Annotated in this window: 36 protein-coding genes; 24 read left to right on the top strand and 12 right to left on the bottom strand. The window is 59.1% G+C overall.

The window, feature by feature from the left end; translation table 11 throughout:
• The coding region (locus tag LIO64_RS04225) for a glutamate--tRNA ligase family protein (RefSeq protein WP_290548201.1) at window positions 1–815 on the bottom strand (815 nt) is incomplete at its 3' end.
• A 524-nt stretch (window positions 816–1,339) separates the two neighbouring features.
• Between LIO64_RS04225 and LIO64_RS04220 the strand changes: the two genes are divergently transcribed.
• Both LIO64_RS04220 and LIO64_RS04215 read left to right on the top strand, forming a co-directional pair.
• Complete coding sequence (locus LIO64_RS04220; protein WP_290548200.1) at window positions 1,340–2,860, top strand: HEAT repeat domain-containing protein; 1,521 nt, start codon at window positions 1,340–1,342, stop codon at window positions 2,858–2,860.
• Window positions 2,861–3,108: 248 nt separating this feature from the next.
• Window positions 3,109–4,872 (top strand): MFS transporter, encoded by a 1,764-nt coding sequence (locus tag LIO64_RS04215; RefSeq protein ID WP_290548199.1) that lies wholly within the window; start codon window positions 3,109–3,111, stop codon window positions 4,870–4,872.
• A 221-nt stretch (window positions 4,873–5,093) separates the two neighbouring features.
• Here the strand turns inward: LIO64_RS04215 and LIO64_RS04210 are convergent, their stop codons facing one another.
• The 3 genes from LIO64_RS04210 to rpsU form a co-directional block, all read right to left on the bottom strand.
• Window positions 5,094–6,155 carry a hypothetical protein gene (locus LIO64_RS04210; protein ID WP_290548198.1) on the bottom strand — a complete coding sequence of 354 codons (1,062 nt, stop codon included), beginning with the start codon at window positions 6,153–6,155 and terminating at the stop codon, window positions 5,094–5,096.
• A 50-nt stretch (window positions 6,156–6,205) separates the two neighbouring features.
• The gene (gene hemL, locus LIO64_RS04205) at window positions 6,206–7,486 is read right to left on the bottom strand and encodes a glutamate-1-semialdehyde 2,1-aminomutase (RefSeq protein WP_290548197.1); all 1,281 of its coding nucleotides are present in this window, start codon (window positions 7,484–7,486) and stop codon (window positions 6,206–6,208) included.
• Between the two features lie 82 nt (window positions 7,487–7,568).
• Window positions 7,569–7,820 (bottom strand): 30S ribosomal protein S21, encoded by a 252-nt coding sequence (gene rpsU, locus LIO64_RS04200; protein ID WP_290548196.1) that lies wholly within the window; start codon window positions 7,818–7,820, stop codon window positions 7,569–7,571.
• Window positions 7,821–8,049: 229 nt separating this feature from the next.
• Here rpsU and LIO64_RS04195 point away from each other — a divergent pair, with 229 nt between their 5' ends.
• From LIO64_RS04195 to LIO64_RS04180, 4 genes are all read left to right on the top strand, one after another.
• Window positions 8,050–9,540, top strand: coding sequence for a bifunctional heptose 7-phosphate kinase/heptose 1-phosphate adenyltransferase (locus LIO64_RS04195; protein WP_290548195.1), 1,491 nt, complete (start codon window positions 8,050–8,052; stop codon window positions 9,538–9,540).
• Window positions 9,537–10,106: a D-sedoheptulose 7-phosphate isomerase gene (gene gmhA, locus LIO64_RS04190; RefSeq protein ID WP_290548194.1), complete on the top strand. Its 570-nt coding sequence runs from the start codon at window positions 9,537–9,539 to the stop codon at window positions 10,104–10,106. Before LIO64_RS04195 ends, gmhA begins: the two co-directional genes overlap by 4 nt.
• Complete coding sequence (locus tag LIO64_RS04185) at window positions 10,096–10,602, top strand: HAD family hydrolase (protein WP_290548193.1); 507 nt, start codon at window positions 10,096–10,098, stop codon at window positions 10,600–10,602. Before gmhA ends, LIO64_RS04185 begins: the two co-directional genes overlap by 11 nt.
• A 214-nt stretch (window positions 10,603–10,816) precedes the next feature.
• Complete coding sequence (locus tag LIO64_RS04180; RefSeq protein WP_290548192.1) at window positions 10,817–13,816, top strand: beta-N-acetylglucosaminidase domain-containing protein; 3,000 nt, start codon at window positions 10,817–10,819, stop codon at window positions 13,814–13,816.
• A gap of 121 nt (window positions 13,817–13,937) precedes the next feature.
• Here LIO64_RS04180 and LIO64_RS04175 read toward each other — a convergent pair whose 3' ends face one another.
• Window positions 13,938–14,648, bottom strand: a complete 711-nt coding sequence (locus LIO64_RS04175) for a hypothetical protein (RefSeq protein WP_290548191.1) — start codon at window positions 14,646–14,648, stop codon at window positions 13,938–13,940.
• Between the two features lie 162 nt (window positions 14,649–14,810).
• Here LIO64_RS04175 and LIO64_RS04170 point away from each other — a divergent pair, with 162 nt between their 5' ends.
• From LIO64_RS04170 to LIO64_RS04160, 3 genes are read left to right on the top strand one after another with little or no spacing between them, the layout of a single operon-like run.
• Window positions 14,811–15,857, top strand: coding sequence for an ABC transporter substrate-binding protein (locus tag LIO64_RS04170; RefSeq protein WP_290548190.1), 1,047 nt, complete (start codon window positions 14,811–14,813; stop codon window positions 15,855–15,857).
• The gene (locus tag LIO64_RS04165) at window positions 15,854–16,642 is read left to right on the top strand and encodes an ABC transporter ATP-binding protein (RefSeq protein ID WP_290548189.1); all 789 of its coding nucleotides are present in this window, start codon (window positions 15,854–15,856) and stop codon (window positions 16,640–16,642) included. Before LIO64_RS04170 ends, LIO64_RS04165 begins: the two co-directional genes overlap by 4 nt.
• Window positions 16,639–17,430 carry an ABC transporter permease gene (locus LIO64_RS04160; RefSeq protein WP_290548188.1) on the top strand — a complete coding sequence of 264 codons (792 nt, stop codon included), beginning with the start codon at window positions 16,639–16,641 and terminating at the stop codon, window positions 17,428–17,430. Before LIO64_RS04165 ends, LIO64_RS04160 begins: the two co-directional genes overlap by 4 nt.
• Before the next feature lie 57 nt (window positions 17,431–17,487).
• On the opposite strand, the gene lpxD is transcribed toward LIO64_RS04160, so the two are convergent.
• Both lpxD and LIO64_RS04150 read right to left on the bottom strand, forming a co-directional pair.
• Window positions 17,488–18,525 (bottom strand): UDP-3-O-(3-hydroxymyristoyl)glucosamine N-acyltransferase, encoded by a 1,038-nt coding sequence (gene lpxD, locus LIO64_RS04155; protein ID WP_290548187.1) that lies wholly within the window; start codon window positions 18,523–18,525, stop codon window positions 17,488–17,490.
• Window positions 18,526–18,564: 39 nt separating this feature from the next.
• Window positions 18,565–19,161 (bottom strand): OmpH family outer membrane protein, encoded by a 597-nt coding sequence (locus tag LIO64_RS04150; protein WP_290548186.1) that lies wholly within the window; start codon window positions 19,159–19,161, stop codon window positions 18,565–18,567.
• A gap of 149 nt (window positions 19,162–19,310) precedes the next feature.
• Between LIO64_RS04150 and panC the strand changes: the two genes are divergently transcribed.
• The gene (panC, locus tag LIO64_RS04145; RefSeq protein WP_290548185.1) at window positions 19,311–20,156 is read left to right on the top strand and encodes a pantoate--beta-alanine ligase; all 846 of its coding nucleotides are present in this window, start codon (window positions 19,311–19,313) and stop codon (window positions 20,154–20,156) included.
• A 29-nt stretch (window positions 20,157–20,185) separates the two neighbouring features.
• A complete protein-coding gene (locus LIO64_RS04140) occupies window positions 20,186–20,839 on the top strand; it encodes an ABC transporter ATP-binding protein (RefSeq protein ID WP_290548184.1) in 654 nt (217 codons plus the stop codon).
• A 38-nt stretch (window positions 20,840–20,877) separates the two neighbouring features.
• Here LIO64_RS04140 and LIO64_RS04135 read toward each other — a convergent pair whose 3' ends face one another.
• Both LIO64_RS04135 and LIO64_RS04130 read right to left on the bottom strand, forming a co-directional pair.
• Window positions 20,878–21,864: a M28 family peptidase gene (locus tag LIO64_RS04135; protein ID WP_290548183.1), complete on the bottom strand. Its 987-nt coding sequence runs from the start codon at window positions 21,862–21,864 to the stop codon at window positions 20,878–20,880.
• A 128-nt stretch (window positions 21,865–21,992) separates the two neighbouring features.
• On the bottom strand, window positions 21,993–22,976 hold the full coding sequence (locus LIO64_RS04130; RefSeq protein WP_290548182.1) for a hypothetical protein: 984 nt from the start codon (window positions 22,974–22,976) through the stop codon (window positions 21,993–21,995).
• A gap of 258 nt (window positions 22,977–23,234) precedes the next feature.
• On the opposite strand from LIO64_RS04130, the gene cdaA reads away from it, so the two are divergent.
• From cdaA to LIO64_RS04110, 4 genes are all read left to right on the top strand, one after another.
• Window positions 23,235–24,026 (top strand): diadenylate cyclase CdaA, encoded by a 792-nt coding sequence (gene cdaA / locus LIO64_RS04125; protein ID WP_257996465.1) that lies wholly within the window; start codon window positions 23,235–23,237, stop codon window positions 24,024–24,026.
• Window positions 24,004–24,156, top strand: a complete 153-nt coding sequence (locus LIO64_RS04120; RefSeq protein WP_012419453.1) for a hypothetical protein — start codon at window positions 24,004–24,006, stop codon at window positions 24,154–24,156. Before cdaA ends, LIO64_RS04120 begins: the two co-directional genes overlap by 23 nt.
• Window positions 24,157–24,170: 14 nt before the next feature.
• The gene (gene bioD, locus LIO64_RS04115; RefSeq protein WP_290548181.1) at window positions 24,171–24,812 is read left to right on the top strand and encodes a dethiobiotin synthase; all 642 of its coding nucleotides are present in this window, start codon (window positions 24,171–24,173) and stop codon (window positions 24,810–24,812) included.
• 210 nt (window positions 24,813–25,022) lie between these two features.
• Window positions 25,023–27,167, top strand: coding sequence for a family 20 glycosylhydrolase (locus tag LIO64_RS04110; RefSeq protein ID WP_290548180.1), 2,145 nt, complete (start codon window positions 25,023–25,025; stop codon window positions 27,165–27,167).
• Window positions 27,168–27,186: 19 nt separating this feature from the next.
• Here the strand turns inward: LIO64_RS04110 and LIO64_RS04105 are convergent, their stop codons facing one another.
• On the bottom strand, window positions 27,187–28,566 hold the full coding sequence (locus tag LIO64_RS04105) for a nucleotide pyrophosphatase/phosphodiesterase family protein (RefSeq protein WP_290548179.1): 1,380 nt from the start codon (window positions 28,564–28,566) through the stop codon (window positions 27,187–27,189).
• A gap of 80 nt (window positions 28,567–28,646) precedes the next feature.
• Here LIO64_RS04105 and rph point away from each other — a divergent pair, with 80 nt between their 5' ends.
• Complete coding sequence (rph, locus tag LIO64_RS04100) at window positions 28,647–29,432, top strand: ribonuclease PH (protein ID WP_290548178.1); 786 nt, start codon at window positions 28,647–28,649, stop codon at window positions 29,430–29,432.
• A 197-nt stretch (window positions 29,433–29,629) separates the two neighbouring features.
• On the top strand, window positions 29,630–30,388 hold the full coding sequence (locus LIO64_RS04095; RefSeq protein ID WP_290548177.1) for a type II secretion system protein: 759 nt from the start codon (window positions 29,630–29,632) through the stop codon (window positions 30,386–30,388).
• Window positions 30,389–30,977: 589 nt separating this feature from the next.
• Here LIO64_RS04095 and LIO64_RS04090 read toward each other — a convergent pair.
• Entirely contained in the window at window positions 30,978–33,056 is a 2,079-nt protein-coding gene (locus tag LIO64_RS04090; RefSeq protein ID WP_290548176.1) for an alpha-L-fucosidase, read from the bottom strand.
• A 191-nt stretch (window positions 33,057–33,247) separates the two neighbouring features.
• Here LIO64_RS04090 and LIO64_RS04085 point away from each other — a divergent pair, with 191 nt between their 5' ends.
• Together LIO64_RS04085 and nadD are read left to right on the top strand one after the other, a co-directional pair.
• Entirely contained in the window at window positions 33,248–33,925 is a 678-nt protein-coding gene (locus tag LIO64_RS04085) for a M23 family metallopeptidase (RefSeq protein WP_290548175.1), read from the top strand.
• A 20-nt stretch (window positions 33,926–33,945) separates the two neighbouring features.
• Complete coding sequence (gene nadD, locus LIO64_RS04080; protein ID WP_290548174.1) at window positions 33,946–34,521, top strand: nicotinate (nicotinamide) nucleotide adenylyltransferase; 576 nt, start codon at window positions 33,946–33,948, stop codon at window positions 34,519–34,521.
• Between the two features lie 23 nt (window positions 34,522–34,544).
• Here nadD and truA read toward each other — a convergent pair whose 3' ends face one another.
• On the bottom strand, window positions 34,545–35,336 hold the full coding sequence (gene truA, locus LIO64_RS04075; protein ID WP_290548173.1) for a tRNA pseudouridine(38-40) synthase TruA: 792 nt from the start codon (window positions 35,334–35,336) through the stop codon (window positions 34,545–34,547).
• Between the two features lie 115 nt (window positions 35,337–35,451).
• Between truA and LIO64_RS04070 the strand changes: the two genes are divergently transcribed.
• The 5 genes from LIO64_RS04070 to LIO64_RS04050 all read left to right on the top strand — a co-directional run bounded on the left by LIO64_RS04070 (window position 35,452) and on the right by LIO64_RS04050 (window position 45,154).
• On the top strand, window positions 35,452–36,750 hold the full coding sequence (locus LIO64_RS04070; protein ID WP_290548172.1) for a hypothetical protein: 1,299 nt from the start codon (window positions 35,452–35,454) through the stop codon (window positions 36,748–36,750).
• Entirely contained in the window at window positions 36,750–41,939 is a 5,190-nt protein-coding gene (locus LIO64_RS04065; RefSeq protein WP_290548171.1) for a hypothetical protein, read from the top strand. Before LIO64_RS04070 ends, LIO64_RS04065 begins: the two co-directional genes overlap by 1 nt.
• The gene (locus LIO64_RS04060) at window positions 41,926–43,557 is read left to right on the top strand and encodes a hypothetical protein (RefSeq protein WP_290548170.1); all 1,632 of its coding nucleotides are present in this window, start codon (window positions 41,926–41,928) and stop codon (window positions 43,555–43,557) included. The genes LIO64_RS04065 and LIO64_RS04060 overlap by 14 nt, the downstream gene beginning before the upstream one ends.
• Window positions 43,558–43,671: 114 nt before the next feature.
• Window positions 43,672–44,535, top strand: a complete 864-nt coding sequence (locus LIO64_RS04055; RefSeq protein WP_290548169.1) for a L,D-transpeptidase family protein — start codon at window positions 43,672–43,674, stop codon at window positions 44,533–44,535.
• Window positions 44,513–45,154, top strand: coding sequence for a sugar O-acetyltransferase (locus tag LIO64_RS04050; protein ID WP_290548168.1), 642 nt, complete (start codon window positions 44,513–44,515; stop codon window positions 45,152–45,154). Before LIO64_RS04055 ends, LIO64_RS04050 begins: the two co-directional genes overlap by 23 nt.
• Window positions 45,155–45,207: the final 53 nt, after the last annotated feature.

The raw sequence follows: 45,207 nt of genomic DNA, 5'->3' as shown, positions 1-45,207 counted from the left end.
TCGCGCATCACCGGGCAGGGGCGGTTGCGGCGGGCTAATCCCTTCGGGCGCGGGCGGGCGGGCACGGGGCAGTTTTCAATCACCCAGTCGTACAGGGGGCGGTGGTTTTCAAATTCCAGCGTGCAGAGGGAGTGGGTGATGTGCTCATAGGCGTCTTCCAGCGGATGGGCGAAGTCGTACATGGGATAGATGCACCATGTATTGCCCGTGTTGTGGTGTTCCGCAAACATGATGCGGTACAGTACGGGGTCCCGCATGTTCATGTTGCTGGAGGCCATGTCTATCTTGGCACGGAGAATGGCTTTACCTTCCGGTATTTCCCCGTTTTTCATGGCCTGGAAGCGTTCCAGGTTTTCCGCCACGGAACGGTTGCGGTAGGGGGATTCCTGTCCGGGCACGTTCACGTTGCCGCGCTGGGCACGTATTTCTTCCACTGTCTGTTCGTCCACGTAGGCCAGGCCCTTGTTGATGAGGGCTATGGCGCATTCGTAAAAGAAGCCGAACATATTGCTGGCAAAGAAAAGATTTTCCCCCCAGTCAAAGCCCAGCCAGCGGATGTCTTCCTGAATGCTGTCCACATATTCCTGGTCTTCCTTGCTGGGGTTGGTATCGTCAAAACGCAGGTGGCAGCGTGCGCCCGGGAATTCCTGGGCGATACCGAAGTTGAGACAGATGGATTTGGCATGTCCAATATGGAGGTACCCATTGGGTTCCGGAGGGAAGCGGGTTACCGGTGCCTGATGCTTGCCGGAGGCAAGGTCATCAGAAATCATATCGCGGATGAAATCCCGGCGTTCGGCAGGCTGCAATGACATGGCGAAAATTCTACTACCAAGTTCCCTCTTCTGCAAGCGTGTTCACTCGGAATGACATGGGGCGGAACTTGACGGTTAAAGAGTGTTTTTTATCTTCCGCCGGAGACTCCTGTTGTAAATATTTAAATAATTTATATATAGGGATGTTTGGGAATGTAAGTTTTTTATGAAGGAGGATTTAAAAATCCCCAGTATTTTGCTAGGAAAAGGAAGGTCTGTTTACCGTTGGTTATTTTCAGGATTCCACAGAACGGTTGGCGATTCCGGAATTTTTTGACGGTGAGTGATATATTTAAAATTTAAAATGTCCCATAAAAGTAATAAAAAGGGTTGGAATAAAAAAGCAGTTGACAAGGAGTTTCAACGGAACATCCAATGAAAATTTATGCAGGAGGAGCGGTAAAGGTAAAGTTTGAAGACGGGTATTGCAAAAGAATCAAAAACATGCATATTAGGTGCCGGTGAATCTGAATTGTCCACAGTGCAAACGACATATCAATGTTCCTTCCTCCGCGGAGGGTTCCATGGTAAATTGTAGCAAATGCGGCCATGAGTTTCTTTGCGACAGGGAAAAACTGATCCCCAAGAAACCTTTTGCCAAGGCGAAGAAGGCCATTTCCGTCCAGCACTCCCAAAAAACCCGGGAGGTTATTCAAAGCGCCTTGGTTGAGACAGGGCTGATTCAGCTGGTGTGCCTTTGCGCTTCCCTGTTTATTGTTGCCGGCTGCGTCTGGCTTTTTTACAATGCTTCTTCCGAGATGGGCAGCTCCTCCTTCCTTTCCATGCTGCAGCAACCCCAGCAGAGGTCGTTTGCCCTGTTTTTCGCCTGTCTCTCCGGAGGGTTGATGGCCTTCGCCGGCCGCAGGCACAAGTTTATTTTCATTTTACTGGGCCTTCTGACAGCCGTGGGGGTTGCTTCGTTGCCTTTTGTGTACCCGGTCAAGGTAAATCCTTCCTTGCTTGGCAGTCATGAAGGCGCCGCGCATCCGGAAGAAAACGGGGATGTTTCCGGCTTTATCAGCTCCGGGTTGAAGCAGTTGCCGGGTGAGAACGGTTCCGTCCAGAATTATGGGGAAGGGGATTTGAAGCCGCTGTTTGTCGCCATTGACCGGAAGGAAGACCAGGGCGTTCTTGGCGTATGGGTGGTCGGGGTGAATGCAGCCAACCGGGACATGGTGAAGGCGTATTTGAAGAGGATGGCCCAGTCTGAGGATGAACCGATTTTTTACGACCGTAAAGGTACGGGCGGCGGTTTGTTTGTGATTACACCCACTCCTATTACATTCAAGGAGTTTGTGGATGTGATTTCCAAGATGGGGAAAGTGACCTTGCAGGATAAGGAGCGTTTTTTTGTAGAAGTGATTCTGAACCGGGACAAGTTTGAAGCGCGGCCGGCTTCCGCCGCACTGCAGGATGAACGCCATCAGTATTTCGTTCTGGCCAATTTAAAGGAATTATCCTGCCTGGATATCCGGCGGGTCATTGCGGCGGCAAAGCGCCTGGCCTCCGTGGATCCGGAAAAGATGCGCCATGAGGTCTCCGCCAAGCTGGTGGAACTTCTCCGGGAACCGTGGGGCCGTGATGCGGAATATGTAACCGCCCTGGCTTCCGCCCTCGTCGTATGGGCGGATCCGGCTGATGCGGAAGCCCAGCGCGTGGTTTATTATGTGGCTACGGAACTGAAGAAGGCGGACTGTGAGATTCCGGCCTCCCTGGTAAGGTTTTTATTGCGCGGTCCGGAAGAGAAGAGTTTTGCTCTGCTTCTGGATGAATGGAAAAAGGATCCCCAGAAGTGGGAGGAAGAGTGCAAGGCCGCAGGCCCCACGGGCGAGGCAGCCATCATCAAGGTGCTGAATGAATCCGATGATTTTGTGCTGAAGCGTTCCGCCGCCCGTATTTTGGGAGAAATAGGCTCGGAAGCTTCCCTTTCCGCTCTCAAGGCCTTTGTGGGGGATGCCGATAACGAGCTGCGCCTGTGCTCGGAGTTGTCCCTCAATCTGATTGAAAAAAGGCTGGGCCGGGGCGCTTCTCCCGCTGTCCGGTAGAAAAAGGGGAGATCCCTTTTTTGCCCTTTCCGGTTGTTTGCAGTTCCGGAAAGGGGCGGGTTGTGGTGCGACGGATGCCCGGACTGTAAATGAATCATGAGGAAGGGCCGGTTTTTTTATGGGAACCGCCTCTTTTTGGTTGCGGAGAAAGGCCTTTTCATTAAAATGCCCGGACTATGACAGACCAAGGAACCACTAACGCCGAAGTCCCTCCTTCGGTGAAAAGTTACGCCAAATATCTTTTATTTATGGCTGGGCTGGGCGGCCTCCTGTACGGGATGGATGTCGGCATTATTTCCCATGCGCTGCCTTATATCCGGCAGACGACTTCCTATAGCGACGGCGATATTTCACAGGTTGTTGCCGCGGTGCTGCTGGGCAGCGTGCTTTCCTCCCTGTTTGCCGGCTGGCTGGCGGATCTGCTGGGCCGCAAATGGATGATTATCCTGTCTTCCGCCCTTTTCCTGCTGAGCATTCCTGTCATTTGCCTTTCCGGCGACAGCCTGGGCGCCCTGATGGGCGGCCGTATCCTGATGGGCATCAGCGGCGGTCTGCTGGGCGTAGTAGTTCCCCTTTATCTGGCGGAATGTCTGGGAGCGTCCGACCGGGGCAAGGGAACGGGCATGTTCCAGTTGATGCTGACCATCGGCCTGGTGTTTACTGCCTTGATCGGGTCCGTAGTCGCCTACTTTTTCGGTGCCGCGACGGATGCGATGGTGTCTGTGGAAGATAAGGCCCTTGCGTGGCAGCTGATTTTCTGGATTTCCTCCATTCCCGGGATTGTTCTTGTTCTGGGCGCTTTCCGCCTGTCCGAGTCCCCCCGCTGGCTTTACCGCCGGGGCAGGGACGAAAAGGCTTTCCAGGCCCTGTGCCGCAATAACCCCGAGCATGAGGCCCGGGCTATTCTTGAGGAAATGAAGGCTTCCGATGAAGCGGAGCAGAAAGCCCGAGCGGAAATGAAAGCCTCCTCCAAGGGGGATTCCCTGCTGCAAAAGAAGTACATCGTTCCTTTTGTGCTGGCCGTCGTCATTCTGGCCTGCACGCAGGCCACGGGCATTAACTCCGTGCTAAACTATTCCGTGGAAGTGTTCCAGCAGGCCGGTCTTGACAGCATGTCCGGCGTGGCGGATATCGCCATCAAGGTGACGAACGTCATCATGACGGTGGTGGCCATGACGCTGGTGGACAAGAAGGGGCGCAAGTTCCTGCTCAAGCTGGGCACCATCGGCATCATCGTGGGCCTTCTGGGCGTGGGCGGTGCATTCTATTCCTTTGAAGGGGAACGCACCTCCGTGATGGACAAGATCAAGGTGGAGAACAATTCCCTCAGCATTGATTTGGGCAACCCTGAAACGCTGGCCTCCATGGGCATGACTCCGGGAGACACCGGAAAGCAGGTTATCCTGAATTACCAGCAGGGTAACGGAACCAAGGTGGTGGTTGCGGAAGTGGGCAAGGAAGGCGGCGACAAGATCGTCGTGGACAAGAAGCAGTGGGAAGAACCGACCATTGTTGAAAAAATCGCCCCGTGGTCCGGACGTTCCGTTTTCAATGCGAACGACCCCTCCATGGCTCCCGGCAAGGATATGGAGCTGACGATCAGCAAGGCTGAAGTCGGCATGCGTCCCGATCGGGTGACGGGCTGGTTTGTCGCCGGGTTCTTCATTGTCTTCATTGCCTTTTATGCCGTGGGGCCCGGCGTTTGCGTCTGGCTGGCTCTCTCCGAACTGATGCCCACACGCATCCGTTCCGTGGGCATGTCCATCGGCCTCTTCATCAACCAGGCCGTTTCTACCACGATTGCGGGCGTCTTCCTTCCCTGGGCCGGTTCCTGGGGTTATTCCGGGGTCTTTTTCACCCTGGCTGCCTTCACGGTGATCTATTTCATCACGGCGGCCTTCTTCCTGCCTGAAACCAAGGGCCGCACGCTTGAGGAAATTGAAGCGTACTTCACCACAGGCAAGATGCCGAAGGATGCGGATGAATTGGTCAAGGACGAGCAGGAAGCCTGATAGCTGTTCCTGAGCTGTTCTTCATGACTGCCCTGCGAGAGCGGGGCAGTCTTTTTATGCCGTTTTCCGGAAAGACGTTTCCGGTGCCCAAGGTGTCTGCCGTTTCGGTTTCCGGTGTGTTCACACCGGGATGCAGGGGGCTGCTTAAACGCTGCCCGGAGGCATTTCTGATGTTAAGCGTGACGTGCTCCTGCGTCAGGAAGGGGGGGCGCTGTTCCCCTTTAGGGAGTGCGGGGCTTCTTTTTCTGGTCTTCCTGCCAGTTTTTAATGGCTTCCGCAATGGGGGGATACCCGTTTTTCATGTGGAAGTCATAGGCGGTCTGCCCGTCGTCGTTGCGGAGGGAGGGATTGGCGCCGTGGTTCATGAGGCAAACGGCTATTTCCGGAGAATTGCAGACCATCAGCGGGGTCAGGCCGTCCACGTCCGGCTGGTTGGGATCCGCTCCCGCCTTGATGAGAAGATCAATGAGGGGAATGAGTCGTTCCACCGGTTTTTCCTTGGTGCAGATCAGGTGCAGGGGGGACTGCTTGCTTTCAAAGAAGCGTTCGTTGACGTCGCAGCCAGCTTTGATGAGGCGTTCATAAATGGCCGGGGAAAGGCTGAGGAACCCGACTCCGCGCGCCTGGGCGTTCAGCCTGCGTTTGAGGTCCGGAGAGCCGGCGTCCAGCAGGGCCAGGGCTATTTTTTCCTGTCCCGGGTCGGAGTCATTGAGGGCGGCGGAGTACATGAACGGGGTGACGCCCCACGGTCCCGGCTGGTCCGGGTTGGCCCCGTGTTTGAGCAGGGCCTGCACCAGCGGCAGCCTGGCTTCCGCCGTGGAGTTCATGTAAAGGCCTGACAGGCAGGCCCAGGTAAGGGGGGTATCCCCCGGCTCCTTCGTGCCGTCATGCATGAAGACGGATTGGGCGTTGACGGGGGCTCCGGCTTCTATCATCCGGATGGACAGCTGGTTCAACCCCAGCGCAATGCAGAGATGCAGCGGGGTATTGCGGTTGGGAGACTGCAACAGGAGGTTGCCGTTTTGCCGGAATTGTTCCAGCATCTGGTAGCATTGGAGGATGGAATGGAATTCTTCCTGGGCTTCTCCGGGATACATGATTTCCAGGGGCCAGGAGTCGTGCAGAAAACGGAGGGTAAGGCCCAGCAACTTTTCATTCGCCGCCTTGATTTCCTGCTTTTCCGCTTCCGTCAGCTGGATCGTCCTTTCCTCCGCATCCGCCAGGGGGGCGGCTACGATGGCCGCTGCGGACGCAAGCAGCATGGACCCTGTCATTTGTCTCATGGCATCCTTATAGGGGAAGGAAAGTGGCGTGTCACCTCAAATCAGGGGCATTACCCCAGTTTGGAGAGGCTGACGCGGACGGCTTCCACCGTACGGTCAATGTCTTCTTCCGTGTGCGCCGTGGAGATGAAGCCCGTTTCATACGGGGAGGGGGCGAAGTAGACGCCCTGTTCCAGCATGTTCCAGAAAAACGGCTTGAAGAGTTCCTTGGAGGCTTGTTGCGCGGAGTCCAGGTCATAGACTTCCTTTTCCGTGAAGAAGAGGCAGAACATGGAGCCCGCGCGGTGGAAGGTGTAGTTCCTGCCGTGCTTCCGGAGGGCCTCACGGATGCCTTCCTCCAGCCGCGCGCCAAGCTGTTCCAGCCGGTCATAGGCGTTTCCGTTCAGGAGTTCCCGGAGCTGGGCCAGCCCAGCCGCCATGGCGACGGGATTGCCGGAGAGAGTGCCCGCCTGGTAGACGGGGCCAAGGGGAGAGAGGCAGTCCATGATTTCAGCCCTGCCACCAAAGGCGCCCACGGGAAGGCCGCCGCCGATGACCTTACCCATGCAGGTGAGGTCCGGCGTGATGCCGTAAAGCTGCTGCACGCCTCCGGGCGCGACGCGGAATCCCGTCATGACTTCGTCAAAGATGAGGAGGGAATCGTACCGGAGCGTGATTTCCCGGAGGAAGTGAAGGAAGCCGTTCTGCGGGAAGTAAAGCCCGGCATTGGCCGGAAAGGGTTCCAGGATGACGGCCGCAATGTCGTTCCCATGGAGTTCAAAAGCTTTTTTGACCGCCTCCTGGTCGTTGTAGGGAACCGTGATGGTGAGCTGGGTCATTTCTCTGGGCACTCCGGCGCTGTCCGGTTCCCCGAAGGTGAGCGCCCCGGAGCCCGCCGCCACCAGCAGGGAGTCCACATGGCCGTGGTAGCAGCCGATGAATTTGATGATTTTGCGGCGTCCGGTGTAGCCGCGGGCCAGCCTGATGGCGGACATGGTTGCTTCCGTACCTGAGTTGACCATGCGCACTTTTTCCACGGAGGGCACCATGCCCGTGATCATTTCCGCCATGTCCACTTCCGCCGGGGCGGGAATGCCGTAGCCCAGTCCTCTGTCCACGGCGGCATGCACAGCGTCCAGGACGGGCTGCGGGGCGTGGCCCAGAATGGCCGGTCCCCAGGTGCCGATGTAGTCAATGAGCTGGCGCCCGTCCGCATCCGTGATGTAGGCGCCTTTGGCGGATTGGACAAAAAAGGGGTCTCCGTCCACATTGCGGAAGGCCCTGACGGGGGAGTTGACGCCGCCGGGGATGACGGCGCGCGCGCGGGAGAAGAGCTGGGCGGATTGATTCATATGATGAGGGAAGCAAAAAGGGCAAACCTTGAGAAAGGGTTGCCCTCATTGAAATGGGTTCTATTCCCGAACCAATACTGATTTAAACTTCAGGAGCGGAAACGGGAGTTTCAGTGGTTTCGGGAGCGGCTTCTTCGCTCTTGTTGCTGTAGCGCCATTTTACCTTGTTGCGCTTGCTGGCGGAACGGGCCTTGCGGCGGCGTTCATCCATCGGGGTTTCAAAGGCGCGGCGGCGGCGCATTTCATCCAGGATGCCTTCAACATCCAGCTTGGTTTTAAGGCGCTTGAGAGCGCGGTCGATAGGTTCACCTTTTCTTACGGTAACTTCACGCATGATTTGTTTTCCTTTTTCTATTCGTCCGGGAACGGGAGACAATACGTAGTGCTTTCCTGCTTACAGGTCAAGATTTTTATCATGGCTGACCCATTTTTTGCCCCTGAAGGAAGGGTTCCGGCGTCCGGAACGGGAGAGGGCTCCTGCACGGCGCGGTTTTCCGGCGCCGGAGCGGGCTTCAACTGTCCTTGCCTTACCGTATGGGGCATGATAGAAAGGAACGTCTCCCATGAACCGGCTGCATACATTGATTGACGGATTTCCCCAGGTGCGGATTCTCTGCATCGGGGACGTGATGCTGGACAAATTCCTGTACGGCAGCGTCAGCCGGATTTCCCCGGAGGCTCCGGTCCCCATCATGAAGATGGACCGGGAAACGCGCATGCTGGGGGGTGCCGGCAACGTGGTGTCCAACCTGTGCGCGCTGGGGTGCCGTACTTCCTTTGTCAGCGTGGTGGGGAATGACGGCCATGGACGGCAGGTGAAGCGGTTTCTGGAAGAAACGTGCTGCATTCCGCAGCTGGTGGAGTGCGAAGGGTATGAGACGACCGTGAAGATCCGTTTTGTAGCGGGCAAGCATCATTTGCTGAGGGCGGACCAGGAACAGCCGCTGCGGATGGTTCCGGAGCTGGCCTCCCGTTTTCTGGAACGGGTGGACGCCTGCCTGCCGGAGGCGGACCTTGTTCTTTTGTCCGATTACGGGAAAGGCCTGTTTGACGGGGAAACCACTCCCGCCGTGATCGCCCGGTGCCGTGCGGCAGGCAAGTCCGTGATCGTGGACCCGAAGGGGGCAGATTATTCCCGCTACAAGGGCGCTACGCTGGTGAAGCCGAATATGAAGGAGTTCCAGGAGGCGACCGGCGTAGAGCTGAACCCTTCCGAACCGGGCTGGGAACAGGCCGCCATGGAAGGGGCGCAGCGGCTGTTCACGGAGTTCGGCATTGAAAATTTGCTCATTACCCTGAGCGAGCACGGCATGATTTTTATTCCTTCCTCCCGCCCTTCCGATTTTGTCTGCATTCCTACGGAAGCCCGCGAGGTGTTTGACGTGTCCGGCGCCGGGGATACCTCCTTGGCCAGCCTGGGGGCGGCATTGGCTGCCGGGGCCACGGTGCCGGAGGCCCTGGTGGTGTCCAACGTTGCCGCCGGAATCGTGGTGGGCAAGTTCGGAACGGCCAGCGTGACCGGGCCGGAGCTGAAGAAGGCGCTGGAGGAGAAGGACCTGAAGGCTTCCTCCTGGCATCACCGGAACAATATTCTGACGGCGGAGGCGGCGGCGGAGCTGGCGGAACGTTTCCGCCGGGAGAAGAAGGTGGTGGGATTTACGAACGGTTGTTTTGATTTGCTGCACCTGGGGCACCTGCATTCCTTCATGAAGGCGCGGGAAGCATGCGACGTCCTTTTTGTGGGGCTGAATACGGATGCCTCCATCAGGCGCCTGAAAGGGGAGGACAGGCCGATCAATCATGAGGAGATGCGTTCCCTGCTGCTGGCTTCCCTGGATTTTATCGATTACGTGGTGCTGTTTGACGAGGATACGGCCCTGCCGCTGATCGAGAAGCTGCGTCCGGACGTGATCGCCAAGGAGGGTTATCCCCTGGAACGCTGGCCGGAGGGCCAGTACGTGGAGTCTTACGGAGGGCGCGCCCTGGAGCTGCCCCGCCTGGAGGGTTTTTCCTCCACCAATATCATCAACCGCATGAAGAACAGTCCGGCATGAGCGAGTACGTCAGGAATCAGATTTTAGGGATAGCGGACAATTTCAAGGCTCTTGCCGCCATGGCCGGGGATATTGAACAGGTCGCGCGCGTTTGTACGGATACCCTCAAGGCCGGGAATAAGATCATGTTCTGCGGCAACGGCGGGTCAGCCGCGGATGCCCAGCACCTGGCTGCCGAACTGGTGGGCCGCTACAAGCTGAACCGCCCCGCCATGAATGCGCTGGCCCTGACGGTGGATACTTCCATTCTTACCGCCGTGGGGAACGATTACGGGTATGAGACGGTGTTTTCCAGGCAGCTGGAGGGGGTGGGACATCCCGGAGACCTGCTGGTGGGGCTTTCCACAAGCGGCAACAGCCGGAATATTGTCCGGGCGATGGAGCTGGCGCGCCGGATGGGCGTCCGGACCGTGGCCTTGACAGGCCGGGGCGGCGGGGAGATGAAAGCCCTGGCGGATTTCTGCATTGCCGTTCCCTCCGAAGCCACGAACAACATCCAGGAGATGCACATTGCGGTGGGCCATCTGGTTTGCGAGCTGATTGAGCAGGAGATGTATGGACGGTAAAGCGCTGTTTCTGGACCGTGACGGCGTGGTCAATGTGGACGGTGGGTATGTGCACCGCATTGAGGATTTTCAACTGGTGCCCGGTGTTCTGGATCTTTGCCGCCAGGCGAAGGAAAAGGGGTATCTGGTGATCGTGGTGACCAACCAGTCCGGCATAGGCCGCGGCATGTTTACGGAAGAGGATTTTTCACGGCTGACGGATCACATGAAGAGCGTGTTCCACGCTGCCGGGGCGGAGATTGCGGACGTGTTCCACTGCCCCAGCGTGGATGACGGGCATCCCGACCGGAAGCCGAATCCCGGCCTGTTTTTGAAAGCGGCGGCCGTGCATGGGCTGGATATGGCAGCCTGCGTTTCCGTGGGTGACCGGGAGCGGGATATTCAGGCAGCCCTTTCCGCCGGGGTGGGACGGAATTTTTTGTTTTCCCCTGAGGAGGCGCCGACTTGCGCTACTGCCCGTGTCGGGACGTTAAATGAAGTGGCGGCGTGGTTGTAAGGCCGGTAATGGTTCCGCGGTGAAGGGTGGCCGGGCAGAGGCTGGCCGTGCCTGCAGGAACAACTGCCTGTTTTCATGGCATATCCGTCACGATGGATAGCTTTCCCTGCCGGGGCGAAGTAATTTGACATACGGGAAGCTCCCTGCTAGAAGTGGTGCGATTAGTCCGTAATTTCACGGACTTGCCCTGTACCGGCTTTTTACTTTTGAACATATGAACCTGATTTCCTTACGATCCATGATGGCGGTCACGGCACTGGGGGCCGGCCTCGCTCTTCCGGTGTTCTCCCAGTCTGCTTCCCCTTCTTCTTCTTCTTCTTCTGTGCCTGCGGCCTCGCGGGCCAAAAAGACGGCCACGATGCCGGTGTATCCCATCCCGCAGAAGATGACCCGGAGCGGCGGTTCCGTGACGGTTCCGGCTCTGAAATTGTCCGGAGTCCGGGATGAGCCTACCGTAAATGCGCTGAAGAGCATGTTTTCCATTACCCCGAATGGCCTGCCCGTGCAGATGTCCATCATCAAGGGGAGCAAGAAGAGCGCCGGGAATATCCCGCAGAAGGCCGGCGCCTATTCCCTGAGCGTAACGCCCCAGGGCATCCGGATGACGGGGTATGACGACGAAGGCCTGTTTTACGCGGCCCAGACGCTGCTCCAGCTGGCGGAGAAAACGCCTTCCGGCGTGACGGTGCCGGTGGTGGAGGTGCTGGACTGGCCCGACGTTCCCCTCCGCGGCACCATTGAAGGTTTTTATGGCCTGCCTTGGGGGCAGGAAGGACGCATCAGCCAGTTCAAGTTCTACGGGAAGTATAAGATGAATACTTACATCTACGGCCCGAAGGACGACGTGTTCCACGGTTTTTCCAAGCGCTGGCGCGAGCCGTATCCCGCGGATATGGCGAAGGATCTGAAGGAGCTGGTGAAGGTCGCCAAGCAGAACAAGGTGAATTTCGTCTGGGCCGTGCACCCTGGCGCGGATATTCACTGGGGAGAGGCGGACCGCAAGGCCGCCGTGAAGAAGTTTGAGATGATGTATGACCTGGGGTTCCGCTCCTTTGCCGTGTTTTTTGACGACATCGGCGGGGAAGGTGCCAAGCCGGAAGGTCAGGTGGAGTTTCTGAACTACCTGAATAAGGAGTTTATCCACAAGAAGCCGGACGTGACCCCCCTGATTGTGTGCCCCACGGCGTATGCAGGCGGCGGAGGCCGTTACCATGAGGTGATGGGGGAACATCTGGACAAGGACATCGGCATCATGTGGACAGGCTCCGCCATTGTGAGCGATATACGGACTGCTGCCTTGAAGGGGATCAACAAGTATTTGCAGAGGCCGGCGTTCATCTGGTGGAATTTCCCGGTGACGGATTACGTGCGCCACGCCCTGTTCCTGGGGCGCACCTATGGCGTGGATGCGGACGCCATGCCGTTCATGCAGGGTTTTGCCTCCAATCCGATGGACAAGCCGGAGGCCTCCAAGATTTCCCTGTTCAGCGTGGCGAACATGACCTGGAATGCCAAGGCCTATGATTCGGACAAGTCATGGAAGGACAGCATCCGCATTCTGTTCCCCGGCTGCGCCGCCGCCATGCAGACGTTTGCCAACCACAACAGCGACGGCGGACCCAGCGGGCACAATTACCGCAAGGAGGAGTCCGTGGAGATCGCCCCCGTGGTGGAACAGGTGATGGAGTTGTGCCGCCGTGGCGCTAAGGTTTCGGAAAGCAAGGCGTTTGGCCTCCTGAAGGCCGAGTTTGCGAAGATGGCCCAGGCTCCGGACATCATCCGGGCGAAGTCGAATAATCCCGCGTTCATTGCGGAAGTGGAGCCGTGGCTCATTCAGTTCGAGTCCCTGGGGAAAGCCGGGGTGAACAGCATGCAGATGATTGAGGCCACGGAGGCGGGGAATGCCTCCGGAGCGCTGAATTACGCTATGGAGGCCGCCTGCCTGCTTGCCGAGATGCAGCGTTACAGCAAGGAGATCAGCAAGGCCATCAACAAGCACGTGACGGAGGTGACCAAGAAGAATTCTCCGTGGCAGACCGCCGTCAAGCCGTCCGAACTGGTGATGGCCCCCGCCGTGCGTGAACTGCTGGACCTGGGGTCCACCGCCGTGCTTTCCCGCGTGAGCGGGCAGTCCGTGGGCCGGGTGAAGCCGTATGTTTCCACGAAGCAGAAAACAGGTATTGAAAAGATGCTGGATGACGATCCCGAGTCCTATTATTACTGCAAGGAAGTCCAGAAGAAGGGTGACTTTTTTGGCGTGGACCTGGGTGCTCCGCGGGAGATCCGCACCGTTTCCATTATCATGGGCCGCAATGATTCCGATACGGATGCCGTGAACAAGGGCCAGCTGGAGGTGTCCATGGACGGGCAGTCCTGGTCGTCCCTGATGCCGGAGTCCAGCGGACTTCATGTGCAGTACCAGGGCAGCGGCAAGAAGGGCCGCTTTGTCCGCTACCGCGCCACCGTGCAGGGTGTTCCCGGAGGAAAGTCCGACGTGTGGACGGCCATCCGGGAGTTCAAGGTGAATGCTCCCGCCGCGCCTTCCGTGCTGACGGATGCTCCCGCGTTCAAGAGCGCCGTGGTGGAAGCCGGAGAGAAGGATATTTCCCTGAAGCGCATCATGGAGGTGCATCCCCTGCCGCCGAAGAAGTCCCTGGGTCTTCAGATTCCGGCCGGAGCGTCCGTGGAATCCGCCTCCGTCAATTTGAAGACGCCGGACATGAAGTGGGCCAAGTTGTACATTTCCATGGACGGAAAGTCCTGGACGGAGGTTCCGCTGAAAGCGGACGGTTACGCGGAGATTGGCGGCGTGATCAAGGGGATCAGGCTGGTGAACGCCGGGGCCTCCCCGCAGGAGGTAACTCTGGAGGAGTTCAAGCTGAATCTTGCCAACAAGGGAGGGAAGTCGGCGGATAACGGCGCGGCCGGAGATTTCAATCTGGCTACGTTCCTTCCGGTGGAATTGTCTCCGGAGAAGGTAGAGATTCCCTGCGATTCCCCCCGCGCGAATACCGCCATCGTCCTGTCGGACGGAAAGGAAGCTTCCGTACTGGCCTGCGGGGCCGACGGACGGTGGGTGCCCGTGGGCAATCTGGCCAAGGGAAAGAAGGTGAATACGTTCAGCCTGAAGTCCGTCAAGAAGCCGGTGAAGGCCCTTGGCCTGACCGGGAAGAAGGGGAACTCCGTGAATATTTTTGAAGTGATCTGGAAGTAACGGGTTCCGGAGAGGGAGGAAGGCTTCTCCCTATCGGTTCTTTCATTGACGCCGGGGCGGCTGTTTCCTCCGTGGAATGGCCTCCCCGTCTTTTTCCTCCCTGTTCTGCCGGAGCCGGGCGTCAGGAAGCGCGTTTGTCCGCCAGGTGCAGGCAGCCGAGGATGAGAGCCATGATGACCAGAGGCCCCAGGATGTCTGCATACCCCACCATTCCCGTGTTGACGGGGGCCACGCACAGCAGAAACCACCATGCCAGGGACAGCAGGCGCAGGAGGGGGGAGGCCCCGCTGCCGGAGAGAAAAACATAGATGACGAGAGCCCATAGCCGGGAGAAGCGGGGCAGCGTGACAAGCCATTCCCGGTGGTCTCCGCCTGGCCAGACAAGTGTGCCGTAGGGGTTCGCGGCGGGGAGGTCCCCCCACATGGCTCCTGCAGGAAGTGCCAGGTTCATCAGCAGGTTCAGGAGTAGCCCCGCATAGACGGCGGTCATCAGGTACCTCCATTGGGCGCCCGTATGCACCGCCAGGAACAGGAACGCGGGGACCAGCAGGAAAGGAGTCAGTTCCAGCGCTCCCATCCAGGCCGGGAGGTCGGTTCCTATTTCAGCCTGGCGGGAAACGCCCTGCGGGATGGCGGAAAGGAGGGCCCAATACAGGAGCATCAGAAAAATGCAGCGGTATCTGACGGCGCGGCTCACCGGGCGTTCTTCATCTGGAGGAAGGCCCAGCCACGCGCCGGAATGCGGTTGATGGGCGGGGAATGGCATGACGTGGGGGAATGGCGCTTTTTTGTAACGGGAACAGGCGGGGTTGTCAATAAAGCCCGGTTTCATCCGGAGTGGGAGTTGTTTTTCAACAAAATGGACATTCCTGCTGTCCACATTGTGACAAAGTTGTCGCCATGGGCTTCTTGCCGCAGGCGGCTCGTTCTGCTAGTCGATGCCTGAAAGGGTGCAGAACAATGGCTGTGCCCTACTAACCCATTCCTTGCGTTCATGTTCCATTCCAGATTGCTGACGATGTTTCCGGCCCTGTTTTTCTGCCTGCTGGCTGTTTCCTGCGGGGACAGGAAGAAGGAGGATCCGAATGTCATTGAATTGAACTTCGGCCATTTTCCCAACGTGACGCACGTGCAGGGGCTGGTGGCCCATCATTTTTCACGGGAGGGGAAGGGATGGTTTGAAGAACGCCTGAAGAAGGCCACCGGAAAGGACGTCAGGATCAACTGGTATGTGTATAATGCGGGACCCAGCGCCATGGAGGCTCTGTTTGCCCGGTCCATTGAGTTGACTTACGTGGGGCCCAGCCCGGCCATCAATGCGTTTGTGCGTTCCCGCGGAGAGGATATCAGGCTGATTGCCGGAGCCGTGGAAGGAGGAGCCGCCCTGGTGGTTCCGAAGGATTCCTCCCTGAAGGAGCCTGCGGATTTCCGCGGCAGGGTGATTGCTACTCCCCAGCTGGGCAATACACAGGATGTTTCCGCCCGCGCCTGGTTTTCCCGCGGCGGGTTGCATGTGACGCAGCGTGGCGGGGACGTGAAGATTCTGCCGACTCCCAATCCGGAGCAGTTGAGCCTCTTCCGCCAGGGCCGTCTGGACGGCGTATGGACGGTGGAACCGTGGGTGAGCCGCCTGGTGATGACGGCCGGGGGCAGGGTGCTGGTGGATGAGCGGGAGTCCATCGCTACCGTGCTGGCGTGCGGAGCCGGGTTTCTCAGGGAGAAGCCGGAGGTGGCGAAGGCCCTGGTTCAGGCGCATGAAGAGTTGAATGAATGGATACGGCAGCATCCGGAGGAGGCCCGGGCGATTGTGGTCAGTGAGCTGGAGGAGCTTACCCATTCCGACATAGATCCGGCGCTGATTGCGGAGGCCTGGAAGAGCATTGTCATGAAGGACAGGATTTCCATTCCCAAGCTCCGGCAGTTTGTGCAGGACGCCTATCAGGCCGGGTTCATGAAACAGGTTCCGGACGTGACTGGCCTGGTGGTTCCTGAGGCGGCGGAAGAACAGTTGACCATGACGAAGGAGGCAGCCGGGAGATGATTGCGGGTGAAGAACATTGCGGACCCGGAGGGTGCAAGCTCCGCATTGCCGGCGTAGGCAAGGTGTTTGAAGGTCGGCGCGGAAAGGTGGTGGCCCTGGAGGGAATCAATTTGAATATCAGGGGGGGCGAGTTTGTCTGCCTGGTGGGGGCCAGCGGCTGTGGAAAGACTTCCCTGCTGAACATCATCGCCGGGCTGGAGTTTCCCTCTTCCGGGACGGTGGAGCTGGACGGAGAGCCCGTGACAGGCCCCGGCCGGGACCGCACCGTGATGTTTCAGGAGTCCGCCCTGTTCCCGTGGCTGGACGTGATGGGGAATGTGATGTTCGGCCTGAAGCTGACGCCCGGCTTGACGCGGGGGGACCGCCTGGCCATTGCGGAGAAGAATTTGGAGCTGGTGGGGCTGAAGGAGTGCGCGCATTCCCATATTCATGAGCTTTCCGGCGGGATGAAGCAGCGCGTGGCGCTTGCCCGCGCCCTGGCTACCAGCCCGCGCATCCTGCTGATGGACGAGCCTTTTGCCGCGCTGGACGCCATGACCCGCGAACAGCTTTACCATGATATTCAGGATATTCATCTCCGCTGCGGCATGACAATCATTTTCGTCACGCACAATATGCGTGAGGCGGTGTGCCTGGGGGACCGCGTGGTGCTGTTTACACCGCCTCCGGGCCGTGTCCGTGAGGAATATTTTGTGGACCTGCCCCATCCCAGGGATATCAACAGCCGAGATTTGGCGGAGCTGGCATCCCGCATCACCCGTGATTTGAAAGGAGCCCAGGCATGAACAGGAACAAGTGGTCCAAATGGGCGTCCCATGCGTGCTCGCTCGTATTTTTCATCTTTGTGATCTGGGTGTGGCAGTATTTGAGCGACCAGAAGGTCTGGAAGCCCTATCTGTTCCCTTCCCCTCTGGAAGTGTGGGAGTATTTGCGTTCTTCCTTCATGGACGGGACTCTGGAGGAAGCCTCCTGGATTACCGTGAAGAGGCTGGTAATGGGGTATGGAATAGGGCTGGTGATGGGCATTCCCCTCGGTATGCTGTGTTCCCGTTTCCAGCTGGTGCAGAATACCCTGGGCCTCGTTTCCCTGGGGTTTCAGGCCCTGCCCAGCGTGTGCTGGGTTCCGCTGGCTACCCTGTGGTTCGGCCAGACGGAGGGGGCCATGCTTTTTGTGGTGATCATGGGGACGCTGTGGTCCGTGATTCTGGCGACAGCCAACGGCATGCGGAATGTGCCGCCCATTTATTCCCGCGCGGCGCGCACCATGGGCGCAGGCCCCATTTACTGCCTGATTCACGTGACGCTTCCCGCTTCCGCTCCGTTTGTGGTGAGCGGCATGAAGCAGGGGTGGGCCTTTGCATGGCGCTCCCTGATGGCGGCGGAAATTTTCGTTCCCATCCTGACCGGCTTTGGCCTGGGGCAGCTTCTGCATTTCGGCCGGGAATTGAACGCGATGAACCAGGTGGTGGGCATCATGTTCGTGATCGTGGTGATCGGCCTGCTGTCTGACAAGATACTGTTTTCTCCGCTGGAACGGTTCCTGCACCGCCGCTGGGGGACAGGGCAGGCCTGAGGAGCGTTCCCTGCCGGGCTAAAAAGCCCGGTGAGTATTCCGGCGGCGGAAGTCCCGTCACTTGCCGGGCGATTCCAGGTTTCTTTTGATCGCGTGGACTTCCTTAATCAGCGCCGGAAGCTTTCTGAGAGCGGCGTATTGCCGGCTGGCATCCTTGAATGGAGATGCCGGGAAGCCCCAGTAGGTGACGTTTTCCGGAATATCCGAGATGACTCCCGTTTTGGCCCCCAGGATGACTTTTGAACCGATTTTAAGGTGTCCGGAGATGCCGACCTGCGCGGCGATGGTTGCATAGTCGCCCACTTTGGTGCTGCCGGCGATTCCTGATTGGGCGGCAATCACGCAATGCTTGCCGATGACGACATTGTGGCCGATTTGGATCAGGTTGTCTATTTTGGTGCCTTCCCCTACGATGGTGCGGCCGAATCTGGAGCGGTCAATGGTGGTGTTGGCGCCTACGTCTACGTCATCCCCCAGTTCCACGATGCCCACCTGGTCAATGCCCACGTAACGGCCATTGTCTCCCATCAGGAAGCCAAAACCGTCGGAACCGATGACGGCTCCGGGCTGGATGACCACCCGGTTGCCGATCTTGCAGCGTTCCCGGATGATGACGTTGGCGTGCAGGCGGCAGTTCTCACCCATCGTGACGCCGTCCCCGATGTCGCAGCCGTTGCCGATGTCCGTGCCGTCCCCGATTTTGCAGTGCGCGCCGATGCAGGTATAGGCCCCCACATGAATTTTGTCCGGGTTGAAGCTGGCGGTGGGGTCAATGATGGCGGTGGGATGGATGCCGGGAGCGAACCGGTAGGAGGAAGCCATGAAGTATTTTACCAGGGCGTTGAATGCCATGGAGGGATTGTCCACTTCCACAAGGGCGACGTTTTCCGGGTGCGCAGGAAGACCCGGAGGCACCAGGACGACTCCCGCAGAGGTGTGCAGGAAGTCTTCAAAGTATTTCTCATTGCCGAGGAAGGAGGCTTCCTCATGGGAGGCGTCGAGAAGTGAAGCGACCCCGAACACAGTCAGTTCGGGGTCGCCGGAAAGGATTTTTCCCCCGGTGAGGGCAGCCACGGCTTCAAGAGTAAGCTTCATGGGGATATGATTCCGCCTTCCCGGGGATAATGTCAAGGGTTAGTTGGCAGGAGCCGCGGGAGCGGCGGGGACGGCCGGTGCTTTTTTCTTGGTGGGGTCAAAGTCCTTGGGGGCGTCCTTGTTGAGTTCCTTCATCACGGTGGGGGTGATGTCCATGCTGGGCTTCGTATATACGAAGACCTGGTTGGAACGGAGGGCCTGGGCGCTCTTGTCCAGAACGAGGTCATAGTTTCCCTTGGTGGCGATGCCTTCCGTGATCTTGGTGATTTCACCCATGATCTTGGTGGAGCGCACCTTCATCTGTTCCTGGAGGGACTTGAGCTGGCGTTCCACGAAGCCGCGGCGTTCCTGTTCCAGCGCGATGACTTCCTGACGCTTGATCTGTGCCTTCTGTTCCAGGTCCTTCTTGTCCTTTTCATTCAGCATGGGATCCTGAAGCTTTTTGACCATGTCATTGAAGTCGGCTTCCATCTTCTTGATGGTTTCCGCGCGGGTGTTGTTGGTTTCCTGCACGGTCTGGGCAGCCTTGTCCACTTCCGCCTGGGCTTCATGGGTCTTGTAATAGTCGGTGAAGAGTTTCTGCACGTCCACCGTTGCTACTTTAAGTTCGGCGTTGGCAGTGGCGCTGAATGCCATTGCAGCTGATACACATAATGCTGTTTTGAAGAATCTCATAATTTTTAGCGTCTTCTGACTTTGCCAGTTTACATGGGGAACGGCATGCGTCAACCTTCTAGCTATATTTCAGGATTGAACTTTTGTCATCATGGGCCCACTTTAGGCGCATGCAAACATTTTCCACCAAGGCCCAGTTGAAGGCGGCCCTCCTCAAGCACCACCGCAAGCATGACCATGTGGTTCTCGTTCCCACGATGGGAGCCCTTCACGACGGGCACCGGTCCCTGCTGGAACAGGCCCGCAAGCTGGCGGGGGAGGACGGCGTGGTGGTAGCCAGCATTTTCGTCAATCCCATCCAGTTCAACAACGCTTCCGACCTCCAGACCTATCCCCGCACTCCTGAAAAGGATCTGGAGCTGTGCGAAGGCGCGGGCGTTGATTATGTGTTCTCCCCCTCCCCGGAAGAGATGTATGCCGGGGAACGCAGCATCAGCGTGGAGGAGGGCTTTTTATCCTCCACCCTGTGCGGGGCGTCCCGGCCGGGGCATTTTTCCGGCGTCTGCACGGTGCTTGCCAAGCTGTTTAACCTGGTGCAGCCCACAGACGCCATTTTCGGCAAGAAGGATTACCAGCAGCTGGCGATTATCCGCCGCATGGTGCGCGACCTGGATTTCCCGGTGCATATTCACGGGGCGGAGATCGTGAGGCATGGGAACGGGCTGGCCTATTCTTCCCGGAACGCCCGGCTGACGCCGGAACAGAAGGAGCAGGCCGTCGTGATACGGAAGACTATGCTTCAGGCGCGGGAGGAGTTCCAGGCCGGAATGGACGTCCGGGAGGTGAAGGAGCATGCAGCAGCCATGATTGAAACGGTGCCCGGCACCCGCATCGATTATCTGGAAATTGTGGATGCGGAGACCATGCAGCCGCTGACGGAGAACCGGGAGCCGGCTTTGATGGCCGCCGCCGTCTATTTTGGCGACGTGCGTCTTATTGACAATATAGAACTTTAATCCGGTCCGGATTTCCTTATACTGCGCCCGTGATCACCGCCGCCAACCTCCACCGCAGTTATTCCATCGGCAAGAAGTCCATTGAGATTCTGCACGGGGTGGATCTGCGCATCGCCGCCGGGGAGAAGGTGTTCCTGTGCGGCCCCAGCGGAGCCGGGAAGACGACGCTGATGTACACGCTGGCCGGGCTGGAAACGCCCCAGCAGGGGAGGGTGGAGATTGACGGGACGGATATTTACGCCTTGTCCGCCACGGCGCGGTCCGTGTTCCGGAACCGGAAGATGGGGTTCATTTTCCAGAATTACCTGCTGATGCCGGAATTGACGGCGCTGGAAAACGCCTGCCTGGCTTCCTCCATCGGCAGGCGGCCCCGCGTGGAATACGTGACGGAGCTGATGGAGCGCGTGGGCCTGTCCCACCGCCTGAACCATCTGCCGAGCGAGTTGAGCGGCGGGGAACAGCAGCGCGTGGCGATCGCCCGCGCCCTGGCGAATGACGCCCCTATTATTTTTGCCGATGAACCTACCGGCAATCTGGACCGGAAGAACGGCGCGGAGGTGCTGGACCTGTTGTTCAGCCTGGCGGACGAATCCCGCAAGACGCTGGTGATCGTGACGCATGACGAGCATCTGGCCCGCAGGGGGGACCGTATCATCACGATCATGGACGGCCGTGCCGTCTGAGGCCTGCCCGTTCCGGCGGGAGCCGTTTTATCTCCGTTCTATTTGGAGTCCGCCGCCAGATGCAGGACGGCCTGGTACACTCCCCGGACCACCTGGGCCATCCGGCGGTAGTCCAGCGTTTCCGGCAGGTCGCCTTTCTGATGGTAGTTCGGATTCCTGAAGAAGGAGGTGTCCGTAACCATGACGGCGGGCAGGTCTTTGGCCCAGAAGTTGCGGTGGTCGGAGAAGTCCATGCACATGCCTTTGATTTCCGGAAGGTTGAGGCGGACGGTAGGCAGTAGCGGCTGCATGTTTTTCTGAACCGTCCGCGCCAGCTTGACGCTGTTCCAGTTGCCGACGATGGCGATGAAATTTCCCTTGTCCGGGTACAGCGTCCCCATGCCCGCGGCGGGATAGGTCTGGCTGTCTTCCCGGTCCGAGAAGTAGCCGATCATTTCCAGGCAGATCATGGCTTTGACGCCTATCTGTTCCGTATAGAGTTTTTGCGCATGCTGTGCGCTGCCCATGTGTTCCGTGGCGAAGTAGGGCGGTTCCTCATTGGCGTACGCAATGAGCTCAATGGTACAGTGGGGGGAGACTCCCTTGAGCATGCGTCCCAGGGCCAGCAGTCCGGCCACGCCGCTGGCGTTATCGTCCGCTCCGGGAGTGTCTCCGCAGGTGTCGTAATGAGCGCCGATGATGACTCTTTTGGCGGATTTGCCGGGGAAAACGGCGCTGACGTTCACGAAAGTACGCTTGTCCGCCGTGAAGGGCTGGTACGTGACGGTGGCGCCCGATTCCGCCAGGGATCGGGCGATGTATGCCACGGCTTTGGCCTGGTTTTTTTCATAACCCGCCGGGCGCGGGTGGCAGTCTTTGGCCAGGTAGCGGACGTCTTTTTTCAGTTCCTGCTCCAGCCCCGGGCGGACGGCCGCGGCAGGTGTGCTTCCGCCCGCGGGGGTGGTGCTGTGGGAGATGAGGCAGCCTGTGGAGATGGTGAGAACGGCCAGGGCGGAAAACAGAGAGAGATAAACCCGGAGTTTCATGTTCCCTTTATAGCATTCTCCTCTGTGGTGACAACTTCAATGTACCAGGCTGAATTCTATTTGACTTTGCGTATTCCCCTGAACAGGAAATGGCGCTTTTTCAATGGGTCTGGAATGATAGGTTCCGCTTATGGCCGCAGCTTTCGTTCAGCTGAGACTACCAGTTCGTTAATCAAACGAATCCCCTCCTCGATGTCATTCATGTTTTTTTGGGACTTAAAAAACCTGAATTCCATTCTCCGTACGCTTTCATCTGCTTCAAATAAATGTTCGATATTGATTGCCTGATAATGCAGGGCGCAGTCAATGCTATCCACGTAAGGACCGAATTGTTTGCTGTCGTCATACCGGAATTGTGTCCAGGTAGGATGTTGAAATAACCATGCAGCATGTTTCTTCCTGAATTGGTGGGGAGACCTGACGTCGTTGCCGACATGTGAAAGCCAGGACGGAAAACGGTCTTCCATCTTGTCTTCGCATGGTGCCCCTCCCCATGACTTATTTGTCGCCGCTGTGGCTTGAATCCTGTCACTTGAAAGAAATGGATCCTTCTTGTCATTCCCGGAATCTATTAAAGGAGCATATTGGCTGTTGCTGTCGTGTAGTTCGCGGTACCTTTCTTCAGTTGCGATCAATGTATTGACGGCCAACAGGAAGTTGTTGTTAAATCCCGTTTTGTAATCCACATTGATATGGCCGCCCCCGTCCCCGGCCCGGAAACCGAGATCTGTCAAGGCAGTGAATAAGGATTCGAAATTTTCTCTCAGAGAGCCGGTAATTTCCGGAAAGGTTACAGGTTTTGTTTGTATTTCAATGACTCCGGGGTCAAGACTGGTGGTTATCCAGAAAGGGTCGTTTTCACCCTGAAAGGTCAGTCGGTAAACGTTTTCGCCGAATTTTCCGGTTTTTTCAGCGCCTTCATTCTGTGCGCCCAGCCGTCCCTCAAGTTCGTCTACAAAGTCCATGTAGTTTCCCTCCAGAGAGGGAGTGATGGCTTCGTCATTCTTGATGGAATGGGTCCAATTGCCCTGGCTGCAGTGCTGAGGATTCAGCGGATCACATTCAAAGGTGAATTCAAATCCTATTTTAGCTGTTGTCAAAATATTGCTCATGAATATGTTTTCTTGTTTTTCCTACTCTGTTTGCCATGCGGATTTTCGGGTTCTCCGTGATAAGCCTTCAGGATGCTCCGGTTTTGCTTCCCTGGGACTTGCAACCTGAAGGTACCTGCTTCATGCGGCCGTTTCCGTCTTTGCTTTTCCAAATGCCAGGTATTCTTTCCCAAACGCCCAGCGGCGCAACCCTGCGTGATTATTTGAGGGAGATGATCGGTATTGCATTCCTGCAGGTTGTTGTGTAGCTTGTTGCTCATGTGGGATTGGATTATGATCAAGGATGCGCTTCGGGCGATCGTTGAAATTTTCATCCTGTGGGTGTTCCTGTACCAGATTTACCGCGCTTTCCATGCGACGCGCGGCGCGCGCATCATGGTGGGGCTGTTCGCCTGCTTCCTGGCCCTGGTGGTGCTGGCTTTCTTCTTCCAGCTGAACGTTATTTCATGGATCCTGACGCGCATTTTCGCCCCCGGCCTGGCGCTGGCCCTGGTGGTGATTTTCCAGCCGGAGCTGCGTGTAGGGCTGGCCAAGCTGGGCAGTCATCCGTTTTTCTCCTCCTTCGCCAAACTCCAGCGGGTTGATTTCCTGGACAATTTCTGCAAGGCGGTCAGCAAGCTTTCCAATCAGCGGTTCGGCGCCCTGTTCGCTTTTGAACGGAGCATCAGCATGAAGCCCATTGAGGATTCCGGCGTGAAGCTGGACGCCATTTTTTCTCCTGAGCTGGCCCTGACGATTTTCCATACCAAGACCGCCCTGCACGACGGGGGCGTGGTGATTTCCGGCGACCGCATTTCCGCGGCCGCCTGTGTGTTCCCGGTCTCCCAGAAGGAGATGAGCGACCGCACCCTGGGGCTGCGCCACCGGGCGGGCGTGGGCATGTCCGAGGAAAGCGATTGCGTGGTGGTGGTGGTATCCGAGGAAACGGGGGCGATTGCCCTGGCCGTGGGCGGCAAGCTGGAACGCAACCTGACGCCGGAACAGTTGAAGGGCCGCCTTGAAGAGTTGCTGAATATTTCTTCTTCCAATGAAAAAACTGCTATTGCTTAACTGGCCGGCCAAGCTGTTCTGCCTGGTGCTGGCCGTGATCATCTGGTCTTTCATCAATCACTGGGTGACTACGAATGACGGCGTGCCCTCCCGGGGGCAGCTGGAAGAAATCAGAAGATCCCATCCCTGAATTTGAGTGTTGATATGAGGAATTTCATTGTTACCGGAACCGATACGGAAGTCGGGAAGACTTACGTGAGCTGCCTGATCGTCAAGGCTCTGCGAGAAGCGGGCGTCAACGCCGCGGGGTTCAAGCCCGTAGCCTGCGGAGACAGGCAGGACGCCCGCCACCTGCGTGAAGCCGGACCGGAGGGCCTGACGCTGGATGAGTTGAATCCCGTCTTCCTGAAGAACGCCACCTGCCCTTATGTGGCCGCACGGCTGGAGAATACGGAGGTGGATGAAAGAGCGATCCGGCGCGCTTATGACTCCCTGACCTCCGCCCATGAGTGCGTGCTGATGGAAGGAGTGGGGGGATGGGAAGTTCCGATCGGTCCCGGACGGAATTTCAGCGACATGGCCTCAGATTTCAAGCTGCCCGTGCTGTTGGTGATCGGCAACAAGCTGGGGGCCATCAACCATGCCCTTCTGACGCTGAATGCCATCAAGGCGCGCGGCCTGGAGTGCCTGGGTATTGTGTTCAATAACGTGAAGGATGAGTGGGATACGGCCTGCGTGACGAACAGGAGCATGGTGGAGGAGTTTTCCGACGCGCCCATTCTCGGGGAGCTGATTCATGGGCAGGATTCCATGGACATTGCCGTCCTGCTGGAACGTTTGCATTGAGTACGAAAGCGGTGGCTGATGGAAGGGGATGAAGAAGCCCTTTTACCATGTTCCATTTCAGAAATCAGAACAGCGGCGGAAATAGTCCGGTCCTCATGAGCTGAAAAGACCAGAGACCCCGGATGTTTTTCATGCCTGGAGGGCCGGTTTTGAGAGGTGCGGTGGAACACTGCCGTAAATGAGAGGATGTTTTTGCCCAGAGTTTTCAGTATGCCGGTATGGTGTTTTGCCATCCTGCCGGTTTATTCCCTGTGGAGCGCTCATGCCGGAGAGGTGGTAACCGCGCCTGTACCGGAGTTTTCCTCCCCTGCTCTGATCCCGTACCCTGCCCAAGTCACCAGGGGAACGGGGGAGGTTCGCTTTAAAAGCGTGCATGTGTATGCTTCCCCGGACATTCCACGCAGGGATGATTTGATGCGGGAGATGGAGGATGTGTTCCGGATGTCCGGCATTCCCGTTTCCCCGGAAAGGGATAGAATAGCGGAAGGCTGCGTGGCTTGGGAGCTGCGTCCTGATGCCGGGATGCAGGGGGAAAGGTATGTCCTGTCAGTCAGTCAGGGAAAGGTTGCCGTACGGGCAGGGAGCTTCAGCGGTTTTTTCAATGCCCTGCAAACGCTGAGGCAGTTGATTTCCAGAGAGGAGGATGAGTTTTTCATGCCGTTCGTGCAGATCAGTGACGAACCCGCCTTCGCCCTGCGGGGCGTCATGCTGGATGTAGGGCGTTATTACATGTCCCCCGCATTTATCAAGGAGATGATGCGCCGGGTTTCCCGCTATAAGATTAATGTACTGCATCTGCATTTGACGGATGATCCCGCCTGGAGGCTGGAGGTGAAGAAACATCCGGCCCTGACGGATGGCGCCTTTCACTGGAAGTCCCGGCAGCCGGGGAGGTTTTACACGCAGGAGCAGTTGAAGGACTTGGTGGAATACTGCGCACGGCTGAATATCCAGGTGATTCCGGAGATTGACATGCCGGGGCACAGCAGGTCTTTTACCCGGGCCATGAATACCGACATGCAGACAGAGGAGGGCGTTTCCATATTGAAGGATGTCGTGGATGAGGCCGTTTCCATATTCCCCGGCAGGTATTTCCATATGGGGTCCGATGAGGTGCACATGACCATGAAGGATTTTGTCCCGCGCATGGCGGAGTATATCCGCGGAAAGGGGAAGGAGGTGGTCGTGTGGTCGCCGGGCGGCCCGCATGATAAGGATTCCGTCTTGATGTGCTGGGGGGAGAGCGAGGTTGGAGTCAGGATGGACAAGGAGATGAAGCGCATAGACAGCAATGGTTTCTACATTGACTGGGCGGATTCCCAGTCCGGGGTGTACCAGGTGTTTTTCCAGCAGCCCTGCGAGGTTCCCAGAGGGGATGAAAAGGCTTTAGGGGCCGTCATGCCCGTGTGGTGCGACGGGAACCTGAGCAGTGAGAAAAGGGTGCTGGAACAGTATCCCTTTTATCCCTGTGCTCTGACTTTTGCGGAACGCGTCTGGCGCGGCAGTTCCACCAAGAGGAAGGATTACATGGCACAGCTTCCACCCAGGGGAACGGCCGGGTGGACGGAGTTCCGGGAGTTTGAGGAGCGTCTGGCCTCCCACCGGGACAGTTTTTTCCGGGGAGTTCCTTTTGCCTACGTGAAGCAGGCGGATATGGCGTGGAGCCTGGTGGGGCCATTCGACCACCGGGGAAGGAACGATATGTCCTTTGAACCGGAACGGAAGATTGCCGTCTCCTACCGGGATGGGGACAGAATTCTGACCTGGAAGGGCACGCCCGTTTACGGCGGTGCGGTTCATATCAGGCATCTTTTTGCGATGTTCAACATGCACCGGAACCAGTACCGGCTGGACCACTGGCCTACGCTGATGTCCGAGGATGTGGGAAAAGGTGCGGGTACCTGCTATGCGCTGACTTCCATCCGCAGCCCCAGGGAGCAGGAGGTGTGGCTGATGTTCGGCCTGAACGGCATGTGGGGGCATTCCGGGGGATACCGCAGCGCACGCGCCCCGGAGCAGGGGAGCTGGGATTTTTCCGGCGGGGACGTATGGCTGAATGGGAAGCGGGTGAAGCCTCCCAAGTGGCCGTTCAAAAGCCTGCCGTGGGGGGGATGGGGCAAGGGGCGCATTGAGGAAGCTCCGCTGACCTGGGAGGGGTATTTTTTCCGCCCTCCCGTGAAGGTGAAGCTCCGCAAGGGGGTGAACCGGGTATTGATACGCAGCGTTTTCGGCCACTGGAAGGGGGATAGCGGACAGAGGGGCTGGTTTTTCTGCTGCATTCCCGTGCTATGGGACGGCATCCATTACCGGGAGGTTCCGGGACTGGAGTATGACCCGGTCCCGGATGCCCGGTGAAAGCTTTTCGCGTCTGCCGTCAGTCTTCCGCAAAAGCGGAGAGGATGGCTTCGTGCACGTCCTGCGGGGAATGGATTTCCGGCAGGGCGGCAGGGCCAATGAATACGGGCTGCTGGTCTGCGGGTACCCGGTCCCTGCCATGGGAGCCTTTCACCTGGTCTCCGTTGAGGGGGATGACTTTCATCAGGGCGCGGAACCCCAGCTTTTTTTTCAGCAGGAAGGCGGCGGCATGGAGCATGGGGAAGGAGAGCTCCGGGTCAAAGAACATTTCCGCGGGGTCGTAGCCGGGTTTGCGGTGGATGTCCACGCAGCGGGCGAAGTCCGGGGCCTTGGCGTCGTCCATCCAGTAGTAGTAGGTGAACCAGGCATCCGGCGCCGCGATGGCGGTGAAGTCCGGCAGCCGTTCCTGAGCCGCAGGATTCAGAGCGGAGAAGTCCGTCTCACTGATTTCCTCCACGCCGGGGGTGGCGGTGAGCAGCGCTTTCACTTCCTCTTTTACGGAAGGGTCATTGATGTAAATCTGGGCTACCTGGTGGTCCGCCACGGCAAAAGCCCGTGAGGCTCCGCAGTCCAGCATTTCCGTGCCCATTTCCGGTTTGACGGTGATCCAGCCCCGTTCCCGGAAGAGGCGGTTGAGGGCAATGCTGCGGGAGACGTCGGAGATGCCGTATTCACTGAGGATGATGGGGGTGACGCCTTCCTGTTCCAGAAAGTCGATCAGGTCGCAGAGGAGCCCGTCCATAGCTTCCGCCGCCTGTGCCGCCTGGGTGGAGGAAGGACCGAATTTCTGGAGGTCATAGTCCAGGTAGGGCAGGTAGATGAGGCTGAGGCTGGGGCGGTGCTTCCGTTCAATCCACCGGGCGGAGTCCGCTATCCACCGGGAGGACTGGATGCCGGCCATGGGGCCCCAGAAGGTGGGGAAGGGGAATTCACCCAGATCTTTTTTAATGGTTTCACGGAGTTCCATGGGCTGGGTGTAAATGTCAAAGACCTTGCGGCCGTCCGCCGGGTACATGGGGCGCGGCGTCATGGTCCAGTCCGCCGTGGAGTACATGTTGTACCACCAGAAGAGCTTGGCGCAGGTGAAGCCGGGGCCGTACTGTTCCCTCAGTTTTTCCCAGAGGCGCGGTCCCTGGACCAGCTTGTTGGATTGCTTCCAGAACTGGATTTCACTCATGTTCCGGTTGTACCATCCATTGCCGGGGATGGCGTGCTCCTGCGGAGGAAGCCCCGTTACATAGGAGCTCTGCGCAGTGCAGGTAAGGGCGGGGAAGGCTGGCGGAAAGGAGGAAAGGCGGCGACCATCCGCCCAGGCGGTAAGCCGCGGCATGTGTTCCATCATCTGGCGGGAAAGGGCCACCACGTCAATGACGGCCACACGGGTGCGAGGGAGTTTCATGGGAGGAATATTACCGGTTTGATGCGGGATTTCCATCTTTCCATTTGAAAAAAACGCACGCATCCGTCATGATTCCTCGCATGGAACGTCAGGATAAACGACTTGTGGACCAGTTGCGTCCGATCAGCTTTGAAACGGGAATCGCCCCGAATGCCACGGCTTCCGTGCTGGTGACCTTCGGCCGCACCAAGGTGATTTGCGCCGTTACCATTGAAGAGGACGTGCCCCGCTGGATGAAGGTCCAGCGCGTGGAGGGCGGCTGGCTGACTGCGGAGTATTCCATGCTCCCCTATTCCACGCTTGACCGCAAGCGCCGCGACATCACGGCAGGAAAGCTGGACGGCCGTTCGAGCGAAATCCAGCGCCTGATCGGCCGTTCCCTGAGGGCCGCCGTGGATCTGGGCAAGATCGGCCAGCGCACGATCTGGGTGGACTGCGACGTGCTGCAGGCGGACGGGGGTACCCGCACCGCTTCCATTACCGGGGCTTCCGTGGCTTTGTCCATGGCGGTGAACAAGCTGGTGGCGGAAGGGAAGCTGGCGGAGTCCCCCCTGAAGAGACTGGTTTCCGCCGTGTCCGTGGGGATGCTGGGCGGGGAGGCCTTGCTGGACCTCTGTTATGTGGAGGACAAGGATGCGGAAGTGGACATGAACCTGGTGATGACAGACCAGGGAGAATTTGTGGAAGTGCAGGGCTCCGGGGAGGAAGCCGTCTTCACGGCGGACCAGATGAGCCGGATGCTGGAATTGGGACGCAAGGGCCTGGAAGAGATCGCCGAGCTTCAGCGCCAGGTGATTGCCGAGGCGGACAAGCCGGACGCCGGAGCGCTGGAAGGATTGAGCTCCTTTTTCGGCAGCGGCAGGTAGGAACGGTTTTCCCATGGCGCGGGATTTTTCCGGCCCCCCTGCAAACGGAGGGGAAGAGCAGTCCCGGCGCCTTCCCGGAGTCAAGATTTTTGTGAGAATATGCTTGTCCTGACTGGGAAATCACGTTAATAGTAGAAACGAACATAGATAACCACGTACGGTTTTCTTAAACTGTAAACATTCCATCATATCCAACAATGAAAGTATCTTTTGCAACACGCCAGTTACGCAGGGGGTTCACCCTGATCGAACTTTTGGTTGTTATCGCCATTATCGCCCTGCTGGCTTCCGTGGCGTACGGTCCGATTCTGAACCAGATCAACAAGGGCGACCAGATGCAGGCCCTGACCAACATGAAGAACGTGGGCGTGGCGATGAACGAGTTCAAGTCCAATAGCAAGCTGGGCAACTTCCCGGATGACATCACCGCTGACCGCGTGGTGGCACAGCACAACTACATGGCTGGCCTGGGCGCTCTCCAGGGCGACACCTCCAACGACTACTTCCGCCAGTTGCTGGGCAATGAGTCCGTTTCCGAAAGCAACTTCTATGCCAAGGTCCAGACTCCTTCCGGCGGTTCCACGGTTACTCCCGACGGTGAAATTTACGACGGCAAGGCCCTGACCCCCGGTGAAGTGGGTATCTCCTACGTCATGCGCAAGGGCGACAATAACAAGAAGGTAGGCATCGGCAGCTCCGTGGGCGAATATCCTCTCATGGTTACTTCCGTCCTTCCCGGTGAAGACGGCAGCACCGTCGTGGCCGGCAACGCCGTCCGCTTTGACCCGGAAAGCTTCCGTGGCAAGGTGCTGATTTTCACGACTGCCCAGAGCGCCAAGACTCTGGAACTGGACGATAACAACAATTTGCAGGACACCTTCATCCCCAAGAGAAGGGGCAAGGACGTCAGCGACCAGTTCCTGATCCTCACGCCTGATTTCAGCGGCCAGGAATAAGTTTCTTTCCATCGGCATGATTTGCACAGGGCGCATCCTTCGGGATGCGCCCTTTTTCATGGACGGCCATCCGTAAAACGAGGGAGGCTGGGTCTCCGGAGGCCCGCATGGCGGAGTGGGCGGGAAAAAAGGAAGACAGGAGTGGGACTGCCTGTGCACCGGAGGAGCCGGGGGGGAAATGCAGTGCTGGTTTTTTTTCCATGGTGATTTGACGGATGCATGGCGCATCTGGCGGGGATAGGGAACGGTTGCCTGGAAAGGGGATGCAGCGTCTTTTCCCATAAATCCAGGGTGCCTTGTATGGCAACGGTCTTGAAGGAGGAGGCTGTGCCGGATCCTTCTTCAATCTTCCGGGGAGTTTAGAATCCCCTGCCTGCTGATACGGTTACAAGCGGAGTTAAAAGGCGCTGTGCTGTTAGTCCGTAGCCGTTTCCCCCTATCGTTTCTTCCGTCCGGAAAGAGCGGTATAGCGGTTTTCTCCCCCCTTTATGGACAAATCCGGTGCATGATTTTCAGACGGGCAGGTGCATAAGAAAGGCGTTCCAGCCTTGAAAAGCCGGAACGCCTTAATGGGAAAAAGAGGATGGATTTATTTGCCTGCGAGCGTGCCGAAGACGTTGATTTCCGCTGCGGACGCGCTGTTGCCGTCCAGCGAGTTCGTGCCGGTGAAGCGGAAGTAGCGTACGGGTTCCTTGACGTTCTTGAGGTTGACGGATTGCTCGATGGGATTGGCGCGGAGGTTGGAGAATTCACCTTCCGCCGCCTTCGTCCAGGTTTTTCCGTCCGGGCTTACTTCAAACTGGTATTTGTCCGTCATTCCGGAGGTTTTTCCATCTTGCCTGGGCAGGTAGGAGAAGCTGGAGACCTGGTAGGGTTTGCCCATGTCCACCACAAAGGATTGAGGCGCCTCAGCCTTGGCGAACCAGGAGGTTTCCGGATTATCGTCAATGGCTGCTGCTGCGTTTCCGGAAGTAGCATTTTTCACCTTCCACCCGGTTTTGCTGATGCCGAATTTGGCCTGGCTGACGGGACCCAGCTTGCCGTTGGAGAATTGGCAGCGGGCCTTGACGGTGCCGCTGTCCGCAAATTTGGCGCCCTGGCTGTAGACGGGGGAACCTTCCTTGGGTTCGCTGCCGTCCGTCGTGTACAGGATTTTGTTCTTGCCGTCCGCAAGGATGATGAGGTTGTCTCCGCGGCGGAAGATGGAGGGCCGCACGGCGCCTGCCGGCTGGCGGAAGAGGGAGAATTCTGAGATGCAGGGCGTGGCCTGGCTGCCCGTGATGCGCAGACGCAGCTTCTGGGTGGTGATGGGGCGGTTCAAACGCCGCATGACCTGGTTGCCGATGGTTTTCCCTTCATTGTCGATGCAGACCCATTTGCCGTTGATGAAGGCGTCAATGTTAAAGGAGTCCACGCGCTGGCCCAGGCGGATCTGTTCGCGCAGCCGGATGACGTCGAAGGTGGCGGGTTTGGGCAGCGTGATGAAGGCGGTGGGCGTCAAGTTGTCGTCCTCCACGGCCCAGTAGGTTTCCATGTTGCCGTCCGTCATGTTGGAGGGGGCGAATTTCTTGTCATTGCCGCGCGTCTGGCTGGCCGTGACGGTGGCGCCCAGGGCGTAGTCCTTGGCATACAGCTTGTCACGCAGTTCCTTGAATTCCAGCAGGGATTTAACGTCCGCAGGGTCCAGCTTCCCGGTTTTGTCCGCCGCCACGTTCAGGATTAGGTTGGCTCCGCGTCCCACGGAGTCAAACCATACCTGCATGAGTTCTTCCGGAGATTTGACGCGGGAAGCCTGCCCCTGGTGCCAGAACCAGCCGGAATGGTTGATGGTGGTATCCCCTTCCGCCGGCACCCAGCGTTCTCCGCCGCGTTTGCCGGTTCCTCCGCCTCCGCCGTTCAGCCCTACCGTGCTCCAGTGGGGATAGTTGACGTGGCCTTTTTCAGAGCCGCCCCAGCGGGCGTCTCCGTAGTGGCCCGCGCCCCAGATGATGCAGTTGGGCTGGATTTTGCGGATCATCTCCACGATTTTCTCAAAGTTGTAGTACTTTTCCGCATCGCCGATGTTGCGCTTTTCCTTGGCTCCACCGTAGTAGCCGTCCCCCCCGTTGGCTCCGTCAAACCAGATTTCAAAGACGGGGCCGTAGTTGGTCAGCAGTTCGCGGATTTGCTTGTAATAAACGTCCAGATAGCCTTCCTTGCCATAGTCCGCATTGTTGCGGTCCCACGGGCTGAGGTAGGTGCCGAATTTGATGCCGTGTTTTTTGCAGGCCTGGGCGAATTCCTTGACCACGTCTCCCTTGCCGTTTTTCCACGGGCTTTGGGTAATGTTGTGGTCCGTGGACTTGGTGGGCCACGCGCAGAAGCCGTCGTGGTGTTTGGCCGTGTAAATCATTCCTTTCATTCCGCCCTTTTTAAAGGTAGCGACGATGTCGGAGGCATTGAAATCCGTTGGATTGAAGATTTTCGGGTTTTCGTCTCCATATCCCCATTCCCTTCCTGTGAAGGTGTTCAGGCCGAAGTGGATAAAACCGTAGAATTCCATGCGTTGCCAGTTGACCTGGGATGGAGTGGGCACGGCTCCGTAGGGTTTGGGAGGGTCTGCGGCCCATCCGGGCAGCGTGGAAGCGGAGAGAGCCGTTCCGAGGAGGAGGCAGGAGAGTTTGTTCATGCAGAAAAAAGTATGTTGAAGAAATACGGGGAATGTCCCCTTCTTCTTTCATAGGAAGGTTTGGCTGTCAAGTTGAAAGGGAACGGAAAAAGAGGGATGGGGCGTGTTAGCAGCTTCTAACTCCGACATGCGGGGAATTCCGCTTGATACGGGCCAGGCACCCGTTTAGCATACAAAGGAATTTTGTTCCCATGTTCTACTTCCGTTTTTTACTGCTGGCGCTGTTTTTTTTGACCGGGTCTGCATTGATCAGTGAGGGCGCTCCTGTTTACATGGCCCGGCGGGACAGCAAGTTCGCGCTCGTACCCCTTTGCGACGGTTTTGATTTTCCGGTGGGCAAGCCTGACGGCAACGGCTATTACCGGTCCCGCGGCCTGCGCGTGAAAAGCCCCCGCCACATGGGCGAGGACTGGAACGGCAATGGCGGCGGCAATTCCGACCTGGGCGATCCCGTTTATTCCGTGGGCCACGGGGTGGTGACGTATGCGGCGGACGCCCGCGGCGCATGGGGAAAGGTAGTCATTGTCCGGCATGCCTTCCGCGAACCCAAGTCCGGAAAGGTCCTGTGCTGCCAGACTCTTTACGCCCATTTGAACGATATTAACGTCGTGCTGGGGCAGCTGGTGCTCCGCGGCACCCAGGTAGGCACCATCGGCACGAATCGCGGCATGTACCCGGCCCACCTTCATGTGGAGCTGCATTACAATCCGGACGTGAATTGCGGTCACCAGGGGATTCCGAAGACGGAGCGCAATTACGGGCGGTTGACGGATTTTATCAACCGTTTCCGCCGTCTGCCTCTGGAAAAGAGGATGGTGCGCGTGCCCATCGGCGGGTTCCTGCCTTACAAGGGTACGGAGGGGCTTTGATTTTTGATGAATGACGGGCGGTGAAGCTGTGTATTTTCGGCGGTTCGTTTGATCCCGTGCATGAGGGGCATGTTCGCGTGGCCGCCCATGCCCGTGAATATTGCAGGCTGGACCGCGTACTGTTCATGCCGTGCTCCCTGTCTCCACTGAAGGATCAGGCCCCCGCCGTAACGGATGACCAGCGCTGCCGGATGATTGAGCTGGCGCTCCGGGGGATGGACTGGGCCGTGCTTGACCGAACGGATTTGAACCTTCCGCCGCCCTCGTGGTCATGGAGGGTGGCTGAGTGCACGGCGGACCGTTATCCCGGGGCGGAGCTGTTCTGGCTGATGGGGAAGGACCAGTGGGATTCACTGGAACAGTGGGGCCGCTGGGAGCACCTGGCCGGACTGGTGACGTTCATCGTGTACCACCGTGGCGGAGAGCCGCTGCCCAGGGAAAGGGTGCGCGCCGTTTTCATTGGCGGGGACGAGCCCGCTTCTTCTACCCGCGTGCGGCAGGATCTCCGTGCGGGTGTATGTCCGGTGCCCCATTTGAATCCGGAGGTGGAGGGCCTGATCAGGCGGGAAGGCCTGTATGGAGTCGTGCAGGGATAAGAGGGGAGCCTCCTGTTTTTGCCTCATTCCGTCTTGTCTTCAGGGGACTCTGCCGGGTAGTGGACCTGCATCAGCGTGAGGCCGTCCGGAGGGGCGCAGAACGGGCTTTTGTCGCCCGGGTGCGGAAGGTTGATCAGGCGCGCCAGTTCTTCCAGCGCCATTTTCCCCCGCGCCGCTTCATGGGCAGCCCCCGCCATGAGGCGCACCATCTTGTAGAGAAAACCCGTTCCGGTAAAGGTGATGAAGACATGCTCCCCCTCCTGCCTCACGTCCGCCTGCGTGATGGTGCGGCGGAAGTAATCCGCCGGGATGGGGCGCGGTTCGTTGCCGCGAAGGGCGGCAAAGGCCGTGAAATCGTGCGTTCCCAGGAAGAGGCTGACGGCCTGTTCCAGCGTGTCCGTGCTCCAGGATAGTGGACGGTGCCAGGCCAGTCCGGCGTCAAAGGGGCTGAGGACGGGTGCACGGGAGATGCAGTACCGGTAGGTTTTTCCTGACGCGCTGAACCGGGCATGAAAGCCGGGATGCACGTATTCCGCGTGAGTGATCCGTATGGTCCGGGGCAGGCGGGTGTTGAGGGCGGTGGGCCATTTGTCCGCCGGAATGCGGTGGGTGTCCGGCGCATCCACATGGAAGACCTGGCCCAGCGCATGCACGCCGGCATCCGTCCTGCCGGAGCCGTGGATACGGACGGGAAAACTGAAAAGGGCGGAAAAGGCGCGTTCCAGGACGTCCTGCACGGTGCGTCCCCCCGGCTGGCTTTGCCAGCCCAGGTACGGGCGACCGTCGTACGCGGCGGTGAAACGGATGCGGGCCATGCGGGTGATTGTGTTGGAACGGTCCGGTTTTGGCAAGAGGCAAGTGCCGGGCGGTGACGGTTTGGAATGGATGCCGGGCGTTCCTTCCGCTCTCTAGCTTGGAGGCCATTAAAAGATGGCTATACGAATACAGGATTTTGGGATGTTGCATGTGGCTCCGGATTTGTCCGGCGTGATTCCGCTGAACGCGTTTGAGGCACAGGCCGCCGGGGTGAGGAACCTGGCGGCGGGCGTGATGGATTTGGCCGGGACGGCGGGAACCGCACTGGCGGAGATGCAGGAGGTGAGGGACGCCGGACAGTGGGCGCAGGCCCGCGACGGCATGTACCGCTTTGAACAGGACATAATGCGGGAACTGGAAGCCGGAGGTGAGCCGGACCGTCTTCAGGAGAGGTGGAAGAAGGCGTTGTCTGAAAGGCTCCCGTCCTATCTGCCGGACCGGATGTCCGCCCCGGTCAGGGAGCGAGTGGACCTGGCGCGGGAAAATTTGGAGACTGCCGGAACTATTTATTTGCAGAAGATGTCCCGCCTGGGGCAGTTGGAAAAGGCGCGCCAGTCTTGGGCGGGAGGGGTGCGGACCGCCGTGGAGCAGGGGGATTCCGGATTGGCTGAACGCAGGATTGAGGAGGGACGCGGCGTATTTGTGACCGGGGATGAAGCCGCCCGCATGGCGGAAGAGGCCCGCAGCCGTGTGGCCGTGAACCAGGCGGTGCAGGAGGTTCGCCGTGATCCGGCGGCGGCTGTACGCCTTGTTTCCGGGGGGCAGGATGAACCGCAGACTCCTGAGGAAAGGAAGGTGGCGGAAGAGGCGGTGGCCGCGTATGGAGAACTGAAGCGGCGTTACGCGGATTCCGTTGCCCGCACCGTCTCCGGGGGAGGGTTGCTGCGGGATGACGGACTGGCGAATGCGGAGAAGTATGGCTTGATCAGTTCCGAGCAGTTGAGGCGTTATACGGCCTCCCGGGACCGGCGGAAGGAGGCGGAGTTTTCCGGCATCAGCGTCCCGGGGGATGACATGCTGCTGTGCCGTATGACCTGCCTGGTTGATGAAGATTGCGGGGGGGACGGTGATGCGGATGCCATGATTGAGGTGGCTACTTCCGGCCTTCCCGCGCCGCAGGTGGAGAGGCTTCTCCGGAGGCGCGAGGTGATGATGAACGTTCCCCTGGAGACCCGCCGCGCAGCTTCCCGCCGCCTGGCTTCCATGTTCCGGAACGGGGCCTGGGGACCGTCGGCGGACGCCCGTGCCGTGGAGGAATGGAAGCGCGTCCAGATGGAATTGATGGAGGCGGTGAAAAGGTCTCCGGAACAGCCTGCGGCGGAGCTGGAGAAAGTTTTTGAGAAGGAAAACCGCCTGCAGGATGCGGGCTGGGTGGGATTCAGGGATATGAACAACGGAAAGGAAGGAAAGTGATGATGGAAAATGAGATGAACCGGGAAGAAGGCGGGGCTCTTCTGATGGAAGAGGGTGCGCCGGAAATAACCCCCTCCCGTATGGAGGAAAACCATGTTCGGAAGGAGGATGCGGCGTTCGCCGGAGCTTCCGGCGCGGGAGGGGCCCCGGAGCAGGAGGCGATGGCGCGTGAGGAGTACTGGAACAGCGTGCTGACGGGGGATGTGATGACCATTCCGCGGGAAGTGAGGCAGAAGGCTGAAGCCATGTATGCGCCCGGAACGGCTGACCGCGAACGGGTGGCCGCGTGCGTGATGCAGTCATGGGTGGCGGATTCAGGGGGGATTCCCCGCGAACGCATCCGGAAGGACTGGAAGGACATCCGGGAACAGGTGGCGCGGCAGTATGGAGCGTCCGGGAGTTCGGATGACGAGTTGTTTGTAGCGGTATCCATGCACAACCAGGTGCGTCTTTCCCAGCGGGAGACGTTGTTTGAACTGTATCAGGAGGAGTATGACCGGACACTGGCCGGAAACGGAGCGGCGCCGGATGAACGGCGGCGGGAGGCCGTTTCCGCCTGGCCGGAGGATTTGCAGGCCGTGGCGGAACAGTTGAAGAGCAGGGCCGTGTCTGACGCCCTGGATGACAGGAATCGTCTGGCTTCCGCTGCCGGAATCATTCGCAAGGGACTGGAAGGGCTGGTAGCCAATGAGGTTCCCGCTCCCGGGGATTTTCCCGCCGTGCAGATGAACAGGAAAGTGGCCACCGGGGTTCCGGACGTGGTGCGCGCCGTGGATTGCTTGGCGTCCCTGGGTGAAGGGGACCGTCAGAAGGTGTTTCGCATGATGGCTCCCTTCCTGCGCACCCAGCCCGCTTTCCGGACTGCCCTGGGGGGCGCACTGAAACGGGGCGCGGCGGAAGCGGCGGAGAATGTGGCCCAGCTGGCCGTGAACGGTGCGGCGTGGGCCTTTCCGGAGGGACGGGAAAAGGAGGCGCTGGACAGGTACTCCCGGAGTTTTGAAGAGCTGCGGAATTTTGCCCGGATGGAGTTTGCTCCCCTGCGCGGGGGCAAGGATGCCCCCTGGTTCCGGGAAATGCTGGTGGACATGGCCCAGCAGGGCGCATCCACGGCGCTGGCGTTTGGCGGTCCGGCAGGGCTGGGCGTTCTGATGGCCGGGGAAACTGGCCGTCACATGGCGGATGCACGGCGCATGAATCCGGACGGCGTGTTTGATGCCCAGATGGGCGGAGCCGTCGTTTCCGGGGGCGTGAACACCCTGCTTTCCTTCGGGATGACAAAGCTGGGCCAGCGGATGCTGGGGCAGGGGATGCGGGCCTTCCGTGCCATGAGATCCTCTGCCGGAAGCGTGGGGGCGGTTCTTTCCGGAACGGGCGCCGTAGCGGCGGATGCCGTGAAGATGGCGGCGGAGAATAAGCTGATGGAGCTGACCCCCATGGTGGTTCAGGAAGGAGTGGGGGCTGCTACGGGCAGGGAATCCGGCGTGGACTGGGAGGGATGGAAGGAAAGGCAGATGTCCGTGGACGACCAGTTGAGGGAGGCGGCCATGATGATGCCGTTTCTGCTGATCGGCGCCGGTAAGGCTTCCCTGAGCCATTTCCGCCATGCCGGAACGTTGCTGGGGGATGGTGCGCCGCTGAAGGTGTTCGGCATTCCGGAGGAAACGGCTGCCCGCATCCTGCGGGAGAAGGACGTGCGCCGCGCCGGGGAGATGCTTCAGAAATCCCTGCGTGATTCCCCCCTGTGGGGGTCCCTGTATATTTCCAGAAAAGCTCTGGAATGGTCCCGCGTGCTGGATGAAGCCGGGGAACCCTTTTTAAGGACGGAGCAGGACGTAAGGGATTTTCTGGAGATGCCCTCCCCTGTCCGTACGAAGCCTTGGAAAATGAGGGATTTTCCTGAGTCTGAAGCGGCCTTGAAGAAGCTTTTCCCCCATCCGGACCATGTGGAGGCCAGGACCAGATGGTTGCTGCGGGCCGGGCTGCCCCGCGTGGGAGAGTCCGCTGGCGCGGACGGGCGGCCCGTTTATGGGGCGGAGCCTGCTCCCGGCGTGGCGATGAAGAGGACGCAGGGCCGGAATTCCGTAGAGGAGGCCCTTTCCTCCTGGTATGAAGCCCTGTGCCGTATGGAAGAGGAGGACCTGGGGTTATCTCGGAACAGGAACGGGCGGGAAATTCCGTGGCGTTTGAGAAATGCGGCGGACTATGACGTGAATGCGGACGCCCTGCGCCGGACGTTTGTGGAAGACAGGCTGAAGAAGCGCGCCTACCGTCCGTACAGGATGCTGCTGCTGGCTTATCCGGAGGAAGCGGGACGCAGTGCGGGGCTTTCCGGCAGGGACTGGGACGCCGTCACTGTGGAAATGGACCGCAGAACGCGCGCCAATGTTTATGAGGGGGTGATGGAGCGGGTGCACGGGGCTTCCCATGAAGAGGTGTCCGGCCATGTGGCCCTCCGCTTGTGGCAGTCGTTTTGCCGTGATGAGGTTTCCTGTGCCAGGGCGCACCGCTGGCTGGAGGAGGGGAGCGCCCTGCTGCATGCCCCGGATTTGCTGGCCCGCGCGTCGGACCCGGAAGGCCTGGCCGCCGCCCTGTCCCGCATGAGCGGCATGATGGCCTCCCTGGGGGACAGGGAACGCCACGGGGTAAGCCCGGAATTGCGGGAGATGAACCGTTTTGTATGGGGAACCCAGGCGGATGTGAACAGTTTGTTCCATGTGCTTCCCAACATGAAGGAGTTTGATGTGCATGTGGGGCGCGGCTATACGCCGGTGGAAAGCTACGGACGGCTGTTGTCCCGTTTTTTGGAAGTGGAGCCGGAGCAGGTGGCCCGTTATGCCTCCGTACTGGATGCGCCGCGGCTGGATGCCGGACCGGAGCAGGCGGTTCCGCGCATCTATCCGGGCACGAAAAAGGCGGTGGAAAATCTTTCCCTCCTGTCTCCGCGCCTGTTCCAGTCGTCGCAGGGCGGGGAAGGCGGGGAAAAGCTGTGGAGGGTGCGGTACCCCAATGGCAAATGGTCGGCCTGGCACTCTTCCCGGGAGGCAGCCGGGGCGGACCTGATGGCCAACGTTTCCATGATGTTTTCCCCTGCCTGCACGGCCAAGAGGGATTTGATCCGGAGCTGGGAATGGCATGCCCGCAGCGGGCATCCGGAATGGGATACCAATTACCTGCGGTTGACCTCCGGGCTGGAAAACGTGCAGGGGGAACGCCTTTCCTGCCTGTATGACAGCCTGACGGCCATGGCGGTGGCGGATATGCTGAAGGCGGGTTATGGCCTGCGCGGAGCCGTGGGTTCCGGAGACCGCCTGGAGGTGACGGGCAGGGGCCGCGTGGCCGCTGAAACGCTGATGAGTCCTGATGCCCTGAGGGAGCGCATGGATATTCACGGCAAGTATGTGGGGGACGTGCAGCAGCTGGGCGTGGATGCGGACAATCTGCCCGTACCCACGGCCAAGGGGCTCGTGATGCACCGGCTGCGGCTTCATAATACGCACAATCCCCTGGCCCTGATTGAGGACAAGGCGGAGGTCGTCTGGGACCGGCTGATGCGCACGGACCAGATTTCTCCGGAGGGCGCCTGGGAGATGCTTCAGCATCTGGGCCGCGTTCCCCGCCGCCGGGGGCTGCCCGGAGAGACGGAGCTGATTGAGGAACTGTCCCAGCTTTCCAAAGAGTATTTTTTTGCCCATCTGGATCATGACGCCGTTCCGGAAACGGTGGCTTCATGGGCACGCTACGGGGCCGCAAGCCCGGACAGGGCTCCCGAACCCCTGGAGGAACTGGTGCGCCGCGCCGCGGAGTTGAAGAAAACGCTGAAGGAGGGGCCTGGTACCGCCGAGTTCATGGGCATGCTCCGTGAGACGGTGGGAATGAATGACCGGATACGGGCGGAACGCGCCTGGAATGCAGGGAGCGGGGAAGTGCGCCTGCCCATGATGGAGAGGTATTCCCACAGCCTGATGACAGGCAGGCTTTTGTCCACGGCTCCGGACCACGTGAGGGAAGACCTGGTGCGTTCCCTGTCCAGGCTGGACGGATACAGCGGCTCCGACCGCAGGATGGAACGTCTGGCGGAACGCCGCATGACGGAACTGGCCGCGGCTTTGAGGGAATTTCCCCAATTGAATTTGTGGCGGCCGGATCCGGAACATCCCGGCTTGTACCTGCATTTGGTGAAGCGCCCGTTCAGGGAAGGGGCAAGACAGGGCGTCCTGCGCACGAAGGAGGTTTCTCTGGCGGCGATGGGGGATCCCCTCCCGCAGCCCGTTCTGGACGCCCCCTTGTATGTGGAAGATGATTTTTCCGTCAGGCGCGGCGTTCCTGCGCCAGCCGCATGGCGCAGCCGTCCGGACGTGGTCCGGGCGGTGGAGACGCTGGACGCGGTGCGGCGTGATTTTGCGGGCCGGCCTGAGGCCGCGGAGTCCGGCGTTATTTGGCGGGGAAGGACGTACCGGATTGATTCCAAAGAGGCTCCCCAGGGAGTCACGGATGCCTGGCGCCGGGAGCTTCCCCTGGATGAAGCCGCCTCCCTGATTGATGTTCTGGACCGCAGGCAGGATGAGATGAAAGGGGGCATGCTCCCCTTCCTGCCTGATCCGGAGGAGGCGCGCGCGATGTATGCCAATTGCGTGATTTACCGTGATCCGGACGATCCGGGGCATACCGTGCGCCTGATGCCGGGCGTTCCGGAAAGTCCTGTGCGTCCGGCGCGCGCGCCGTACGTGGTGCATGCGTGGAATGGCGTTTATCTGGACAGAAGGGGGCTGCCTGCGGGGTCCGAGCGGGATTCCTATATTCCGCTGGAGTGCTTCACGGGAGCCGGGGAGGAACCCTCCCTGAAAACCGTGCAGGAGAGCCGTGGCCGGTCTCTGGGCCGGATTCTTGAAACGCTGGGGAATGAGGATGCCCAGGAACGCTTCTGGTGGAACAGGGAACAGGCCGTGGGGTGCTTCATGGAAGATGTCATCAGGCTGTATGAGGAGCTGGGCGTGCGTGAAGGCTATTTGCGCGGGAAGCTTGACCTGTTTGATCCCGTGATGGTGCAGGCGCTGCGCTTTGTCTCCCATGTGCTGAACGATCCTCTGGCGTACCGCCTGCCCCTGGACAGGGGGACGGATGCCCTGAAGGGAATGACGGGGGAGGGAGCATTGCTGAAGAAGCTGGTGGAGGAACATGGAAACTTTTAATCAGCTGACAGAATCCTGGAGCCTGCCGTGGCAGTCCGTCCTGTCCAGCCAGCTCTGGCGGCTGGAACATCTGTACTGGATAGAAAACAAGGCCGGCCAGCTTCAGCGTTTTTCCCTGAACAGGGCCCAGCGGCGGCTGCATGAGCGGCTGTGGTACAGGAACGACATCCTGAAAGCGCGCCAGCTGGGCATTTCCACGTATGTGGCCATGCTGATGCTGGACATGAGCCTGTTCCGGTCCAATTTCCATTGCGGCATTATTGACAAGAGCCTTCCGGACGCCCAGCAGAAGCTCGCCAAGCTGCATTTCGCCTGGGACCATCTGGATTACGTGCCGCCCAATCCTTCCGCGATGGATGTGGCGCTGGCCCGGCTGGGAGAGAGGATCAAGAGCCTGTCCGGCGTGGAGAAGAAGGGGGAATGGCGTCCCTGCACGGCCGCACGCACCCGCCTGGCTTTTGCCAACGGAAGCGATGTGCGCGTGGGGACGAACCTGCGCGGGGGCACCATGCAGTTCCTGCACGTTTCCGAACTGGCGCATGTTTCCGTGCATGCGCCGTGGCGGGCCAGGGAGATCCGCACGGGGGCAATCAATACGGTGCCTCCCGGCGGCTTCATCCTGAAGGAGAGCACCCATGAGGGAGGGCGGTACGGCGTGAATTACGAATTGACGCGCCAAGCCATGGAAAACCTGGGAAAAAGCGAGCTCTCCCCCCTGGATTTCCGGTTTTTCTTTTTCAGCTGGTTTGACCAGGAGGAATATACATTGCCCGGCCGTGGCAGATGGAGCCGGGAACTGGATGAGTATTTCCTGTCTCTGGAACGGGAAACGGGAGTAACGCTGGATTCCGGCCAGAAAAGGTGGTACGCCCGCATGGCCCGGGTGATGGGGGCCGCCATGAAGCAGGAGTATCCGGGAACGCCGCAGGAAGCTTTTGCCACCGGGGAGGAAGGTAGCATTTACGGCAGCCGCATCATGGCCCTGCGGGAGCAGGGGCGGGTGGGGATGGAGTTTGCCGCGGACCCCGGCGCGCCATCCTTCACGGCGTGGGACCTGGGCCTGAGCGACCATACGGCCATCTGGCTTGTGCAGGTGATGGGGGACAGCTTCCACTGGCTGGACCATTATGCCGCCAACCAGCAGCCCCTGGCCCACTATGTGGAAAAGATGCGGGAATGGGAAAAGCTGCACGGTGTGGCGGTTACGGCGCATCTGCTGCCTCATGACGCGGCGCGGAGGGATGCGCACGGTGTTTCCTACGTAGAGAACATGGGGCGGCTGGGATTGGGGAACGTGCGCGTCGTTCCCAGGACCACGGATGTCTGGAGGGGAATCAATACCCTGCGGGAACTGCTGGAACGCAGCTTCTTTCATGCCCGCACCCAGGAGAGGGTGCGCAACATGCGCGGAGAGGAGGAACCCGGAGGGGTGGAACATCTGGAATTGTACAGGTCCAGGCCGCCCGGTGCGGGTGGTTCCGTAGCGGAAAGCCCCGTGCATGACGGACATTCCCATACGGCGGATGCCGCGCGCACGTTTGCGGAGGCGTGGTCCCACGGACTGCTTCACGGGCCTGTGAATGAGGGGAGCCGCGGCAGGCGCGCCCGGATGTGGTGAGGATGCGGAACGGGAACGGAAAAGAATTTTTTGATTGATGGTTGACAGTTTTGTCAAAAAGCGGTTCCTTTTTCCGGCCTCCCGTTGTCTAACGCAGTGATGCGACTCCCCGAGATGAAGTTATCCTTTCCCCAGCTGCTGGTTCCCTGCCTGTGCGTTCCGTTTCTGTTTTCCTCCTGCGGCACTACGGGAAAGGATGCCCCCCTTTCTTCCCCTTCCAATATTCCGGTGGAAGAAATGACCGGGTATTTTAAGGAAACAGGAACCATTCCGGGGCATCTGCTCAAGTGGGAGGACGATCCCTCCATGCCGGGAAAGCTTCTGGTCGTGGTGGATAAGAAAAAGCAGATGATGTATGTGTACCGCGGAACGCACCGCATTGCGTATGCGCCCATCAGCTCCGGAAGAAGCTCCGGCATGACGCCGGCCGGCTGTTTCCGGATCGCTTCCAAGGACAAGGACCATCATTCCTATTACGGAACCTTCATCAATGCCGCCGGAGAGCAGCGCGACGGGGATATACGGAAGGATGCCGCACGGCCGGGAGAAAGGTTTGAACCGGCCCAGATGCCTTATTTCATGAGAGTGAACGGGGCCGTGGGGATTCATGAAGGGTATTTGCCCGGCCGCCCGTCCTCCCATGGGTGCATCCGCATTCCCCATCTGATTGCAAAGAACCTGTTTGAGGTGGCTCCCGTGGGAACCCGCGTGATTGTCAGGGACGGGAGCTGGAACATTCACGAGCTTCAGAAGAAACCGGATGACGTTTTCAGAACGGTGCATAAGCCGTCCGCTCCGCAGGCTGGCGCAAATTCCCCTTCCTCCGGGAAGAGGGAGCTTGTAAGGTCGGAAGCATCCGTAGAAAAGGATGCCGCGGCCGCACCGTCTGTGGAAGAACAGGGGAACGCGCCGCTGCCCTCTTCCGGAGCGGATGTCGTAACCCCCTCTTCATCCCATGGCCTCGAAGGATTGGAATAACATGCTGGCCGGGCGCTTGTACCATGCCCAGGATCCTGACTTGACGGCCGCCCGCCTCAGGGCGCGCCAGCTCGTCTTCCGCTACAACCAGTCTGCTCCCGGGGAGGAGGGGTTGCGCCGGGAGGTGGCAGCGGAGCTTTTCGGCCGGATGGGGGAAGGCTGCTATCTGGAACCGCCCCTGCGGTGCGACTATGGTTTCAATATCCGGATGGGGGACCGTGTGTATATCAATTTCAACCTGGTAGTTCTGGACTGCGCCGCGGTCACGATCGGCAATGACGTGCTGATAGGCCCCAATGTGGGCATTTACACCGCAGGGCATCCCGTGGACCCGGGCCTGAGAAGGGAGGGGCTGGAATTTGCGCTGCCCGTCACCATTGAGGACGGGGTGTGGATAGGAGGTCACGCGGTTATTGCGCCGGGCGTTCGCATCGGCAGGAATTCCGTGATAGGTGCAGGCAGCGTGGTGACGAAGGACATTCCCGCCAATGTGGTGGCGGTGGGAAATCCCTGCCGTGTGATACGGCCTATTACGGAAAAGGACCGGGAGGCATGGCAGGTTGAGAAAAGCGGGAATGGCGCTGCTGCCGGAGGAACGGAGGCAAATTCTCCGGTATGATGAAATTTGAATTGCTTTTGGGGCGGGATGATGCATAGTTGGCGCCCTCACAG

This window comes from Akkermansia sp., assembly GCF_020860705.1.
Lineage (GTDB): Bacteria > Verrucomicrobiota > Verrucomicrobiia > Verrucomicrobiales > Akkermansiaceae > Akkermansia.
The sequence above is the reverse complement of the archived record's forward strand: the minus strand, read 5'-3'. Positions and strand labels throughout refer to the sequence as shown.

What these genes read in the sequence shown, in the direction of transcription:
- LIO64_RS04220 (WP_290548200.1), top strand. Translation starts at nt 1,340, where the DNA reads ATGGTAAATTGTAGCAAATGCGGCCATGAGTTTCTTTGCGACAGGGAA.
- LIO64_RS04215 (WP_290548199.1), top strand. Translation starts at nt 3,109, where the DNA reads ATGGCTGGGCTGGGCGGCCTCCTGTACGGGATGGATGTCGGCATTATT.
- LIO64_RS04210 (WP_290548198.1), bottom strand. Translation starts at nt 6,155, where the DNA reads ATGAGACAAATGACAGGGTCCATGCTGCTTGCGTCCGCAGCGGCCATC.
- hemL (WP_290548197.1), bottom strand. Translation starts at nt 7,486, where the DNA reads ATGAATCAATCCGCCCAGCTCTTCTCCCGCGCGCGCGCCGTCATCCCC.
- rpsU (WP_290548196.1), bottom strand. Translation starts at nt 7,820, where the DNA reads ATGCGTGAAGTTACCGTAAGAAAAGGTGAACCTATCGACCGCGCTCTC.
- LIO64_RS04195 (WP_290548195.1), top strand. Translation starts at nt 8,050, where the DNA reads ATGAACCGGCTGCATACATTGATTGACGGATTTCCCCAGGTGCGGATT.
- gmhA (WP_290548194.1), top strand. Translation starts at nt 9,537, where the DNA reads ATGAGCGAGTACGTCAGGAATCAGATTTTAGGGATAGCGGACAATTTC.
- LIO64_RS04185 (WP_290548193.1), top strand. Translation starts at nt 10,096, where the DNA reads ATGGACGGTAAAGCGCTGTTTCTGGACCGTGACGGCGTGGTCAATGTG.
- LIO64_RS04180 (WP_290548192.1), top strand. Translation starts at nt 10,817, where the DNA reads ATGAACCTGATTTCCTTACGATCCATGATGGCGGTCACGGCACTGGGG.
- LIO64_RS04175 (WP_290548191.1), bottom strand. Translation starts at nt 14,648, where the DNA reads ATGAAACCGGGCTTTATTGACAACCCCGCCTGTTCCCGTTACAAAAAA.
- LIO64_RS04170 (WP_290548190.1), top strand. Translation starts at nt 14,811, where the DNA reads ATGTTCCATTCCAGATTGCTGACGATGTTTCCGGCCCTGTTTTTCTGC.
- LIO64_RS04165 (WP_290548189.1), top strand. Translation starts at nt 15,854, where the DNA reads ATGATTGCGGGTGAAGAACATTGCGGACCCGGAGGGTGCAAGCTCCGC.
- LIO64_RS04160 (WP_290548188.1), top strand. Translation starts at nt 16,639, where the DNA reads ATGAACAGGAACAAGTGGTCCAAATGGGCGTCCCATGCGTGCTCGCTC.
- lpxD (WP_290548187.1), bottom strand. Translation starts at nt 18,525, where the DNA reads ATGAAGCTTACTCTTGAAGCCGTGGCTGCCCTCACCGGGGGAAAAATC.
- LIO64_RS04150 (WP_290548186.1), bottom strand. Translation starts at nt 19,161, where the DNA reads ATGGCATTCAGCGCCACTGCCAACGCCGAACTTAAAGTAGCAACGGTG.
- panC (WP_290548185.1), top strand. Translation starts at nt 19,311, where the DNA reads ATGCAAACATTTTCCACCAAGGCCCAGTTGAAGGCGGCCCTCCTCAAG.
- LIO64_RS04135 (WP_290548183.1), bottom strand. Translation starts at nt 21,864, where the DNA reads ATGAAACTCCGGGTTTATCTCTCTCTGTTTTCCGCCCTGGCCGTTCTC.
- LIO64_RS04130 (WP_290548182.1), bottom strand. Translation starts at nt 22,976, where the DNA reads ATGAGCAATATTTTGACAACAGCTAAAATAGGATTTGAATTCACCTTT.
- cdaA (WP_257996465.1), top strand. Translation starts at nt 23,235, where the DNA reads ATGTGGGATTGGATTATGATCAAGGATGCGCTTCGGGCGATCGTTGAA.
- LIO64_RS04120 (WP_012419453.1), top strand. Translation starts at nt 24,004, where the DNA reads ATGAAAAAACTGCTATTGCTTAACTGGCCGGCCAAGCTGTTCTGCCTG.
- bioD (WP_290548181.1), top strand. Translation starts at nt 24,171, where the DNA reads ATGAGGAATTTCATTGTTACCGGAACCGATACGGAAGTCGGGAAGACT.
- LIO64_RS04110 (WP_290548180.1), top strand. Translation starts at nt 25,023, where the DNA reads ATGCCGGTATGGTGTTTTGCCATCCTGCCGGTTTATTCCCTGTGGAGC.
- LIO64_RS04105 (WP_290548179.1), bottom strand. Translation starts at nt 28,566, where the DNA reads ATGAAACTCCCTCGCACCCGTGTGGCCGTCATTGACGTGGTGGCCCTT.
- rph (WP_290548178.1), top strand. Translation starts at nt 28,647, where the DNA reads ATGGAACGTCAGGATAAACGACTTGTGGACCAGTTGCGTCCGATCAGC.
- LIO64_RS04095 (WP_290548177.1), top strand. Translation starts at nt 29,630, where the DNA reads ATGAAAGTATCTTTTGCAACACGCCAGTTACGCAGGGGGTTCACCCTG.
- LIO64_RS04090 (WP_290548176.1), bottom strand. Translation starts at nt 33,056, where the DNA reads ATGAACAAACTCTCCTGCCTCCTCCTCGGAACGGCTCTCTCCGCTTCC.
- LIO64_RS04085 (WP_290548175.1), top strand. Translation starts at nt 33,248, where the DNA reads ATGTTCTACTTCCGTTTTTTACTGCTGGCGCTGTTTTTTTTGACCGGG.
- truA (WP_290548173.1), bottom strand. Translation starts at nt 35,336, where the DNA reads ATGGCCCGCATCCGTTTCACCGCCGCGTACGACGGTCGCCCGTACCTG.
- LIO64_RS04070 (WP_290548172.1), top strand. Translation starts at nt 35,452, where the DNA reads ATGGCTATACGAATACAGGATTTTGGGATGTTGCATGTGGCTCCGGAT.
- LIO64_RS04065 (WP_290548171.1), top strand. Translation starts at nt 36,750, where the DNA reads ATGATGGAAAATGAGATGAACCGGGAAGAAGGCGGGGCTCTTCTGATG.
- LIO64_RS04060 (WP_290548170.1), top strand. Translation starts at nt 41,926, where the DNA reads ATGGAAACTTTTAATCAGCTGACAGAATCCTGGAGCCTGCCGTGGCAG.
- LIO64_RS04055 (WP_290548169.1), top strand. Translation starts at nt 43,672, where the DNA reads ATGAAGTTATCCTTTCCCCAGCTGCTGGTTCCCTGCCTGTGCGTTCCG.
- LIO64_RS04050 (WP_290548168.1), top strand. Translation starts at nt 44,513, where the DNA reads ATGGCCTCGAAGGATTGGAATAACATGCTGGCCGGGCGCTTGTACCAT.